A 47,045-nucleotide genomic window follows, 5' to 3' on the forward strand; every position below is an offset into this window, starting at 1 on the left:
AGTGATTTTTTATTTTTATAAAAGTTTCTATTGACAAACAGACTAATAAAATAATAAAATATCATTAAATAATGATAATCAATATCAATTAGGAGGTAAGTATGAAATTAAATATAATTTATTGGTCAGGAACAGGTAATACAGAGGAAATGGCAAAGCTTATTGCAGAAGGAGCAAGAGAGTCAGGTGCAACTGTTGAGATTAAAACAGTTGATAAGGCAAAAATAGAGGATGTTAAAGATTGTGATTTACTTGTTTTAGGATCACCTTCAATGGGAGCAGAAGTTATAGAAGAATGCGAAATGGAACCATTTGTACAGTCAATAGAAGGAGAAGTATCAGGTAAGAAAATGATTTTATTTGGATCTTATGGATGGGGAAATGGAGAATTTATGACAGATTGGGAAGAAAGAATGGAAAATTTAGGAGCTGAGCTTTTAGATAGAGAAGTTATAGTTAGAGAGTTTCCAGAAGGTAATGATAGAGATAAATTAATAGAAATTGGAAGAAAAGTAGTTAAAATGTAAGTAAAGGGAGAGTTGAAGATGGGAAGTAAAGTTAAACTGTTTATGGATAAGTTAAATAATGTTAGTGATATAGAATATTTCGATAAATATATGTTATTTTTATTAGCACCAGTAGTAAGTGGCTTTAAGCCATCTTCAACTGTAACTTTAAAAAAGAAAAGTAAAGAATATTTAGTTTGGATAAATTATAAAAAAGCTTTTATGAAAAAGATAGATTTAGATTATATTGTATTAAGAGAAGATGAAAATGCAATTATATTACTTGTATATTCAAAACAAAGTTTAGAAAAAGTAATAAACTCAAAAAAAGTAAAAAAGTTTTTAGTTAAATTAGGATACACAATTAATTTGAATTTTAATATTTCTGATATATTAGATGTTTTAGTTTATAGGTATGAAAAGATTCATTGTCCTCATGAATTAGGAATCTTTTTAGGAATACCGTTAGATGATGTCATTGATTTTATGGAATGTAAGGAGAAGAAATGTTTAATATGTGGGTATTGGAAAGTTTTTAATGATTTTGATAATGCAATAGAAATATTCAATAATTATAATAAATCGAAAGAAGTTGTTTTAGATTGTGGAATATTAGAGATACAATCAAATAAAATAATAGATATGCTTAAAAATAAGATTGAAATAGCAATATAAATTAAAGAGAGATTTATTTAAATCTCTCTTTATATTTTAATTTACAAAAAGTTTAATTATAAAAATAGAAATCGAAAGTATTTTAAAGATATTTAAAGAAAGAGATATAAAGTTTAGTTTAATTAAATTAAATAGGATAAAATGATTGTAAGTATTAATTTAAAAGGTTAATGTAATTTTCTATTATTCAAAATAAAATATATAATTAAAAGTAGACTGCATTTAAGGGGGAATTATTAATGAAAAAGAACAAAGATGGAGTAGAAGAAATTTTTCCCCATAGAAATAATTTGAAAATTAGATTAATATGGGAAGCGGCACTTATTGGATTAATTACAGGATTAGTAATTGTTGCAAATAGAGTGTTAGTTGAAAAATTATCTCCATTACTAATTAAATTTTATGTTTATGCAAAGGGAAATCCGCTAGATATACTTTTAGTTTTTGTAATATTAGGAGCTATGGGATTTATTGTTGGATGTTTAGTAAAGAAAGATCCAATGATATCAGGTAGTGGTATACCCCAAGTTGAAGGCATACTTATGAAAAGGCTTGAAGCTAATTGGCTAAGAGTTTTAGTTTTTAAATTTATTGGTGGAACAATGGCTTTAGTTGCTGGGTTATCAGTAGGACGTGAAGGTCCATCAGTTCAAATGGGGGCATCAATAGGGCAAGGTTTCTCAAAGGTATGTAAAAGAATAAATATAGAAGATAAATTTCTAATAACAAGTGGTGCAAGTGCTGGTCTTGCAGGTGCATTTAATGCACCTTTATCAGGAGTTGTATTTGCATTAGAAGAAGTACATAAAAACTTTTCTCCATTAGTTTTACTTTCTGCAATGTCAGCATCTATTGCAGCAGATTTTATGTGTAAAAATTTTCTAGGTCTTGAACCAGCCTTAGGATTCTCAAATGTACAAGTATTCCCATTAAAATATTATTGGGCATTAATATTATTAGGTATTATATTAGGGGGTACTGGTGTAATTTTTAGTAAAGGAATACTTAAAACACAAGATATATATGGAAAGTTTAAAAATGTTCCAGTTCAAGTAAAAGTAATGGTACCATTTATTTGTGCAGGAATAGTTGGTCTTACAGCACCACTTCTTTTAGGTGGTGGACATATACTTATAATGAGCCTTGTAAATGGAGGTTTTACTATTTGGGTATTACTTGTATTTTTAATAGTTAAATACCTATTTACATTTGTAAGCTTTGGATCAAACTCACCTGGTGGTATCTTTTTCCCACTATTAGTATTAGGAGCTATCGTTGGTAATATATTTGGAATACTTGTTTGTAAAGCAACAAATATACCAACAGTATATATAATTAATTTTATAATACTTGCTATGGCTGGACATTTTGCATCAATTGTTAAAGCTCCAATAACAGGAATTGTTTTAATAACAGAAATGTCAGGTTCATTTGAACATTTATTGGCACTTACTGTAGTTGTAATTGCTGCATATGTTACATCAGATGTATTAAAATCAGAGCCAATATATGAAAGTCTTTTAGAAAGAAGACTTAAAAAGTGTGGTAATTTAGATTGTGATAGTGAAGAATGTAAGCCATATGTTAAGAAAACTTTATTAGAAGTCTCTGTATTTATGGGAAGTAAGGTTGAGGGAAAACTAATAAAAGATATAGAATGGCCAAAGAAATGTTTACTAGTTGCTATAAAAAGAGGAGGAAAGGAAATTATACCAAAAGGTAATACAAAGATTCTTTCAGGAGACTTTTTAGTTGTTTTAGTAGATGATGATGAGAGAGCGGCATTGTCATTAGAAAAACTTCAAGATTTAGCATCTCATGTTCAATAAATAAAAATATATATGATTTATATAAAAATATTAACTTTAGTATATACTAATAAGAGCTAGAAATATTTCTAGCTCTTAATTTATATAATGAGGTGAAATTGATGGCTATATTAGTAGATATGAATAATCTTAAAGAAGAAAATAAAAAGCTAAATTTTAATAAATTTTCAATAGTAATTATATTTATAATAGGTATATTTATAGTTAAGTTGTTATTTGAAGTAATAAGTAGTTTTTTTGATATGTATAAAGTTTTAGGTTCATATTATGATCTTATAGTAATTTTAATAGCATTAGTTTTAACATATGTATATTCAAAGAGAAAATATTTAAAAAAGGAATATATGACAAAAGGATTTATTGATTTAAGTAAAAAGAAAAATGAAAGTATTAAAGTAGAGCCTTCTGTACTAAAGAGACTTGGAAGTAAAAGTTACATAGTAAATAATGCTAAAGTATCCTTAAGAGGCGGAATAAATTATATAGATACTATATGTATAAATGAGAATGGAGTTTTTATTATATATGATAGAAAAGATAAAGGAGTTATAACAGGAGATTATTCTAGTAGTAAGTGGGAAGTTGAAAATAATTTTGAAGTTAAAAAAATAAATAATCCTAAAGATATTATAGAAAATCAAATTAAAAAATTAGATAAATATATAAAAGATTTAGGTTATAAGATTGAAGTTAAGGGGATAGTTTATTATTCAGAGTATACAGAATTAAATATAAAAGGTTTTAGTGATAATATAAAATTTTTTAATACAAATAAAGATGAGGAATTAATAAATTTTGTAGAAAAAAATAGAGGAAAATATAAAATAAGTTTTCAAGAGATTTTGGATATAATATCAAAAATAAAATAGGTTTGAAATATAAATTTAAAAATTACAAGTAGAGTTGATGTTTATTAACTTTATTTGTAATTTTTTTATTTAATATAAATTAAATGAAAAATGATAATATAAAACTCTTAAATATGACATTATATAAAAATTAAAACGATAAAAATGTTAATAGATGATTAAAAATGACATAATATTTAACAAAAAGTATAAAAAGTTTAAAAAAAATTAACTAAATTAAGTGCTTTTATGATATACTAAACTCGAATTTAAAATTAAATCAAACACAAGAATATTTTGGGGAGGATATACATTTTATGAAGATGAAAAAGATAGTGTCGTTAATGGGAGCTTTAGTCCTTGGAGCATCTATGCTTGCAGGTTGTGGAAGTTCAAGTGATACTTCAAAATTACCAGAGGAGCTAGTTGTACAATTTGTTCCATCAAGAGAACCAGGAGAAATATTAGAAGCAACAAAGCCACTTTCAGGAATGCTTAAAGAAAAATTAAGTGAAAAAGGATATGACTTTAATAATGTAAAAATAGAGGTTGGTACAAGCTTTGAAGTAGTTGGAGAAGGATTAACTTCAGGAACTGCTCATGTTGGATTTATACCAGGAAGTACATATGTATTATATGATGATGGGGCTGAAGCAATACTTACAGCAACAAGAGATGGATTAAATCATGATTCAGATAATGCTAAAGATTGGAATAAGGAACCAACAAAAGCTTCAGATAAGCAAGCAGTAAGTTATAGAGCATTAATAATAGCTGGTCCATCAGAAAAGGGACAAGAGTTAGCTAAAAAGATAAATAATGGTGAAAAGTTAACAACTGAAGATTTAAAAACAGCTAAATGGGGAGTGCCAGCAAGTACGACTTCACCAGCTGGATATGTATATCCATCATTATGGTTAAAAGATAATTATGGAATGAATGGATTAGGAGAATTACCAAATGTAGTTCCAACAGATTCATATACAAGTGCTATGGCAAGGCTTGCTTCAGGACAGTTAGATATAATAACTACTTATGCAGATGCAAGAAGAGACAATGAAGATAGATGGAAATCTGAAATGGGTGGAAAAGATATATGGAAAGATACAGCTGTAATTGGTGTAACTCCGGCTATATATAACGATACAATATCAGTATCAAAAAATGCAGATTTTATAGATGATAACTTTAAGAAAGCTCTTCAAGAATCATTTATTGAAATTGCAGGAACTAAAGAAGGTAAAGAAATAATTTCAGTATATAGCCACAATGGTTATGAAATAGCAGAAGATAAAAATTATGACAAAGAGCGTGAAGCACAAGAATTAATAAAGTCAATGAATAAGTAATACAAAAGTAAAATTATAAAAAGCTCATGTCAAAATGGCATGAGCTTTTATTTAAAATTAATTGGAGGAATTAAGATTGATTAAATTTACAAATGTTAATAAAGTGTACCCAAATGGATATAAAGCATTAAAAAATATTAATCTTGAAATTAAACAAGGTGAGTTTGTTGCAATAATAGGTTTATCAGGAGCTGGTAAGTCAACTTTACTTAGAACTATAAATAAAATGCATGATATAACAGATGGTGAACTTATAGTTGATAATCAAAATGTAAAAAGTCTTAGAGGAAAAGATTTACGTTCTTTTAGAAGAAAAATAGGAATGGTGTTTCAATCATTTAATTTAATAACTAGAACTACTGTAATTAGAAATGTATTAACATCAAGAGTTCCTGATATGCCTCTTTGGAAAGCTTTTTTAGGAATATTTTCAAAGAAAGATAAAGTTATAGCTTTAGAAGCATTGGATAAGGTTGGGATATTGGATAAAGCTTATGTTAGGGCAGATCAATTATCTGGTGGACAGCAGCAGAGAGTTGCTCTTGCAAGAACTTTAGCACAAAAGCCAGAAATTATATTGGCAGATGAGCCTGTTGCAGCTTTAGATCCAGTAACGGCAAAGGAAGTTATGGATGATTTTAAAAGAATAAATAAAGATATGAGTATATCAATATTAATAAATATACATCATGTAGATTTAGCACTTAAATACGCAGATAGAGTAGTTGGGATTAAAGCTGGAGAAATAATATATGATTGTCCTTCAACTGATGTAACACCAGATGTTTTAAAAGAAATATATGGTCGTGATGTAACAAAAGATGAAATGATGGGTGAGTAATATGGCAGGTGTTAAAAATATATTAAAAGGAAAGAGTATTACATTATCAAATGGTAAAGAAGTAAAAGAGCCAAGATCAATGATGCCTTTTATTATAATTGCTATAGTAATAGCTGTTTTGATATCGGCTAAGGTTACTGATTTTTCATTTGAAACTATTATAAAAAGAGGAGATCAATTTTTTGCAATATTAAAAGATATGATACCTCCAGACTTTAGTTATGCAAGTACTATATGGAAACCACTTTTAGATACAATAAAGATGTCTATATTAGGATCAATTTTAGGATGTATAGTAGCAGTCCCTTTTGCTATTCTTTCATCTACTAATATAAATCATAATAAATTAATACTTTGGGTTGTAAGATTTTTTTCAAGTATAATAAGAACTTTACCTACACTTATTATAGCTTTAATTGCAACATACATATTTGATTTAGGTACATTTGCAGGAACTATAGCTATAGCTGTATTTACATTTGGAATAGTTGCAAAAATGTTATATGAAAAAATAGAAACTGTTGATATGGGACCTTTTGAGGCTATGGAAGCTGTTGGTGCTACAAAGCTTAAAGCATTTTTAGGATCTGTTCTTCCACAAATATTGCCAAGTTATTTTTCAATTTGTTTGTATAGTTTTGAAATAAATGTACGTTATGCTGCAATATTAGGTTATGTTGGAGCTGGGGGTATAGGCTTAATACTTAATGAGAAAATTGGTTGGAGAGAATATAATAGGGTAGGTATGATTTTACTTATGTTATTTATAACTGTAATATCAATAGAATACTTAAGTAAATACATAAGGAGGAAATTAGGTTAGTATGAAAGAAAAAATAGCAAAACAATTATCAAAAGAGCCAAGACTTTGGATTGTAAAAACTTTATCTGTAGCAATAGTACTAGCTTTAATTCTTTGGTCAACAGGATCTATTGAATTTACAGGGGTTCAAAAAGGTGGACTAGATGTAGCTAAAAATATATTTACTGGTATATTAACACCTAATACAAAATTGTTATTTAATTTTACAGAAACTGGGGTTTTATATCTTATATTTGAAACTGCATGTATAGCATTACTTGGTACTTTAATTGGTGCTGTAATATCTGTACCATTTGCATTTCTTTGCGCAAGTAATATTGTACCAAAATGGGTTAGCGCTATAGGAACATTTATAGTTGCTGGCATTAGAACATTCCCAGCATTTGTTTATGGACTTATGTTTATTAAAGTTGCTGGACCTGGACCATTTACTGGAGTTTTAACACTATCAGTTGCATCAATTGGAATGGTTACAAAACTTTATATAGAAGCCATTGAAGATTTAGATAAAAGTATATTAGAATCGTTAGATGCTGCTGGATGTTCAACATTACAAAAAATTAGATATGGTATATTACCACAACTTTCTACTAACTTTATTTCAACTGCTATATATAGATATGAAATAAATGTAAAAGATGCAACTATATTAGGAATAGTTGGGGCTGGTGGAATAGGTGCTCCTCTTGTATTTGCAATGAATTCATATAAGTGGGGTGAAGTTGGTGCTATACTTCTTGGATTAATAATATTTGTATTAATAGTTGAATATTATTCAGGAAAAATAAGAACTAAATTAGCTAGAGGTTAATGAAAAAAAGGACTGGAAATCAGTCCTTTATTTTTTTTATATTTATATATTTAGTTTTATCTACAACAACATTTTTGTGTTTTGTAAAATAATCTATAATTATTTCAGTCATTTCAGTTTGGATGTCTTTTTCAATAGGGCAATCTTTAAAAAATTCATACCCACCTGTACCACTAGCTCTGTAGTTATTCATAACAAGTTTAAATGTATCAGTATCCTTAATATCTTTTCCTTTAAACTTAATATTAGATACTCTATCTAAACCTTCTTTAGATAAATCAAATTCATATTCTATGTTACTAAAATAATCATAATTATAATGTTCAACTTTTGGTTCTAAAAATAAATTGGATACTTTGATTTTATTATTTTCAATAGCAAAATATTGAGAACATCTAAATAATGCTTTTTTTAGTATTTCAGAAGTAATATTTAAAACTACAAGAGTATTAGGGTACACATAAGTTGATACAATATCTCTAACAGTTACTGATTTATTAAAGCCTTTTATTACATTAGCAAAAGATGTACAGGAAATATCAGCATTACTTTTTTCTAATTGTACTTGATTTATAAAATTAGCTAAATTAGATCCTTCTAGAGCCATTTTTATATGACTTTCTGGATTTAATGGACAATCTAAAAAGCCAACAGGAGTATCTAGCCATTTTTGCACATCATTTTCAATATTTAAAAGTTCATTATACATTTTTTTGTTAGGATTTATCTTAGGGATTATTAAATTTGAATTGATAGATTTTATAACATTATCTTCAATTTCAGCATTTAACTCAATATACTTACTTCCATTTTGAGGAGTTTGAACTATATAAGTATTAAAAAGGTTAAAGCCTTCTATTTCCATATGTTGATGACCGGTAAGTAGTATATCAAAATTCAAATATTTTGCTATTTTATAAGCAATATTTTCAGATGTACTACTAAGTGATCTTCCGGATTTTATATCATTTTCAAAACCACCATGATAAACGCCTATTAAAATATCCACTTTATTTTTTAATTCATCATGATATTTTTTTACATTTTCAAAAGTATCATTAATTTCAAAATTAGTTAAGTTTTCTTTTTGCTCCCAAACATTAATATAATCAGTTGTAAAGCCTATTAATCCAATTTTAAGACCATTTCCTAATGTTTTAATACTATAAGGTTTTATGTTTATTTGATTTGTTTTATCTACTACATTTGCACAAATACAGGTTGCATCTAGATTATTAATATAACTTTTTAAATAATTATATCCATAGTTAAAATCATGATTACCTAAAGTTACAAAATCATATTTACCTTCATTCATTATTTTGGCTATAGGATGAAAGGAAAAGTTTGTTTTTGATAAATATGTAGTAAAAGGAGAGCCTTGAATTGTGTCTCCAGAATCTATTATTAGAGTGTTTTCATCTTTATCATAAGAATTTATAATATTTAATAAACCAATATTTTTTAAATCCTTATTAGTATAGTCTGTTGGATAAATATATCCATGTAAATCAGACGTAAAATAAATTTTTAAGTTTTTCATAATATCAACACCTCAAGAAAATTATAGCAGAAAATAAACATAGTGTTAACAAAATATTAATAAAAAAAGAACAAGAATAATAAAAATGAATTTTACTATATAAAAACTTGCAAGTGTATTACTCAAAAAATCAAATGTACTGTATGGGAATACAATAAAAAAATTAAAGGTTTAATAAAGAAAATTTAAAAAAATGGGATTTTATTATTAAATTAATAAAAAAATACTTGATTAAATGAATGGTTTTTTATAAAAAGTTAATTAGATTAAATAGAATGGCGAAAATGACTTGAATTCATTTGTTATAAATGTTATAATTTTATCATAAATTAAAGAAAGTTTTAAAAAACAAGTTGCAAAATTTGAAGTAAAAATTAAAGCAGAAGATAAATGAAAAGGGGAATTTTTATGACAACATTAGATGTACCTGCTACAAAAAGTAGATTAAAACATCCAGCAGGTCTTTACTTATTATTCCTAACTGAAATGTGGGAAAGATTTAGTTATTATGGATTAAGAGCTTTATTAATGCTGTACTTAACAGTAAGTTTAGTTCAAGGTGGTTTAGGTTTTACTGTATCACAAGGAGCGTTAATATATGCAGTTTATACAGGATTTACATATTTTACACCAATACTTGGTGGATGGATTGCAGATGAGTTTTTAGGACAAAAGAAAGCTGTAGTTATTGGGGCAACAATACTAGCTTTAGGAAATTTAGCCTTATTTGCAAATAATACTAGAATAGGACTTTATGTTGGTTTAGCATTATTAATTATAGGTAATGGATTTTTTAAACCAAATATATCAACAATAGTTGGACAATTATATGATCAAGATGATAAACGTAAAGATTCAGCATTTACAATATTTTATATGGGTATAAATGTTGGATCATTAATAGCACCATTAATATGTGGATTTTTAGCAGAAGACATGTTTGCAGTAACAGGTGCAAATGGGCAAATAATGTCATATGGATTTAAATATGGTTTCTTAGCAGCAGCAATAGGTATGGTAATTGGTGAAATTATATTTATAGCATTTTCACCTAAGTATTTAGCAAAAGTTGGAGGAAAGCCAGAAAGAAAAGAAAAAGTTAAAGATGTTAAAGTAAATAATGAACCTTTAACAAAACAAGAAAAAAGAAGAATAGCAGCAATATTAATACTTGCTACTTTTGTTATATTCTTTTGGACTGGATTTGAACAAGCTGGAAGTTCTTTAACAATGTTTGCTCAAAAGTTAACTAATAGAGAAATTTTTGGTATGACAGTACCAGTTGCATGGTTCCAATCAATAAACCCTGTATTTGTACTTATACTTTCACCTATACTTGCAAAATTATGGTTTAAGTTAGCAAGTAGACCAAAAGGTGATTTACCAGTACCAGTAAAAATGGCAGCAGGTTTATTAATATTAGCAGTAGGATTTTTATTAATGGTATTAGCAGTTATATCAATAGGTGGAGCAGAAAATCCAGTTGCTAAAGCTAGTATGTTCTGGCTTGTAGGAACATATTTCTGTAATACAGTTGGAGAGTTATGTTTATCACCAATTGGATTATCAATGGTATCAAAACTTGCACCAATTAAATATGCTTCATTATTAATGGGAATATGGCTTGCAGCTTCAGGTGTTGCTAATCTTTTAGCAGGAGTTGTAGCATCAAGAATAGAATCTTTAGGACCTCTTGAAATATTCGCAGGAATATCTGGAGTATGTGCAATACTAGGCTTAGTATTATTAATATTTAGTAAGAAAATTGAAAAATTAATGGAATAAATTTAAAATTATAAGGGCTGTTTTTACAGCCCTATTTTTATTTTCTTCTATTTAACATGAATATTTTATTATAATGTATCGATACATTTGACAGTGTATGCAATTAAAGAATAATATAGGATAAGATTAAAAAATAAATAGGGGGAAAATAAAAATGAAAAAAATGAACACTAGAAAACTTGTTATGTTATCAATGTTTTCAGCTTTAGTATTTTTAGGAACTTATATTCATATTGAAATTCCAATAGGAGCTGGGATGTCAATGATACATTTAGGAACAACAGTTATATTTATAGTTTCAGTTTTAATTGGAGAAAAAGCCTTTATTCCAGCAGCTATTGGGAGTGCACTTATGGATGCATTAAATCCAGCCTTTGTGCTTTGGACAATCCCAACTTTTATAATTAAAGGATTAACAGGATATGTTGCTGGTAAGATTTGTTTTATGAATGGAAAAGAAGGAAGAAGCGTAGGACAAAATATAGTTGGATTTTTACTTGGAGGAATTGTATCTTTAGTTGGATATTTTATTTTTAATTGGGTAATATTTAAAGGATGGCAAGGTGCTGTAACATCACTTTTAACATCAATAACAACAACTGCTATAGGAATTGTTATTGCTATACCATTATCAATGGCAGTAAAATCAGCTAGTAAAGTATTTATAAAGCAAATGAATTAATTGAAATGGAGAGATACAATTTGAAAAAGCCTATAGATAGAGCTTTAGTTATACACAGTTTATGTTCTGTTGGTAAAGCGTCTATTACAAATATATTACCTATAATGAGTATAAGAGGTATAGAAGTTTGTCCAGTACCAACTGTAGTATTATCAAGTCATACAGGTGGTTTTAAAAATATAGGAAAAATTAGTAGTGAAAATTTTATTACTGAATCATTGCATAGTATGGAGAAAAACAAAATAAATTTTGATTTAACTTTAATAGGATATTTAGGTAATAAAGAAAATATAGAACAAACAGAAATATATTTAAGAGAAAATAAAAAAGGATTAGTTATATTAGATACTATATTTGGAGATAATAATAATCTTTATAGTGGATTTACTAATGAATATATAGATAAACTAAAGTCAATTTTAAAATATAGCAATGTAATTACACCAAATTTTACAGAAGCATTATATTTAACAGGAAGAAATAAAGATAACCTTTTAAATTTTAAAGAAGAAGATATAAAAGATATTTTAGAAGATTTAAGAAGAATTGGAGCTAAAAATATTGTTATAACATCAGTTCCGTGTGGAGAAAAAATAGGAATAGCTATTTTAGAAGATGATGAAATAACTATTTTAAAACATGAAAAGTTAGAAAAATCTTATCCAGGAACAGGGGATATATTTACAGCTGTTTTATGTACAGAATTATTAAAGAAAAATAGTTTAAAAGATTCTGTTTATAATTCATCTAACTTTGTAAAAGGGTGCATAGAGTATAGTATGAAATATGATTATAAAGTTAAAGAAGGAATTTTATTAGAAAAGCAACTTTATAAGTTATTATAATTTAAAAAAGATATACAAGTTTTTTGTATATCTTTTTTTATGTATTTATTAAAAGATTGCAATATAGATAAGAAAATTGGTATGATAATTATAATGGGAAATATTAAGGTAATAGGAGAGTTTATTATGAAGGAATTAAATAAATGGATTGTAGGATATATGTTACCTATTATAGGTATTGTTATGCTATTTATGTATATAGTTACTTTTAAAAATAAATTAAGTGTTATATTTTGGAGTATATTTATTATTGATAGAGTAATTGCATTTCTTTTTGATGGTAAATTTGAAAGTTGTATAGATAGTATAGATAGCTTATCAAATGAAACAAATGCTAATAGTACGATGTCATTAAGTAAAGGGACAATTTCTTTAATTGGATATGGAGGAATAGGGGTAATTGTTTTAGCATATATTTTATTTATATATACAAGATTATTTGTAATTTTGATGTTAGGCGAAATAATGGATATTACTATTAAAAAAATATTAGTTTCAATTAATTAAATTTGGAGGTGCTATTATAAAGAGAATAGCTATATTATTTTTATCTATTATTGTAATCGTTATGATAATCACTGGATGTAATTTTAAATTTAATAACTTAGGTAAAAAAGAATTTGACGTAGGAATATATAATGAAGAACTTACGGAACGTGAAAAATTATTTTTATCAATTGGAAATGATAAAAGTATAGTATTTAAGTATAATTTAAAAGATCAATTTAATAAAATAATAATATGGAGTGAAAAATATAAAAAAGGTAATTTAATTTTAAATGATATAGGAAGAACAGAAGTTTTAATAAATGATAGTGGATTAGTTGTAATAACACTTTCAGATCCAATTACAAGTGATACTGATAAATGTATAGCTAATATATTTATCGGAAATGAAATTGAATATTCTAAAACTAAGTTTCCATATAGGATAGAAGAAAATAGTTTAAGTGATATTATGAAAGTTTTTTCAGTAAATAGCTTTAAGGATAATAGCATAAAAGATGAAAATATTTTAGGTTATATTGGCTATTCTAAAGGAGACGTTATTGAAACTATTTCAGAAGAATTTTATAAAAATAATGATATAAGTTTGTTAAAAGATTATGATTCAGCTTATATCATTAAATGTAAATTTGTTAAAGAATAATATAAGCACTATTACTTTAAGTAATAGTGCTTTACTTTTATTTATTATGAAATTTTGAAATATAAAATGTTATTATTAATGTTAAAGCATAATCAAATATAATAAATGCAATTTGAGCTAATATTATAAGTAACCATATAGGAAAATCTATATTTATAGGTGATACAAATTTTGTGAATAAAATATAACCTATAAAAAGCATTATATTTGAAAATACTAATTTTAATACTATTTCTAATGGCATATTTCTCAATTTTTCAATAAAGAATTTAACTAAACCATAAATTCCAAAATAAAGAATAAATGGTATCATTATATCTAAAGGAACTAAAAAGAATCCTATGATAGATGAAGCTAAATAAACTAATATGCCAATTTTCACATTACTTCTCATAATTGCTATAGGTACAAAACAAGATGAAATTGTAAGAATAGCAAAAGTATTTATTGGAATAAGTATACTTATAAATAATGTAACTATAGTTAAAGCAGTTAATATGCCACCTAATGCTAAATCTTTAGCTTTTAAATCTTTCATAATAATAAGCCTCCAAAATTTATTAACAGCAGCCTATAAGGTCACCACCAAAACATTCACAAAGACTATCTAAACACCAAAGGTTTAAACAACAGTTGCAAGCGTCTGCATTACCTGCGCCAGATGTTCTGTATGGATTTCCATAATTATTAGCTCTCATATTAATTTGGTTTAATGCCTGTCTATACTCAAAGTTGTTAGGATCCATATTTACTGCTGTTTGAAGATAATTAACAGCTGAGTCATACCAACCTTTTTGAAGGTGGCATACTCCCATTAAGAAGTTCCATTCTGCATTTCTATTAGAAATTGAATTTAACTTATTTTCAGCTAACGCTATATTTCTACCTTGTATAAGTCTTCTAATTTCTTGAAAAGCATTCATATCGCTACTATTTTGATTATTAGAAGATGAATTATTATAAGAATTATTTGTATTATAGTTTGATTTATTATTACCTTTAGTTAATATATCATAAGCTGCATTTATTTCTGTAAGCTTTTCTTGTGCCAAATCTTTAAGTGGATTATCACCATATTGATCAGGATGATATTGTTTTACAAGCTTTCTATATGCACTTTTTATTTCCTCTTGAGATGCCCCTTCTTTTAAGCCAAGTACTTCATAAGGATTCATTTAAATTTCACTACCTTTCTTTTTACACTTACATTTATTTATTGTATTTATGTATTTGTCCATCATACCTAAGTCGATTATATTTTCTAAAATTTCTCGGTTTTTATTAAGAGGAAGTTTAGATAAAATTTCTCTACAAGTATATGCTGTATTAAAAATACTAAATTCAATTCTTTGTTTAATTTCTTTAAAAAATTCATCATAAGTTAAGTCATCTTTATTATATAAAAAATCTATTGGATTAAATTTTTTATCCTTCATATCTTTTTCTAAATCATCTAAAGCATCCATTAAATAAATCCATTTACCTAAAGAATAACCAAATGTATAAAGTTTTTCTCTTAAGTTTAAAGAATCTCCTTTGAACTTATAAGGAAATTCTTTAAGAATGATTCCTACAATTTTACTAAAAGGATCACATATTTCATCTATTGAAGTAAAACTTTTATCATTTTCAAGTTTTGTAAGATGTTTTAAATTTTCTTCAATAGATAAGTTTATTTTTTTTATAGAAGATGGAAATTTTTTATGATAGGGTTTCATAAGAGTAAGAGATATTTTACTCTTTAATGAATTATCATCATAAACATCATCTAAAAATTTATAATAAACTAGAGCTACATTCATAGTAGCTGCATAATTTAATGCAGTATTATTTAATAAAATTGGCTTTTTCTTTGTAGGATGAGCCATGCATCTTTTAAGTTTTAAGTCTAATTTTTCATCCATTAATCCATCTAAAAGCAATGCTAAAAAAGTCATATCATAATTTAGTGAGATTCTAGGAATATTACCATAAAGATTTTTAATACCAAAGCAAACTCCACAATAATAACTTTTAAATTGATTATATTCTCTAATTTTTAATTCTGGTTTTAGAGGAGTTACATAACCGAACAATAAAAACTCTCCTTTAAAAAAATTTATATTAAATTTAATATTTCTATTGTTACAAATTAAATAAATAAATGCAACTTATTATAGAAAATTAAGTTTAATATTAAACGTTAAATTTTAAATTTATATGAAAATTTATATTATAAAGTTATTATACAATAAGTTTATTATTTAAAACAGTATTTATATAGGATAAAGAAAATAATAGAAAAATTAAAGGAGTTTTGAAATATTTGTAAATTTTTTAACAAAATATTTGATATTAATACATATAATGGTATAATGAAAGCAGAAATGACTAATGGTCATATAAGGGGGGAGAATATTGAATAAGTTTGGTAAGTGGATTTCTAATCACACAAAAACAGTACTAATAATAACAGCAGTATTAATAATTCCAGCTATTTTTGGTTTTATAAATACAAAAATTAATTATGATATTTTAAGTTACTTACCACAGAATCTAGATTCTACTAAAGGACAAAAAATACTTGATGATGTTTATTCAGATGCTGCAACTTCAATGCTTATAATTGATGGAATGCCAGATAAAGATGTAGTAAGTCTAAAAGAAAAAATTAAAGATATTAAAGGTGTAGAAAATGCTATTTGGATAGACGATGCACTTGATATATCAGTGCCTAAGGATATGTTGCCAAATGGGGTTAAAAAACAATTGTTTAATGGTGATTCAACTATGGTCGTTATAAAATATAATAATTCAGTTGCATCAGAAAGTACATTAAATGCAATTGAAAAGATAAAATCAATTACTAATAAACAGTGTTTTTTAAGTGGAATGTCAGCAATTCTTAAAGATACAAAAGATTTAGCAGATAAAGAGACACCATTTTATGTAATTTTAGCTGTAATTATTTCTTTGGTAGTATTATTAATTTCTATGGAGTCTACATTTGTACCTATAATATTTTTAGTATCAATAGGAATTGGAATATTATTTAATCTTGGTACAAATATAATATTTGGAGAAATTTCTTATATAACTAAAGCATTGGCTGCTGTACTTCAACTTGGAGTTACTATGGATTACTCAATATTTTTAATGCATAGGTATGAAGAAGAACTTACAAAATTTGAAGATAGGAAGCAGGCAATGGCTGAAGCAATTCAAACAACTATGCTTTCAATATCAGGATCATCATTAACAACAATTGCAGGATTTTTGGCATTATGTGCAATGGATTTAACTCTTGGAAGAGATATAGGACTTGTTATGGCTAAAGGAGTTGTAATTGGGGTTATTTGTTCAGTAACAGTATTACCAGCATTAATCCTTACTTTTGATAAAATAATTCATAAATATAAACATAGAACTATAATTCCTAATTTTGATAAGCTATCAAAAGTTGTTACAACTCATTATAAAGTCTTTATAGCAATATTTTTTGTATTATTAATTCCGGCTATATATGGTTCTGATCATGCTAAAGTTTACTATAATTTAGATGAAACTTTACCAAAAGATATGCCGTCTATAGTAGCAACAAATAAATTAAAAGATAAATTTAATATGATGACAACTCATTTTATTTTAATTAATGAAAACGTAAAACCTTATAAAGTAAAAGAAATAACACAGAAAATAGAAAATGTTAAAGGAATAACATCTGTAATATCTTATGATAAATTAATAGGTCCAGCAGTACCAGATGATTTTATTCCAAAGAATATAAGAGAAATATTTAAAAAAGGGGGTTATAACCTTATACTTGCAAATTCTGAATATAAGGCAGCGAAAGATGAGGAAAATAAGCAAATTGATGAAATTATAGGAATAGTTAAAAGTTATGATAGTGGAGCTTTAGTTGCAGGAGAAGGACCACTTACAAAAGATTTAATAACAACTTCTGATAGAGATTTTAAAATGGTATCTGTATATTCAATAATAGCCATATTTTTAATAATCTTAGTAGTATTTAAATCAATATCAATACCAATACTTTTAGTTTCAACTATAGAATTTGCAATTTTTATAAATATGGGAATTCCTTATTATACAGGAAATGAAATTCCTTTTGTAGCAAGTATAGTAATAGGAACAATACAACTTGGAGCTACAGTGGATTATGCTATTTTAATGACATCTAGGTTTAGGGAAGAACTTCGAAAAGGATATGAAAAACATGAGGCTATACTTATAGCTGTAAAAGGTTCTGCAAAATCAATTGTTACATCTGGACTTACTTTCTTTGGGGCAACAGGAGCAGTGGCAATGGTTTCAGATATGTCATTAATTAGAAGTCTTTGTTTTTTAATTTCTAGAGGAGCTTTAATTAGTATGGCGGTAATTCTTTTAATATTACCTTCATTGTTATTAGTTTCAGAAGGAATAATAAATAAAACATCATTAAAATGGCGTGGTTAAAAATTTATAAGTTAGGGGGAGAGATTTATGTATAAATCAATGTCTAAAAAGGTAATAGCATTAGCAATAATAGGTTCTATGGCAACAAGTACAATTGCAGGAGCAAGTGAAATAAATAAAGATGAGAGTGTATATGTAAATTTAGGTGCTGATGGAAAGGTAGAGAAAACAACAGTAACTAATTGGATACACACTGATGAGGGGAATTTAGATATAGAAGATAAAACAGAACTTAATAATATAGAAAATATAAAAGGTGATGATAAACCAGTTAAAGATGGAAATAAACTTAAGTGGAAAGTAGACAGCAGTGATCTTTATTATAGTGGAAATACAAATAAAGAAATTCCTCTTGATGTAAAAATAAATTATTTTATTAATGATGAAAAGGTTAAGGAAAGTGATATTGCAGGTAAATCAGGAAAAGTAAAGATAGAATTAGAACTTAAAAATAAATTATCAAAGAATGTAAATATTAATGGGAAAAGTAGAAAGATATATACACCATTAACAACTGCAACAGTAATAAAATTACCTGTAGATAAATTTAAAGATATAAAAGTAAATTCAGGAACAATTATATCCGAAGGAAATAATAATATTGTAACTTTTGCAGCATTTCCAGGCTTAAAGGAGAGTTTAAATTCAGATAATAAAGATTTAAATTTGAATCTTGAAGATAAATTAGTAATAGAAGGATATGTAGAAAATTTTGAATTAGATCCTATAATGATAACAATGACAACAAAGTTACCAGATTTAAATGAATTAAAAGAAGCTGATTCATTAGATGAAATAAAAGATTCCTTAAATAAATTAAATGATGCCTCAGATGAATTACTTAAAGGAACTGGTGCACTAAGTGAAGGGTTATTAACAGCTAAAAGAGAACTTGATAAAGGAAAGGAGCAATTAAATAATAATAATTTAAAAGAAGCACTTGGAATAATAAATTCAGACAAGCAAGTTTCAAAAGCTAATAAGTTAATTGATGATGCATATTTTGCTAAAAATATAAATACAGGAAAAACAAAGGAAGTATTATCTTTGGTTACAGATGAAAATGTAAATAAAATTAATACTTTAATTAAAGATGGACAAGGTGTGTTACAAAATCAAGAACTTTTAGAGTCTTCAATTAATACATTTAAAGGACTTTCAAAAGATGATAATTTTAATAAGCTTTTAAAAGATGTTATAAAGTTAAAAGATGGGTATGGAAATATAAATCCAGAAACTTTAAAGAAATTAAACAATATGACTAAACTTGTAAGTGGAGAAAATTTAAATAGAGGACAAAACTTAATAAATTCAGCAAGAAATGCTAAATCTTCAATTCAACCAATAGAAAAAGTAATTGATGGAGCAATAAATTCAACACCAGGAGCAAATTTAGATAAAAAGACAAATAATTTTCTAAGCTATATAAATTCAAAAATTAAAAACACTCAAAAAATATTAAGTAATGAAAATATGAGTAATATGAATAAAATGGCAACTGATATGAAAGCTTATGGTTCTAGTTACTTAATAATGAAATCTATGATTATTGGAGAGATGAATCAAAATAAATTATCATTAGATGATGCAAAAGCGAAAGTAAATAAATATATTGATGGTGTTTATGGAAGTCAAGGCGCACAATTAAAAGACTTAATAAATAGTTTAACAGAAAATGATTTAAGTAAGAATCAAATACAAATAGATGCTCAAAAAATAAATGGATATGGCGAAAGTATGAAAGGAATTATGGGCAGTATAAAAGAGTTAAAGGAATTAGAGCCTATATTAAATTCAATTAGTAATGTTTTATCAAATGAAAATTCAAGAGCAAACATATCTAACCTTTATGTAAATTATAAAGATAGTAATAATCAAAAAATAATAAAAGGAATTGGGGATAGTATTTTAAGTTTAAATTCAAATGATATAAAAGCTATAGAAGGATTAAAAACAAACTTAAATGAATTATCAGAAGATATAAAATTAAATAAAAATAATATAGAATCAATAAATAAAATGATAAATGGTATAAAAGAAGATAAAAATTTAATGGGAAGTATAAATAAGTTTTATAGTGATTTAGAATCTTCACAAAAAACAATAGAAAATATTAATTCAGTATTAAGTAATGGAATTGGTAATTTAAATATTAAGGAAGTTAAATATCTAGGTGAACAATTACTTAATATGCAACAAGATTTAAAAGATAGTGAAGATATTCTTAGAATAACTAGAACAGCTTTAGAGAAAGAAAATATACAAAGGGCAAGAGAGTTAATTAAAACTTTACCAGAGCTAGAGGATGGAGTAAACAAACTTTCTGATGGAAGTCAAAAATTAAATGATGGTATGAAAGAATTTAATGAAAAAGGAATAAAAACTTTAAGCAATAAAGGAGAAGAAGTTACAGAAAAGGTTGATGAAGTAATTAATGTTAAAGATGAGCTTGTAAAATTATCTAATGAATCTGATACTTTTTCAGGAAAAAATAATGAAATGAGTGGTAGTGTTAAATTTATTATGAAAACAAATGAAATAAAGGTTCCTGAAACAAAAGAAGTAAAAGAAGAGGTACAAGAAGAGGAAACAGGATTTATTGCTTGGATAAAGAAAATAATTAGAGATATTTTTTAGATACTGACATAATTAAAAGTAGATTTGTTAATAATAAAAATAGCCTTCTAAATATTGAGGGTTACGTAGGTTTAAACTTGCTGGTGATATCACCAGCTTTTTTTTATTTCAAATAAAAAATAATAAAAATACGAAATATATTCTTTATAAATAAAAATATTATTCGTTATATAATACGAATAATAAAATAAAAAAATAGATTAATGTTGACTTTTTAAAAAGTCAGTGATATTCTGAATTTACAAAAAGCGGTATTTTAAAAAGTAAATTAATAAAGTATGGTGGAGGGGAAAAAATGGGTAATAATAAAATTATATTTGTTGAGAAAAAAGATGGATTTGATGTAGAGGCAAAGATACTTTTAAAAGATTTTAAAGAAAATTTAGGAATAGACAATTTAATTAAAGTAAGAGTGTTAAATAAATATGTAATAGGAAATTTAGAAGAAACTTATTATAATGAGGCACTAAATACTATCTTTAGAGAGCCACCGGTTGATAACTTGTATGAAGGTACTTTTGATTTAAGAGAAGATGAGATTGCATTTTGTGTAGAATATTTACCAGGGCAATATGACCAACGTGCAGACTCTGCAAAAGAATGTATAATGCTATTAACAGCAAATAATAATTCAGAAGTAAAATCTTCAAAAGTTATTGTTTTAAAAGGAAATATTTTAAAAAATGAAATTGATAAAATAAAAAAATATTATATAAACCCAGTAGATTCAAGAGAAGTTTCCATATATTCAAATGAATTGATAAATAAAGTAAACATACCTAATGATATTGAAATATTGAATAATTTTATAAATAAAGAAAATGATGAATTAAAAATCTTTCATAAAGATCAAGGACTTGCAATGAGCCTTGAAGATTTAATTATGATTAGAGATTATTTTAAGAAAGAAAATAGAAATCCTAGTATTACTGAAATCAAAGTAATAGACACCTATTGGTCTGATCATTGCAGACATACTACCTTTGAGACATCTATCAAAAAAATCCAAATAGAAGAAAGTAAATATACAAATCCAATAAAAACATCATATGAAGATTACATAAAATCAAGAGAATTTGTGTATGGAAAAGATACAAATAGAAAAATAAGCCTTATGGATATAGCAACATTATCAATGAAGGAACTTAAGCTTAAAGGATTACTTGATGATTTAGACTTATCAGATGAAATAAATGCTTGTTCAATAAAAGTAAATGTTGAAACAGATGAAGGAATAGAAGAGTATCTTTTAATGTTTAAAAATGAAACACATAATCATCCAACAGAAATAGAACCTTTTGGAGGAGCAGCTACTTGTCTTGGAGGAGCTATAAGAGATCCTCTTTCAGGAAGAACATATGTATATCAGGCAATGAGAGTTACAGGATCTGCAGATCCAACTGTAAGTATAGAAAAAACTTTAAAGGGTAAACTTCCACAACGAACTATAACTATTGGAGCTGCAAGTGGATATAGTTCTTATGGAAATCAAATAGGACTTGCAACGGGACAAGTTGATGAGGTATATCATCCAAATTATGTTGCAAAGAGAATGGAAATTGGAGCAGTAATTGCAGCAGCACCTAAAGAAAATGTTGTTAGAGAAGAACCAGGTATTGGTGATGTAATAATACTTCTTGGAGGAAAAACTGGAAGAGATGGAATAGGCGGAGCAACAGGATCATCAAAAGAGCATACTGAAAATTCAATAGAAAAATCAGGTGCTGAAGTTCAAAAAGGAAATCCGGTAATAGAAAGAAAAATACAAAGATTATTTAGGCATAAAGAAGTTTCTAAAATAATTAAAAGATGTAATGATTTTGGAGCTGGTGGAGTTTCAGTAGCAATTGGTGAACTTTGTAGAGGAATTAATATAGATTTAGATAAAATAACAAAAAAATATGAAGGATTAGATGGAACTGAAATTGCTATATCGGAGTCACAAGAAAGAATGGCTGTTGTAGTAAAGAGAGAAAATGCTAAAAAGTTTATAGAACTTTCAGAAAAAGAAAATTTAGAAGCAAAGGTTGTTGCAGAAGTTACAGATGATGAAAGACTTAAAATGACTTGGAATGGAAAAGTAATAGTTGATATAAAAAGAAGTTTTTTAGATACAAATGGTAAAACTCAAGAAGCTAATATAAAGATTAAAGAGATAAATGAATATCCATATTGTGTAGGTAATGTAGATGTAAAAGAAAAGTGGATTGAGGTATTAAAAAACTTAAATGTATGTAGTAAGAAGGGACTTATAGAAAGGTTTGATTCTACAATTGGGGGAAATACAGTACTTATGCCTCTTGGAGGTAAATATCAAATTACTCCAGCAGAAGGAATGGTAGCGAAAATTCCTGTGTTAAATAGAGACAGTAAAGATGCATCAATCATGACTTATGGATTTAATCCTTATCTTGGAATTTGGAGTCCATTTCATATGGCATATTATTCTGTAATAGAGTCAGTTACAAAAATTGCAGCAATAGGTGGAGATTACAAAAAGATAAGATTAACACTACAAGAGTATTTTGAAAAATTAGGAAGAGATGAAGAGCGATGGGGTAAGCCATTTAGTGCATTACTTGGAGCATTTAGAGTACAAAAGGATTTGGAAATTCCAGCAATAGGTGGAAAGGATTCTATGTCAGGAAGTTTTAATGAAATAGATGTTCCACCAAGTCTTGTTTCATTTGCAGTAACAGTTGAAAAAGCAGAAAATGTTATATCACCAGAATTTAAAGAGAAAAATTCAACAATTATATTGTTAAAATCTAAAAAGTTAGAAGATGGAACATTGAATATAAATATATTTAAAAATAATTTAAATAAGTTACATGAGTTAATATGTGACAAAAAAGTAATTTCAGCATATTCACTTAAATTTGGTGGTATTGCTGAAGGAATTACAAAGATGGTTTTAGGAAATAGAATTGGAGCAGAGTTTAATAATATTTCCAAGGATGAATTATTTGGATTTAATTATGGAAGTTTAATTTTAGAAGTTAAAAAAGATGTAAATATAGAAAAAGATTTTGAAGGAACAAATTACAAGGTAATAGGTAAAACATTAGATAGTAATTATGTTAGATGTAATGAGTATGACGTAGAGTTTAAATTAGATTATTTAGAAGAAGTATATGAAGAAAAATTAGAAAATGTATTTAAATCAAAAATAGATAGTAAAAATATGAGTACAAAAATAGAAGAAAAGAATAATTTCAAACAAAAATCATCAAAATTTAAAGTGGAAAATCCTAAAGTTGTAATACCAGTGTTCCCAGGAACAAACTGTGAGTATGATTGTAGAAAAGCCTTCGAAAAGGAAGGAGCAATAGTTACTGAAGTACTTATAAGAAATTTAAATAGAGATACATTATTAGAATCTATTGATAAATTAAAAGAAGAAATTGATAAATCTCAAATAATAATGATACCAGGGGGATTCTCTGCAGGAGATGAACCAGATGGTTCTGCTAAGTTTATAGCAACGATATTTAGAAATAAAAAAATAAAAGATAGTGTTATGAACTTTTTAAATAATAGAGATGGATTAATTCTAGGGATTTGTAATGGCTTCCAAGCACTTATAAAATTAGGATTACTTCCTTATGGAGAGATAAGAGATACAGATGAAGATTCAGCAACATTAACTTATAACGATATAAATAGACATATGTCAACTATGGTAAATACAAAAATAATTTCAAATAAATCACCTTGGCTTAGTGAAGTAGAAGTTTTAGATATTCATAAAATTCCAATATCACATGGTGAAGGAAAATTTGTAGCAAGTGAAAGTATTATAAAAGAACTTATAGAAAATGGGCAAATTGCAACTCAATATGTTGATTTAAATGGAGAAGCTACAATGGACATGCCATATAATCCAAATGGGTCATCTTTTGCAATTGAAGGAATAACAAGCAAAGATGGAAGAATATTTGGAAAGATGGGGCATTCAGAAAGAATTGGAGAAAATCTTTATAAAAATATATTAGGAAACTTTGATCAAAAAATATTTAAGGCAGGAGTAAATTATTTTAAATAAAAGAGGTGTTTTGTAAATGAAAGTAGCTATATTTTTTGGAAGTAAATCTGATACAGAGGTTATGAGAGGAGCAGCCAATGCTTTAAAAGAATTTAATGTTGAGTATGAAGCATTTATTTTATCAGCTCATAGAGTACCAGAAAAGTTAGTGGAAACATTAAAGGAGATAGAAGATAAAGGATGCGAAATAATTATTGCAGGAGCAGGTCTTGCAGCTCACCTTCCAGGTGTTATTGCAAGCCATACAACAATTCCTGTAATAGGAGTTCCGGTTAAAGCAGCACTTGATGGAATGGATGCATTGCTATCAATAGTTCAAATGCCAAAAGGAATACCAGTTGCAACTGTTGGTATAAATAACAGTTATAATGCAGGGATGCTTGCAGTGCAAATGCTTTCACTTAAATATCCTAATATAAAAGAGGATTTAATTGATTTTAGAAAGAGAATGAAAAAAAGATTTATAGAAGAAAATTCAAAGGGAGTGGATTTATAATGAAAAAATTAGAAATGATGTACGAAGGAAAGGCAAAACAAATATTTAAAAGCAATAATGAAAATGAAGTTATAGTTCATTACAAAGATGATGCAACAGCTTTCAATGGAGAGAAAAAAGCTCAAATAGATAACAAGGGTATTTTAAATAATTCAATAACATCAACAATTTTTCAAATGTTAAATGAAGCTGGAATAAAGACTCATTTTATAAAAAAGTTAAATGATAGAGATCAGCTTTGTAAAAAAGTTTCAATAGTTCCACTTGAAGTAATAGTTAGAAATGTAGCAGCTGGAAGTATGGCAAAGAGATTAGGATTAGAGGAAGGATTTAAGCTTAAAACTACAGTTTTTGAATTATCATATAAAGATGATTCATTAGGAGATCCACTTATAAATGATTATCATGCTGTAGCAATTGGAGCAACAACTTTTGAAGAACTTAATAAAATCTATGATATGACAGATAAGATAAATAATTTATTAAAAGAATTTTTTGAGAAACAAAATATAAATTTAATAGATTTTAAAATAGAATTTGGAAGAGATGAAAACGGAGAAATATTGCTTGCTGATGAGATTTCTCCAGATACATGTAGATTTTGGGATGCAACAACAGGAGAAAAATTAGATAAAGACAGATTTAGAAGAGATTTAGGCAATGTAGAGGAAGCTTACAAAGAAATATTAAATAGAATTAAAGGGTAATTTTTAAAAAAGAGAGGTAGTATTTTTTATGATTAATTCTAGAGAAGAATATATTATAGATCCTCAAAATGATAAATTTAAAGATGAGTGTGGTGTTTTTGGGGTTTATTCAAAAGAGGGAATAGATGTTTCAGAATTAACTTATTATGGACTGTATGCACTTCAGCATAGAGGGCAAGAAAGTACGGGAATTGCAGTAGCCAATGGAGAAGAGATAGTAGCTCATAAAGGTCTTGGAATAATAACAGATGCTTTTAAAAATGAAGATATAGAATATTTAAGAAAGAAAAAAGGGAATATAGCAATAGGTCATGTTAGATATTCAACTGCAGGAGCTAAAACAATTGAAAATTCACAACCACTTTTAAGTAGTACAAAGTTAGGTCAAATAGCAACAGCTCATAATGGAAATATAGTTAATGCTGATGTTATAAGAGAACTTTTAGAAGATGGTGGACATGTATTTCATACTTCTGTAGATTCTGAAGTTATTAAAAGTCTTATAGCAAGAGGAGCAAAAAGAGGTATAGAAAAGGCAGTAATAAATGCTATATCTGCAGTTAGAGGTTCTTTTGCCATGGTTATTATGACGAAAGATAAGCTTATAGGAGTTAGAGATCCAAATGGAATTAGACCTTTATGCCTTGGCAAATATGAAGGAAACTATATATTATCTTCAGAAAGTTGTGCATTAGATTCAGTTGGAGCAGAGTTTATAAGAGATATAAAGCCTGGTGAAATAATAATAATAGATGATAGTGGAATTAAAAGTTATAGATATTCAGAAAATACTGTATGTCAAACTTGTTCATTTGAGTATATATATTTTGCAAGACCAGATTCTATAATGGATGGACTTGATGTTCATAGTTGCAGAGTTAAACAAGGAGAAGCACTTTATAAGGAACATCCATTAGAGGCTGATATTGTTATTGCAGTACCTGATTCTGGAATACCAGCAGCTATGGGATATGCAAAAGCTTCTAATATACCTTATGATATTGGATTTGTTAAAAATAGATATATAGGAAGAACCTTTATAACTCCTTCACAAGAAATGAGAGAAAGAGCTGTAGCCGTAAAGCTTAATCCTTTAAAAGTAAATGTTAATGAAAAAAAAGTTGTTCTTATAGATGATTCTATAGTTAGAGGAACAACATCAAAACATTTAATTGAATCATTAAGAAGGGCTGGGGCTAAAGAGGTATACTTTTTAGTTGCTTCGCCAGTAGTTAAATATCCTTGTTATTTTGGGATAGATACTCCATATAGAAGTGAACTTATAGGAGCAAATAAATCTTTAGAAGAAATAAAAGATGATATTGGTTCAGATTATTTAGGATATTTAAGCTTAGATGGAATGTATGATAGTTTTGATGGAAGAAAAAACTTTTGTGTTGGATGTTTTAATGGAATTTATCCAGTATCAGCACCGATGGAATCTGTAGATGATAATCTTGAAAGGTAGGGTTTAAATTATGATAACTTACAAAGAAAGTGGAGTAAATATTGAAGAAGGATACAAATCAGTTAAGCTTATAAAAGAATATGCAAATAAAACTAAGGGAAATTTAGTTTTAAATGGATTAGGATCATTTGCTGGTATGATTGAACTTCCGGAAGGATATAAAAATCCTGTTTTAGTATCAGGAACAGATGGAGTTGGAACTAAACTAGATATAGCATTTAAAACTAAAAAGTATGACACTGTTGGAATTGATTGTGTAGCTATGTGTGTAAATGATATTTTATGTCATGGAGCAAAACCATTATTTTTCTTAGATTATATTGCGTGTGGAAAATTGGATTCTAAAATTTCAGCTGATTTAGTAAAGGGGGTTGCAGATGGGTGTATTTTATCTGATGCTTCTTTAATTGGTGGAGAAACTGCTGAGATGCCAGGATTTTATAGAGAAGGGGAATATGATATAGCAGGATTTACTGTTGGCATTGTAGATAAAGATAAAATAATAAATGGTAAAAATATAAAGCCTGGAGATAAGCTTATTGGAATTACATCATCAGGAATACACTCTAATGGATATTCATTAGTTAGAAGATTATTTGATGATTTAGATGAAAATTTTGATGGACAACCTGTGTGGAAAACATTACTTAGTCCAACAAAAATATATGTAAAACCAATACTTTCTCTTCTTGAAAGATATGAAATAAAAGGTATGTCACATATAACAGGTGGTGGATTTATTGAAAATATTCCTAGAATGTTTAACGGAAGAGAATTAACTGCTGTTATAAAAACTAATAGTTATCCATTACCTAAAATATTTGAAGAAATAATTATTCGTGGAGTAGAAAAGGAACATATGTATAATACATTTAATATGGGTATAGGTTTTGTACTTTGTGTTGATAAAGATGATACAGAAGATATTTTAAGAGATTTATTGGAAATGGGTGAAGTCGCTTATGAAATAGGAAGTATAACTTCTGGAGGTGAAGGGATTTGTTTAAAATAGCAATACTTGCATCAGGAAGTGGAAGTAATCTTCAATCCATAATAGATAATGTAGAAAATGGATTTTTAAATTGTAAGATAGAAATGGTAATAGGAAGTCGTGAAGGTATATATGCAATAGAAAGAGCAAAAAGACATAATATAGATACATTTATTGTATCTAAAAAAGATTATGGAGATGCAATTTCTTATAAAATATTAGAATTAGTTAAAAAAAGAGAAATAGATTTAATAGTTCTTGCAGGATATATTTCTATTTTAGAAGGAAGTTTATTAGAAGAATACAAAGATAAAATAATAAACATACATCCATCATTAATTCCTTCATTTTGTGGTGAAGGAATGTATGGATTAAATGTTCATAAAGCTGTTATAGAAAGTGGAGTTAAAGTATCAGGCTGTACAATTCATTTTGTAAATAATGAAGTAGATGGGGGATCAATAATTCTTCAAGAAGCAGTTAAAGTTTATTTTAGTGACACTCCAGAAAATCTTCAAAAGAGAGTTTTGAAAAAGGAACATAAATTACTTCCTTTGGCAATTAAATATATAAGCGAAGGTAAAGTAAAAATTAAAGATGGAAGAGTAAATATTTTAAAGTAGGAGGTATCATTTAATGAAAAAGAGAGCTTTAATTAGTGTATTTGATAAAGATGGAATATTAGAATTTGCAAATTTTTTAAGCAATAGAAATATTGAAATAATATCAACCGGTGGAACATATAGGCATTTAAAGGATAATGGAATTCCGGTAATAGAAGTTAATGAAGTTACTGATTTTCCAGAAATGCTAGATGGAAGAGTTAAAACTCTTCATCCTCTTATACATGCAGGCATATTAGCAGTTAGAGAAAATAAAGAACATATGAATATATTAAATAAAAGAGAAATAAACACAATAGATTATGTTGTTGTAAATTTGTATCCATTTTTTGAAAAAGTTCGTGAAAACTTAGAATTTGATGAAAAAATAGAATTTATTGATATTGGTGGACCTACAATGCTTAGAGCTGCTGCTAAAAATTTTAAAGATGTAGTAGTTATATCAGATAAAAAAGATTATAAAAATGTAATGGATGAAATAGAAAAAAATAATGATGTTTCATATAGTCTTAGAAAAAATTTAGCAGGTAAAGTTTTTAATTTAATGAGTGCTTATGATGCGGCAATTTCAAATTTTTTATTGGATGATATAGAATATCCTGACTATCTTTCAGTTTCATTTAGAAAAAAACAAGAGTTAAGATATGGAGAAAATTCTCATCAAAGTGCAGCTTTTTATGAATCAACAATGATAGATGGTGCGATGAATACATTTGATGTTTTAAATGGAAAAGAACTTTCATATAACAATTTTAAAGACGTAGATATAGCTTGGAAATGTGCTAATGAATTTGAAGAACCATCATGTTGTGCATTAAAGCATAACACACCATGTGGAGTTGCAATTGGAAATGATAGTTATGAAGCTTATATGAAAGCTTATGAAGTTGATCCTACATCAATATTTGGTGGAGTAGTTGCTTTTAATAAAAAAGTTGATAAAAGAACAGCAAAAGAGATGTTTAAAATTTTCTTAGAAGTTATTGCTGCGCCAGAATATGATGAAGATGCTTTGGAAGTATTAAAACAAAAGAAAAATTTAAGAGTTCTTAAATTTAAAAATCTTCCAAAAGATGATAAGTATATGGTTACAGTTGATGGTGGAATATTAGTTCAAGAAGAAGATAGAAAACTTTTTGATGAACTTAAAGTTGTAACAAATGTTAAGCCAACTTCAGAAGAAATTAAAGATTTAATTTTTGGAATGAAAGTTGTAAAATATGTTAAATCAAATGCTATTGTAGTAGCACATGATGGAGTAGCGTTAGGAATTGGTGGTGGACAAGTTAATAGAATTTGGCCAACAGAGGATGCGTTAAAAAGAGGAAAAGGGGCTACAATTTTAGCATCAGATGCATTTTTCCCATTTAGAGATGTTGTAGATAATGCAGCAAAGAATGGGATAAAGGCAATAATACAACCAGGAGGTTCTTTAAGAGATCAAGAATCTATAGATGCTTGTAATGAGCATGGTATATCAATGGTGTTTACAGGCTTTAGACATTTTAAACATTAATTAAAACTTTTTTAGAATATGAAGTAAAAGGGGTTTTTAAAGATATGAATATACTTTTAATAGGTTCAGGTGGAAGAGAACATGCAATAGCATGGAAAATAGCTAAAAATAAAAGAGTTGAGAAAATATATGTAGCACCAGGTAATGGAGGAACTGCAGTTGAATCTAAGTGTGAAAATATAAATATAACAGATATAGAAGAATTAATAAAATTTTCAAAAGAAAATAATATAGATTTAACGATAGTTGGTCCTGAAGAGCCACTTATAAATGGAATAGTAGATAGGTTTAAAGAGGAAGGTCTTAAAATTTTTGGTCCTGACAGAGCAGGTTCAATGCTTGAAGGAAGCAAGGCTTATTCAAAAGATTTTATGAAAAAATATGGTGTAAAAACAGCAGAATATAATGTGTTTTATAAAGTAGATGAAGCAAAAGAATATTTAAATAATTGCAAATATCCAGTAGTAATTAAAGCAGATGGAATTGCTGCAGGAAAAGGTGTTGTTATATGTGAAAATAGAGAAAATGCAATAAAATCTATTGAAGATTTTATGATATTAGATGTTTTTAATGGTGCTGGTAAAAAGGTAGTAATAGAAGAATTTTTAGAAGGAGTTGAAGCATCAATTCTTTCAATAACTGATGGTAAAATTATAGTTCCATTTATATCAGCAAAAGATCATAAACAAATATACGAGGAAGATAGAGGTCCAAATACTGGTGGAATGGGAGTAGTTTGTCCGAATCCATACGTTACAGATAAGGTATTAAAAGATTTTAAAGAAAATATTATGGATAAAACATTAGATGGAATAAGAGAAGAAGGTTTTAATTTTAAGGGAATAATATTTTTTGGAATAATGATAACTAATGATGGTGTAAAACTTTTAGAATATAACGTAAGAATGGGAGATCCAGAAACACAATCAATTTTAGCGCTTATGAAAAGTGATTTTTTAGATATAATTGAGTTAGCTATGGATGAAAAATTAGAAAATTTAAATATAGAATTTTCAGATGAAACCTGTATAAATGTAGTTATGGCATCAGAAGGATATCCTTTAGAATATGAAGTTGGATATAATATAAATATCGGAAATATTAATGATAAAGTATTTATTGCAGGTGCAAAGTTTGAAGATAATAAGTTAGTTACAAGCGGAGGGAGAGTATTGTCAGTTTTAGGGAGAGGCAATAATATTGAAGAAGCAAGATACAAAGCTTATAAAAATGTAGAAAATGTACTTTTTGAAGGAGCTTATTTTAGAACTGATATTGGAATAATAAAATAAAATTTTATAAGATATGTAAATTAATAAAATAAGCGGTTGAAAAAATTTCAAAAATATAGTATTATTTAAGTATAAAATTAAATAGGCAAACTTAAGGAAACTTAAGGACGCAAAGCTATAGGGACTAAGGTTTTAACTATGTCAGCCAGTTGCCAAAGAGTAAGCATACTTTTTGTTTGAAGTTAAAAAATATATGTAAATACACAGTATATTTATATTAATTTGATTTTTAGCTACTCTTTTTTGAGTAGCTTTTTTTTATAATTTTTTAAACATGCCCAACAATTTAAATATTTATATATAACTAATAAAAGCGATGGATATTATTAAGTTAAGTCTATCGCTTTTATTAATATATTCTTTAATAAATTAATAATAAAAAAATATATACTTGATAAATATACTCTTTAGTATGAAAATAGATTATATTAGGTTTTTTTACATATTTTATTATAAAATCAAAATAATTATATTAATTAATTGCTAAGAGGGAGATGTAAGTTGAGTATATGAATGAAAGTAGTCTAAAGGATATTATTAATTCCAAAGAAGCTAGAAGGTATTTAAATAAAATTGGCAATGTTGAAATATTAGAAGAATTAGATGAAGCAAAAAGAAATAAAAATAATTTAGACATTGTAATACAAAACATACCATTTGCTATTTCCTTAAAAGATATAAATGGATCAATTATTGAAGTAAATGATAATTTCTTAAAATATTATAATGCTAAAAAAGAAGATATTATTGGACAAAATTGGAGAAAAATATTAAAAAAAGATTACGTTGATAAAATAATTCAAGAGGATAAAAAAGTTATTAGTAGACTTTCTAATATTACATTTAGAAGAAGAAGAATTATAAATGGGGAGTTAAGACTAATAGAAGTTTATAAAATGCCAGTTTTAGATAATAAAAATAATCCAATTGGAATAGTTGGAATATATTCAGATATAACTAATTTCAAAAGATATAGTGATAAAATAAAACAATTAGTATTTACAGATTCATTAACAGGGCTTGATAATAGAAGAAGTTTATATAAATATCTGGAAAGAATAAAGAAAGAACAGAGAAAAGTTTCATTAATTGCCATAGATGTAGATGATTTTAAAAAGGTAAATGATATGTTTGGACATTATTGGGGAGATAAAGTATTAGCATTAATGGCAAATATCTTTAAAGAAGTTTGTAACGATGCTTTTATATCAAGAATTAGTGGAGATGAATTTATAATTATATATAAAGACATAACTGATGAAAGATTATTAATAGAGAAGGTTACAAAAATAATAAATACGTTAAGGTTAAAGTTTAAAGATAAAGAAAAAATTAGTATAATATCAGCAAGCTTTGGAATCCTTATAGATGATACTAAAAATAAGAAAATTGAGGACTTGTTAGTAAAGGCGGATTTAGCATTATATAAAGCTAAAATAAGAGGAAAAAATCAATATGCTTTTTATACAGATGAAATAGAAAAAGAAAGATTATTTAAACTAAAAATAGAAAGAGGACTTAGAAAAGCTATTGAAAATAATGAGGTGGAATTATACTATCAACCTCAATATACATGTGATAAAGAACTAATTGGATTTGAAGCATTATTTAGATGGAATAATGAGAAATTTAAAGATGTTCCTGTTTCAAAAATAATAGATTACATAGAAGAAAGTAATATGGTTCATATATTTGGAGAATGTATATTAAGAAAAGCATTATTATTTTCAAAAAAAATAAATGCTAATAGGAAAAAAAGAATAGTTGTATCTGTTAATATTTCAGCAATTCAAATAATGTATGAAAAATTTACAGATACAATTAAAAATCTATTAAAAGAAATAGATATAGAACCTACATTGATAGGTTTAGAACTTACTGAAACAACATTACTTGAAAATGTAAATTCCAATATAAAGAAAATAAAAGAATTAAAAGAATTTGGAGTTAAAATATATTTAGATGATTTTGGAAAAGGATATTCATCACTAAATTATTTAGTTAAACTTCCAATATCTACTGTAAAGATAGATAGAGAATTTATAAAAAAAATGAACGATGGTAAAGAATATGAAAAATTAGTAAAGTTGATGATAGATATATGTCATTCATTAGATCTTCCAGTTGTTGCGGAAGGTGTTGAAACAGAGAAGGAACTTGATATATTAAGAAATATGAATGTTGAGTTTATACAAGGTTATTTATTTTCAAAACCATTATGTGAAGAAGAGGCTAGAAAGTTAATTAATTTATAAAATTTAAATAAGGCAACTATATTTTTATAAAAAAGAACTAAAAAATAAACTATAATTTATATAAATATAGTTTATTTTAAAAAAAGTTAAACAAAATTTAAAAAGAAAATAATATATAATACTTAAAAATCTAAAAATTATTTTTAAGTAACAAAAAATTAATATTAAAGATATTTCATTAATATACGTGGAGTATCTTTTTTCATTTATTATAAATAATAAAATTTACTATATTTTAACAAAACAAAACATAAAAGTTAACAAATAAAATAAATTATACATTGAATCATATAAATTTTTCTGTAAACTTTAACTGAAAACACGATTAATAGGCAAATAGTTATTATATATATATTAAAAATATATTTTTACTTATTGATAAAAAATGGTATTATTGATGTGAAAAGAATGTTAAAAAATAAACAAATAACTTTACAGCAGAGACAACCTTTATCAATAAATTAATATGGAGGTATTAAAATGGGATATAAGATTAAACTTAATGAAATTGACAATTTACTTAATGAGTTAAAAAAAGAGTACAAAATTTATGCACCAAAAAGATTTTCAAAGCAAGGTAGATATTCAGATACTGATGTGATTAAGTATGATGAAATTAAATCTTTTGATGAAATTGTTTATAAAGAAAAGTCTACGTATCCAGCAAAGGAAGTAGTTACACCAATCAATCAAACACTTTATTATTTTACTGAAGATGAATTCCGTGAAAGTAGCATGCCACATAATAAAAAGATTTTAATATTTGCGAGACCTTGTGATATAAATGCTCAAGAAAGACAAGATAAAATATATTTAGAAAATGGTGGCTTCGAAGATGTGTTTTATAAAAGAATGAGAGATAAAGTTAAATTTGTTTGTATGGAATGTGTTGAAGGATGGGATACATGTTTTTGTACAACAATGAATACAAATAAAACTGATAATTACAGTTTAGGTGTAAGATTTTTAGATGATGCTGTTTTATTTGAGTTAAAAGACGAAGACTTAAAAGATTATTTTAAAGGAAAGCAAGAAGAAGATTTTCATATAGATTTTATAAAAGAAAATAAAGCAAAAGTTAATTTACCTGAAATAAAAGATAAAGAAGTATTAGAAAAACTTAAAAAGCATCCAATGTGGGAAGAATATAATAAAAGATGTATAGGATGTGGAAGCTGTACTATAGCTTGTAGTACATGTACATGCTTTACAACAAAAGATATTATATATAGCGATAATGGTAAAGTTGGAGAAAGAAGAAGAGTACAAGCTTCATGTCAAGTAGATGGATTTGATGAAATGGCTGGTGGACATTCATTTAGACATACAATGGGAGATAGAATGAGATACAAAGTACTTCATAAAATTCATGATTATAAAGAAAAGTTCGGTGAAAATATGTGTGTTGGATGTGGTAGATGTACTGATAGATGTCCAGAAAATATATCTATTACAGCAACTATAAATAAAGTTTCAAAAGCAATAGATGAAATTTGTGGAGGGGAAAAGTAATGAGTGAAAATGTTTTAACACCTATACCATGTGAAATCATTAGTGTAACTAAAGAAAGTAATTCAGAATATACTTTTAGAGTTTCAACAGATATAGTTCCAGAGCATGGACAATTTTTACAATTATCAATACCTAAAATAGGAGAAGCACCAATATCAGTTAGTGGATTTGGTGATGGATATTTAGATTTCACAATTCGTGCTGTTGGAAAAGTTACTGATGAAATATTTAGCTTAGAAGCTGGAGATAAGATTTTTTTAAGAGGACCATATGGAAAAGGATGGCCAGTTGAAAAATTTAAAGATAAAAACTTAATAATAGTAGCAGGTGGTACAGGAGTTGCACCTGTAAGAAGTATGATTGATAAGTTTTATAAAGAAGATGGATATGTAAAAAGTTTAAATTTAATATTTGGTTTTAAAGATGAAAATGGAATATTATTTAAACCTGAATTAGATAAATGGAGAGAAAGATTTAACACTATTTATACATTAGATAAAGGTGAAAAAGAAGGTTGGGAAACTGGACTAGTTACAACTCATTTAGATAAACTTCCATTAAAAGAGTTTGGAGATAATTATGAAGTTGTTATAGTAGGACCTCCAATAATGATGCATTTTACTGCTTTAGATTTCTTAAAGCTTGGAGTTCCAGAAGAAAAAATATGGGTTTCATTTGAAAGAAAGATGTCATGTGCAGTAGGTAAATGTGGACATTGTAGAATAGATGAAACTTATGTATGTCTTGAAGGACCTGTATTTAACTATACTAAGGCAAAAACTTTATTAGACTAGGAGGCTATTATTATGAATCATGATATAGATATAAAAAAAGTAAGAATTAACTGTTTTCGTCAATCTAAAGTTCCAGGAGAGTTTATGCTTCAAATGCGTGTTCCTGGAGGAATAACAGAAGCAAAATATCTTAAAAATATTCAAGAAATAGCAGAAAATTTTGGAAATGGAACTTTCCATTTTGGTATGAGACAAACATTTAACATACCGGGAATTAAATATGAAAATATTGAAGCTGTAAATAAATATATTAAAGAATATATTAAAGAAGTTGAAGTTGATAGATGTAACTGTGATATGGATGTTGATGATAATGGATATCCAACTATAGGAGCTAGAAATATTATGGCTTGTATAGGTAACTCACATTGTATAAAAGCAAATGTTGATACTAAAAAAATGGCAAATGAAATTGAAAAATTAGTTTTCCCATCACATTATCATATAAAAGTTTCAGTTGCAGGTTGCCCAAATGATTGTGCTAAAGGACATTTCCAAGATTTTGGAGTTATAGGACAGGCTGTAATGGAATATCATCCAGAAAGATGTATAGGCTGTGGAGCTTGCGTTAAAGCATGTGAACATCATTCAACAAGAGTTTTGAGCTTAAACGAAAGAGGAACAATAGATAAAGATGATTGTTGCTGTGTTGGATGTGGAGAATGTGTGCTTGCTTGTCCAGCTAGCGCATGGACAAGAAAACCAGAAAAGTTTTATAGAGTAGTTATTGGTGGAAGAACAGGAAAACAAACTCCAAGAATGGGTAAAACTTTCTTAAACTTTGCAACAGAAGAAGTTGTTCTTGGAATGTTTGCTAATTGGCAAAAATTCTCTGCTTGGGCATTAGATTATAAACCAGAATATTTACATGGTGGACATTTAATAGATAGAGCAGGATACCATAAATTTAAAGAAATAATATTAGATGGTGTAGAATTAAATCCAGAATGCTTAGTAGCAGATAATATATTCTGGGCAGAAACAGAATATAGATCAAACTTTAATGTTAAACCAATGTCAATGCATAAAAGCATAGAATCAACAAGACCAATAAGAGAAGAGTAATTTTTAAAAATTAAAATAAAAAATAACTCAATTAACCAATTAAAGACAAGTAAAAAAGGATTGATTTGTAATTTATTACAAACAATCCTTTTTTACTTTTATGTAACATTTTATTGTATATAAATATTTATTTTTAACCAATATAGTAATAAATATAATAGCATAACATACTTTCTTTAAGATAAACTATATAATGAAAAGATTAGTAATCTTTTTAATTACTATATTCATTATTTTGATTAAAGGAGGCTATATAATATGAAGCATAATCCAGATAATAGAAAAGATAATGTAGAAAAAATTCAATGTAATATTAGTAACACAATAAAAAATATTCATTTAGCTAATGAAATGATAGAAGTTACAGATGATGATAATATGAAGCAAACTTTAAAAGAGAAGAACTGTAGAAGAGAAGAAGCTTTAAAGGGTATGAGAGAAGAAATAAAAGAAGAATCTATAGCTAGAGAAAATAATTATAAATAAATAAAAAAAGAGGGTGAAAAGTTTCACTCTCTTTTTTATAATTATAATTGATTTAAATGAAAGTAGAATATTTTAAACTTCTTTTATATACTATATATTTTTCTTTTATAGTATTGTATTATTTTAATAGAATACTATAAAGAAAAATATATATAAATTATTTTAAATATATAAAATAAAAAGTAAGGTGTGAACGTAATGGAAGAATTAAAGAAAGCTATAGAAGAAATTACAAATGAAAAAGCTTTTAAAATAGTTATAAGTAATAAAATGAATAAAGATATAGAATATAAAAAAGTAAATATTGAATTAAAAGAAAAAAATAAAAAAGAATATTATCAAATAGAAAAATATACTGATAAACAAGTTTTTCATGAAAATATTGAAATAGATAGTCTTAAAAGTAAACTTTTAGAAATTATAGAAGGAAATTATAAGCAAGTAGATGCTTTTAGTAAAGAAGTTAATATAAATATTAAAATTTCTAAAAAGGGAAAAGTATTTGTAGGAAAGAAAAAGGTTGATAATAAGAAGTTATGTGAATCATGTAATAAGTCACATAATAAAGAAAAGAATTATATTCTTAAAGAGGGAATGATAATAGAGCCTTTAATTGATTTAGGTATATTTACTAAAGAAGGAAAAGTAGTTAAGTCAAAGTATGATAAATACAAACAAATAAATAGATTTATAGAAATAATTGATGATGAAATAAAGAAAAATGAATATAAAGATCTTACAATATTAGATTTTGGATGTGGTAAATCATATTTAACATTTGTGCTTTATTATTATTTTGTAGAAATTAAAAATATAAATGTAAAAATGATAGGTTTAGATCTTAAAAAAGATGTTATTAAAAAATGTAATGAAATAGCTAAAAAATATAATTATAATAATTTGCATTTTCAGCTTGGTGATATAAACGGATTTAAATATAACAATAAAGTTGATATGGTAATTACTTTACATGCTTGTGATACGGCAACAGATTATGCTCTTTATAATGCTATAAAGTGGAATACTAAGATGATATTTTCAGTTCCTTGTTGTCAACATGAATTTAATAGTCAAATGGAAACTGATAATCTTAAAATTTTAACAAAGTATGGAATAATTAAAGAGAGAGTTGCTGCACTTATTACAGATGCTGTAAGAGGAAACCTTCTAGAAACTTTAGGATATAAAACTCAACTTTTAGAATTTATTGATATTGCACATTCTCCTAAAAATATATTAATTAGAGCATCAAAGGCTAATATATCAAAAGATAAAAAGGATAAATCATTAAATGAAGTTGAAAGGTTAATGAAAGAGTTTAATTTAGAACCAACTTTATATAATTTATTAAAAGATGATAAGTTAATATAGTTAAATTTATTTAAAATAAAAAATAAATAGTAGACTAAGTGAGGTTAATATTATATAATAATTATTATTAATTAATAAAGAAATGAGGTCAATCTATGGATAATAAAATAAGTTTAGTATATGAGAATGGACAGTACACATTATATATAGATGAAAAAGTAATTAGCGTAAATAAATATATAGACAATGCAATAGATAATTTTACACAAACAATAAATAATAATGCAATATTAAAATCAATTCCTTGGGAAACTATAGAAAAAGATTTAGAAGGAATAAAAGATGATAGATTAGAAATAAACAAAGAATTTAAAACACTTACATTTGAAGATATGAAATATTTTTATAGTACTGATAAAGTTTTCAATATGCATAAAGGTGCAATGAAACAATTAGTTGGAGGGTATAATTTATTTTCATTTGTTGTTAAGATGGTAGATGCAGGATACATAAAAAATTATTTAGAAATACTTAATTTCTGCGAAGAAGTATTAAGTTATAAAGTTACTTATAGAACAACAGAATCAAGTATTTCTGTTTTAAGTCCTGCCTTTAACTATGGTTCTGCAGAATATAACTTTGTAAGTGGAAAAGTTAATAAAGGTGCAACAATAGAAAATATGACATTTAATGAATATAAGAAATATGTAATTGATAAAATTAAATAATATTTAAAGGCTTTACTAATAAAAGTAGAGCCTTTTTTATTTATGAAACTGTAAGTAAAAAGATTATATATGAAAAATGTAAATAATATCTTAAAACATACTATTTAAGAAAAATAACCAATAGTGAAGTAGTATTATTAAAATGAAAGGCAGGTTTTTTATATGAAAAAATGTTTATATTGTAAAAAAGAAATTAAAGGAAATGAATATGAAAATAAAATAGGAAGTTTTTGCTCTGAAGATCATTATGACAAATATTATAAATCATTATCTAAAGAAGAAATAATTAAAATTATGAATTCTATGTGTGTATGTAGTGATGATTAAAAATATTTTATTAGAAAGTTCTATTTTAAGGAGAGAACTTTCTAATAAAATATTCATGTAATTGATTACAAAATTAAGTTTATTAATGATATAATAAAAATGGAAAAAGTTAATTTCTAATTTAAACTGGAGGGTATTATTATGAGAGACATATATATAAAAACACTAAAAAGAGAAGTTATACCATCAGAAGGTTGTACAGAACCAATAGCTATAGCTTATGCAACTTCTATAGCAGCTGAAAATTTAGATGAAGAAATAAAACAAATAAATATAAAATTAAGTGCTAATGTAATAAAAAATGCATTGGGAGTTGGTATACCTGGAACTGGACAAGTTGGTATTGAAATAGCAGCAGCACTTGGTGCAGTAATAAAAAAATCATATAAGAAGTTAACTATTTTATCAAATTTTAAAAAGGAAGAACTTGAAGAAGCAAATAAAATAGTAAAAGAAAATATTATAAATATAACACAAAAAGATACTGACAAAAGTCTTTATATAGAAGTAGAAGTTATAGGGGCAAAGTCAAAATGTACAGTAATTATTGAAGATTTGCATACAAATGTAACATTAATAAAAAAAGATGAAGAAGTGTTATTAGATAACAAAGTAAATAATTTAAGTAATGAAGAAGATGATGATTATAATTTATTTAAAATACAATCAATTTATAACTTTGCAAAAAACTGTGAATTTGAAGATATAAAATTCATTTTAGAAAGTGCTAAAATGAATGGAAAAGTTTCAGAAGAAGGTTTAAAAGGTGGTTATGGATTAGAAGTTGGAAATAAAATTATTGCAAAAGGAAATTTTAATTTATTTTCAAATGATGCATCAAATAAAATAATTGCAGCATCAGCTGCGGCATCAGATGCGAGGATGGATGGTTGTACAATGCCAATAATGACAACAGCAGGTAGTGGAAATCAAGGTATAGCCTGTTCTATGCCAGTTGCAGAAACTGCATATATGTTAGAAAAATCAGATGAAGATTTAGCAAGAGCTTTAGTTTTAAGTAATTTAGTAACTATACGTATTAAGAAACATATGGGAAGATTGTCTCCACTTTGTGGAGCTGGAATTGCAGGTGCAACAGGAGCATCATGTGGAATAACATATTTACTTGGTGGAGATTTGAAAAATATAGAGTATTGTATAAATAATATGTTATCAGATGTTTCAGGAATGATATGTGATGGAGCAAAACAAACATGTGCCCTTAAAATAGCTACTGGTACAAATGCAGCTATTCAATGTGCAAATCTTGCTATGAATGGAATTACAGCAACATCAAATGATGGAATTGTATCACAAGATGTAGAAAAAACTATTGAAAGTATAGAAAAATTAATAAAAAATGGGCTTAAAAATGTTGATAACACAATATTAGATATAATGCTTAATAAAAAGAATAGTTAATAAATAAAAGCTTTAATAATATTTTATAATACAAATATTAAATTTTACACTATATAAATTATTATGGTATAAGAGGGGAGAATGTATATGAAAAAGTTAATAAACAACCCAAACAATGTTTTAGAGGATATGTTACAGGGAATTGTTTTTGCACATGAAGATTATTTAAAAAAATTAGATGGATTTGATGTATTAGTTAGAAAAAATTCTAAAGATAAAGGGAAAGTGGCTTTAGTAAGTGGTGGAGGAAGTGGTCATGAACCAGCTCATGGCGGATATGTAGGATATGGAATGCTTGACGCTGCAGTTTGTGGATCTGTATTTACATCACCAACTCCAGATCAAGTATATGAGGCTATAAAAACTGTAGATAATGGATCTGGAACATTACTTATAATTAAAAACTATACTGGTGATGTTATGAATTTTGATATGGCAAAAGAAATGGCCGAAATGGATGGAATAAAGGTTGATTATGTTATTGTAAATGATGATGTTGCTGTTGAAGATAGTCTTTACACAGCAGGAAGAAGAGGAATTGCAGGAACAATTTTTGTTCATAAAATTGCTGGTGCAAAAGCAGAAAATGGTGGAACTCTTGAAGAAGTTAAAAATATTGCAGATAAAGTAATAAAAAATGTAAGAAGTATGGGGATGGCATTAACATCTTGTATAGTTCCAGCAGCTGGAAAAGCAAATTTTAGTTTAGAAGAAGATGAAATTGAAATAGGAATGGGGATTCATGGTGAACCAGGAACACATAGGGAAAAAATTTCATCAGCAGATAATATAGCTGAGCAATTAGTTAATAAAATATTAGGAGATATGCCAATAGAAAATGGTTCTGAAGTTGCAGTTATGGTAAATGGACTTTCAGGAACACCACTTATGGAATTATATATAATTAATAAAAAAGTTAGAGAAATGCTTAATGAAAAAGGTATAAAGGTTTATAAAACATTTGTAGGAGAATATATGACTTCTTTAGAAATGGCTGGATGTTCAGTATCAATATTGAAACTTGATGATGAATTAAAAGGACTTTTAGATTCAAAAGCAGATACACCAGCGTTTAAAGTGTTTTAATAAAATACTTTAAAGAGACTTAAGATAAATTTATAATTAGAAGATTTTATGGAGGAATAAAAATGAATGGAAAAAGGGTTATAGAAGTAATTGGAAAAATAAATGAAAAAATAGATTCAAAAAAAGAATATCTTACAGAACTTGATGCAGCTATAGGAGATGGAGATCACGGATTAAACATGAGTAAAGGTTTTAATGCCGTTTTAGATAAATTAAAAGATGATGATGGAAGTAATATAGGTAATATATTTAAAAAGACTGGTATGGCACTGGTATCTAGTGTAGGAGGAGCATCAGGACCACTATATGGAACTGCATTTATGAAAGGTTCTATGATGGTTAATAATAAAGATAATATTGATATATATGATTTTATTAATGTACTTAAGGTTGCTCTTGATGGAATTAAGCAAAGAGGTAAGTCAACAGAAGGTGAAAAAACAATGATAGATGCACTACAACCTGCAATAAATGCCATGGAAGAAGAATTAAAAAATTCTAATAATCCAAAAATAATTTTAGAAAAAGGAAAAGATGCAGCAAAAAAAGGTGTTGATTTTACAAAAGAAATAAAAGCTACAAAAGGAAGAGCAAGCTATTTAGGAAATAGAAGTATTGGGCATCAAGATGCAGGTGCAACATCAATGTATTATATTTTAGAAACTATATATGAAGAAATATAATATTATTTTTTGAGAGGAAGATATATAAATGGTAGGATTAGTTATAATATCACATAGTGAAAAAATTGCAAAAGGAGTAGTTGAAATGGCTGCTCAAATGGCACCTAATATTCCTATTATAGATGCAGGTGGTACTTCTGATGGAAGAATAGGAACTGACATGGAAAAAATATCAGAGGGTATTAAAAAAGTATATTCAGATGATGGAGTTTTAATTCTTTTTGATTTAGGAAGTGCTTATATGAATACAGAAATGGCAATAGATTTTTTAGATGATAATTTAGATAAAGATAAAATTCAAATTGTAGATTGTGCTCTTGTTGAAGGTGCTATAACAGCAGCTGTACAAAGTAGCTTAGGAGAAAATATTGAAAAAGTAAAAGAAGCTTTAAAAGATTTAAGTCTTAATAAGGTTTTATAATTAAAAGACAAGGAGTGATTTACTCCTTGTCTTTTAATTTTGTGGTAAATGAAGATCACAAACAGTAAGCATATTTAAAGTATTTTCAACAGCATCTTTAATTCCAGCTATTATAATAATGTCATCTTTTTTTAGAATAGTATTTGCAGTTGGCATAATTTCTTCATTGTTTCTAACTATAGAAAATATTCTACAACCTATAGGTAATTTACATTCTTTTAATGATTTACCTATAAAATACTCACTACTTAAAACAAGTTCACGTATTATTATTTTATCTGATTTTTCAGAAGACTTAGATGTATTATCATCTAAAACTAAAAGTTTTTCAAATAATATAGGGAATATAATACATGAAATAACAGTAGTAACTATAAATGCAGAATAATCTGCTTCATTAATATAACCTAGTTGCATAGCCATTTGAGATCCTACAATAGTTAAACTAAGTTGTGCTGTAAGTATCATTGATGATGCTAAAGCATTTCTTAACCCGTATTTTTTCTTAAGTAATAAAGATGGTATTAGTTTTACTAAAAATAATATAACTAAAAATACAGGTATTTTAGCTATAGAACTTGGATTTTCAACTATTGAACGTAAATCTATATTTACTCCAACCATTATAAAAAAGATTGGAATTAAAAATCCGTAACCAATAACATCTAATTGGTGAGAAATTTCTTCTTTAGCTTTTCCAGCTAATAGGGAAAATATTATTCCAGCCAAAAATGACCCAAGAATTATTTCACTACCAGCTTTTTGAGATATTGCAACGAGCACTAAAACAAGAACGAATGCACCTCTGACACTTAAGTGTAAGTTTTTAAATGCTACTAAAGAAATATCTCTTTTTTTAAACATAAATTTAGTTAATAAATATATAAGTATAGCAGCTAAAAATATTATTAAAAATGCAAAGCTTTTTAAAGATAATCCATACATAGATACAGATGAAATAAATGAAATTCCAATTAAACATACGAATTCAGCTATTATACCAAATATTAATAATGATTGACCAAAATCACTACTTATAATTTGCTTGCCTTTTAAAATAGGTACTAAAAGGCCAGGAGCTGCTGCTGTAAATAAGAATGTAAAAAACAATCCTCCATTATCTATTCCAACAAATCTTAATGTAAAGCATAAAATAAATGATATAACAATTGAAATTAAAAACATTTTTATACTTACAAATATTTTTGAATCTTTTAAAGACTCACCTTCAATTAATTTCAAATCATCAAAATTTATTTCAAGTCCACTTAAAAACATTAAATAAGCAAGACCTAAATCAGATAAAAATATAATCCAGACATCAGAATGTATTATATTTAAAAAACTTTTACCAAGTATTATACCTATAAATATTTCCCCAACTTGATAAGGAACTTTTAATTTCTTTAATTTAGCTACTAAAAATGGCGTGAAGAATGCTACGATAGCTAGAATCATTAAAGAATCATAATTAATTAAATGTTCTTCCATTTTCATGTCCTCTTTTCTTTAGTTTTATAATATTACTTTGTTTAATTTTAATAATAAAAATAGAAATTATCAAGAATAAGTAATTTAATAATAACTTATATAAATATTATCTGTAAAATTTTAAAAGGTAACCTAGAAGAATATTCTAGATTACCTCAAAACTAAAACAAAAATAAAAGAATGTAAAAATGAAAACAACTCTCAAACAATGAGAATTTAAACAACAGGTTTATTTTACCACTAATAGAATTAAAAGTGAATATAAAATGGAAAATATTTAATAGAATATATTTCTATTAAATGATAGAATTATGTTAAGGGTTTTTTATAGGAGGGGTTAAAATGAAGTATATAAATATTGGAAAGAGTAATATAAAAGGATCAGAAATAGCTTTAGGATGCATGAGAATATCAGAGTTATCAAAAGATGATGCTGAAATTTTAATTAAGACTTCATTAGATGAAGGGATTAATTTTTTTGATCATGCAGATATATATTCTAAAGGTGAATCAGAGAAAATTTTTGCAGATGCAATAAATATGAATGATGATTTAAGAGAAAAAATTATATTACAAACTAAATGTGGAATAATACCAGGAGAAATGTATGATTTTTCAAAAGAACATATATTAAAATCTGTTGATGGTAGCTTAAAAAGGTTAAAAACTGATTATATAGATACATTTTTATTACATCGTCCTGATATTTTAGTTGATCCAGAAGAAGTATGTGAAGCTTTCAATATACTATATGAAAGTGGAAAGGTGAAAAAATTTGGAGTAAGTAATCATACTCCATTTCAAATAGAACTTCTAAATAAATATTTAGATAATAAAATAATAATAAACCAATTACAATTTGGAATAATGCATACTGGAATGTTAGATTCAGGTATTAATATGAATATGAAAAATGATGCATCAATAAATAGAGATGGTGGAGTTTTAGATTATTGTAGACTTAATGAAATAACTATACAAGCGTGGTCTCCATATCAGTATGGTTTTTTCGAAGGAGTATTTTTAAATAATGATAAATTTCTAGATCTTAACGAAAAAATAAATGAAATTGCAAAAAAATATAATGTAACTAATACTGCTATAGCAACAGCATGGATATTAAGGCATCCAGCAAAAATACAAACTATAGTTGGGACAACAAATAAAAATAGATTAAAGAATATATGTAAAGCATCTAGTATAAAACTTACAAGAAAAGAATGGTATGAGATTTATTTAGCAGCAGGAAATAAATTACCATAGTTTAAAATTTATCAAAATGATAAAAAAGTATATTTTTTTATAAAAGTGGCTTATAAAATGAATTTTTGAAGATTATCAAATTGAGAAAGGGATTATCAATTTGATAATCTTTCTTTTTTTTATAAGTAAATCATAATAATTTTATAAAAAATAAGTAAAATTTTAAATGAAAATGTATACAATAACCTTTTTTACAATAAAAAAGTTGGCACGAATATTGCTGATATAAATAAGTGAGAAAAAAAGATAAAGATTTTTACGAAATAAGGGGGAGAAATTAT

General features: G+C 26.4%; 41 protein-coding genes and 1 riboswitch. Of the genes, 36 read left to right on the forward strand and 5 right to left on the reverse strand.

What is annotated here, in order from left to right:
* The first annotated feature begins 101 nt into the window (after window positions 1–101).
* The 8 genes from O212_RS0103610 to phnE (O212_RS0103645) all read left to right on the forward strand — a co-directional run bounded on the left by O212_RS0103610 (window position 102) and on the right by phnE (O212_RS0103645) (window position 7,682).
* Window positions 102–527 (forward strand): flavodoxin, encoded by a 426-nt coding sequence (locus tag O212_RS0103610; protein ID WP_024613794.1) that lies wholly within the window; start codon window positions 102–104, stop codon window positions 525–527.
* A gap of 18 nt (window positions 528–545) precedes the next feature.
* Window positions 546–1,181 (forward strand): DUF3793 family protein, encoded by a 636-nt coding sequence (locus O212_RS0103615; RefSeq protein ID WP_024613795.1) that lies wholly within the window; start codon window positions 546–548, stop codon window positions 1,179–1,181.
* Between the two features lie 239 nt (window positions 1,182–1,420).
* The gene (locus O212_RS0103620; protein ID WP_024613796.1) at window positions 1,421–3,010 is read left to right on the forward strand and encodes a ClC family H(+)/Cl(-) exchange transporter; all 1,590 of its coding nucleotides are present in this window, start codon (window positions 1,421–1,423) and stop codon (window positions 3,008–3,010) included.
* A gap of 101 nt (window positions 3,011–3,111) precedes the next feature.
* Complete coding sequence (locus tag O212_RS0103625; protein ID WP_024613797.1) at window positions 3,112–3,879, forward strand: nuclease-related domain-containing protein; 768 nt, start codon at window positions 3,112–3,114, stop codon at window positions 3,877–3,879.
* Between the two features lie 296 nt (window positions 3,880–4,175).
* Entirely contained in the window at window positions 4,176–5,207 is a 1,032-nt protein-coding gene (locus tag O212_RS0103630) for a PhnD/SsuA/transferrin family substrate-binding protein (RefSeq protein ID WP_347452291.1), read from the forward strand.
* 76 nt (window positions 5,208–5,283) lie between these two features.
* Window positions 5,284–6,048 carry a phosphonate ABC transporter ATP-binding protein gene (gene phnC / locus O212_RS0103635; protein WP_024613799.1) on the forward strand — a complete coding sequence of 255 codons (765 nt, stop codon included), beginning with the start codon at window positions 5,284–5,286 and terminating at the stop codon, window positions 6,046–6,048.
* Window position 6,049: 1 nt separating this feature from the next.
* Entirely contained in the window at window positions 6,050–6,871 is an 822-nt protein-coding gene (phnE, locus tag O212_RS0103640) for a phosphonate ABC transporter, permease protein PhnE (protein WP_024613800.1), read from the forward strand.
* 1 nt (window position 6,872) lies between these two features.
* Window positions 6,873–7,682, forward strand: coding sequence for a phosphonate ABC transporter, permease protein PhnE (phnE, locus tag O212_RS0103645; protein ID WP_024613801.1), 810 nt, complete (start codon window positions 6,873–6,875; stop codon window positions 7,680–7,682).
* 19 nt (window positions 7,683–7,701) lie between these two features.
* On the opposite strand, the gene O212_RS0103650 is transcribed toward phnE (O212_RS0103645), so the two are convergent.
* Complete coding sequence (locus tag O212_RS0103650) at window positions 7,702–9,225, reverse strand: bifunctional UDP-sugar hydrolase/5'-nucleotidase (RefSeq protein ID WP_035279073.1); 1,524 nt, start codon at window positions 9,223–9,225, stop codon at window positions 7,702–7,704.
* Window positions 9,226–9,633: 408 nt separating this feature from the next.
* Here O212_RS0103650 and O212_RS0103655 point away from each other — a divergent pair, with 408 nt between their 5' ends.
* From O212_RS0103655 to O212_RS0103675, 5 genes are all read left to right on the forward strand, one after another.
* Entirely contained in the window at window positions 9,634–11,010 is a 1,377-nt protein-coding gene (locus O212_RS0103655; protein ID WP_024613803.1) for a peptide MFS transporter, read from the forward strand.
* Window positions 11,011–11,164: 154 nt separating this feature from the next.
* Complete coding sequence (locus tag O212_RS0103660) at window positions 11,165–11,692, forward strand: ECF transporter S component (RefSeq protein WP_024613804.1); 528 nt, start codon at window positions 11,165–11,167, stop codon at window positions 11,690–11,692.
* A 20-nt stretch (window positions 11,693–11,712) separates the two neighbouring features.
* Entirely contained in the window at window positions 11,713–12,537 is an 825-nt protein-coding gene (locus tag O212_RS0103665) for a pyridoxamine kinase (RefSeq protein ID WP_024613805.1), read from the forward strand.
* A 126-nt stretch (window positions 12,538–12,663) separates the two neighbouring features.
* Window positions 12,664–13,044 (forward strand): hypothetical protein, encoded by a 381-nt coding sequence (locus O212_RS0103670; protein ID WP_024613806.1) that lies wholly within the window; start codon window positions 12,664–12,666, stop codon window positions 13,042–13,044.
* Between the two features lie 61 nt (window positions 13,045–13,105).
* Window positions 13,106–13,687 (forward strand): hypothetical protein, encoded by a 582-nt coding sequence (locus O212_RS0103675; protein ID WP_024613807.1) that lies wholly within the window; start codon window positions 13,106–13,108, stop codon window positions 13,685–13,687.
* Between the two features lie 37 nt (window positions 13,688–13,724).
* Here the strand turns inward: O212_RS0103675 and O212_RS0103680 are convergent, their stop codons facing one another.
* From O212_RS0103680 to O212_RS0103690, 3 genes are read right to left on the reverse strand one after another with little or no spacing between them, the layout of a single operon-like run.
* Window positions 13,725–14,225 carry a membrane protein gene (locus O212_RS0103680; RefSeq protein WP_024613808.1) on the reverse strand — a complete coding sequence of 167 codons (501 nt, stop codon included), beginning with the start codon at window positions 14,223–14,225 and terminating at the stop codon, window positions 13,725–13,727.
* A 22-nt stretch (window positions 14,226–14,247) separates the two neighbouring features.
* Window positions 14,248–14,862 (reverse strand): J domain-containing protein, encoded by a 615-nt coding sequence (locus O212_RS0103685; RefSeq protein WP_024613809.1) that lies wholly within the window; start codon window positions 14,860–14,862, stop codon window positions 14,248–14,250.
* Entirely contained in the window at window positions 14,863–15,762 is a 900-nt protein-coding gene (locus tag O212_RS0103690) for a DUF5685 family protein (protein WP_024613810.1), read from the reverse strand. It abuts the gene before it with no gap.
* A gap of 322 nt (window positions 15,763–16,084) precedes the next feature.
* On the opposite strand from O212_RS0103690, the gene O212_RS0103695 reads away from it, so the two are divergent.
* The 22 genes from O212_RS0103695 to dhaM all read left to right on the forward strand — a co-directional run bounded on the left by O212_RS0103695 (window position 16,085) and on the right by dhaM (window position 44,010).
* The gene (locus tag O212_RS0103695; RefSeq protein ID WP_024613811.1) at window positions 16,085–18,145 is read left to right on the forward strand and encodes an MMPL family transporter; all 2,061 of its coding nucleotides are present in this window, start codon (window positions 16,085–16,087) and stop codon (window positions 18,143–18,145) included.
* Window positions 18,146–18,172: 27 nt separating this feature from the next.
* A complete protein-coding gene (locus O212_RS0103700; RefSeq protein WP_024613812.1) occupies window positions 18,173–20,782 on the forward strand; it encodes a hypothetical protein in 2,610 nt (869 codons plus the stop codon).
* Window positions 20,783–21,077: 295 nt separating this feature from the next.
* Complete coding sequence (locus O212_RS0103705; protein WP_024613813.1) at window positions 21,078–24,827, forward strand: phosphoribosylformylglycinamidine synthase; 3,750 nt, start codon at window positions 21,078–21,080, stop codon at window positions 24,825–24,827.
* 16 nt (window positions 24,828–24,843) lie between these two features.
* The gene (purE, locus tag O212_RS0103710) at window positions 24,844–25,323 is read left to right on the forward strand and encodes a 5-(carboxyamino)imidazole ribonucleotide mutase (protein ID WP_024613814.1); all 480 of its coding nucleotides are present in this window, start codon (window positions 24,844–24,846) and stop codon (window positions 25,321–25,323) included.
* Window positions 25,323–26,030: a phosphoribosylaminoimidazolesuccinocarboxamide synthase gene (gene purC / locus O212_RS0103715; RefSeq protein ID WP_024613815.1), complete on the forward strand. Its 708-nt coding sequence runs from the start codon at window positions 25,323–25,325 to the stop codon at window positions 26,028–26,030. Before purE ends, purC begins: the two co-directional genes overlap by 1 nt.
* Window positions 26,031–26,058: 28 nt before the next feature.
* Entirely contained in the window at window positions 26,059–27,498 is a 1,440-nt protein-coding gene (gene purF / locus O212_RS0103720) for an amidophosphoribosyltransferase (protein WP_024613816.1), read from the forward strand.
* A gap of 10 nt (window positions 27,499–27,508) precedes the next feature.
* Window positions 27,509–28,510 carry a phosphoribosylformylglycinamidine cyclo-ligase gene (purM, locus tag O212_RS0103725; protein ID WP_024613817.1) on the forward strand — a complete coding sequence of 334 codons (1,002 nt, stop codon included), beginning with the start codon at window positions 27,509–27,511 and terminating at the stop codon, window positions 28,508–28,510.
* Window positions 28,498–29,112 (forward strand): phosphoribosylglycinamide formyltransferase, encoded by a 615-nt coding sequence (purN, locus tag O212_RS0103730; protein ID WP_024613818.1) that lies wholly within the window; start codon window positions 28,498–28,500, stop codon window positions 29,110–29,112. Before purM ends, purN begins: the two co-directional genes overlap by 13 nt.
* A 13-nt stretch (window positions 29,113–29,125) precedes the next feature.
* Window positions 29,126–30,628: a bifunctional phosphoribosylaminoimidazolecarboxamide formyltransferase/IMP cyclohydrolase gene (gene purH, locus O212_RS0103735; protein WP_024613819.1), complete on the forward strand. Its 1,503-nt coding sequence runs from the start codon at window positions 29,126–29,128 to the stop codon at window positions 30,626–30,628.
* Window positions 30,629–30,672: 44 nt separating this feature from the next.
* On the forward strand, window positions 30,673–31,920 hold the full coding sequence (gene purD / locus O212_RS0103740) for a phosphoribosylamine--glycine ligase (protein WP_024613820.1): 1,248 nt from the start codon (window positions 30,673–30,675) through the stop codon (window positions 31,918–31,920).
* A 74-nt stretch (window positions 31,921–31,994) separates the two neighbouring features.
* Window positions 31,995–32,077, forward strand: a riboswitch (cyclic di-GMP riboswitch).
* Window positions 32,078–32,429: 352 nt separating this feature from the next.
* A complete protein-coding gene (locus O212_RS0103745) occupies window positions 32,430–34,175 on the forward strand; it encodes an EAL domain-containing protein (protein ID WP_051372988.1) in 1,746 nt (581 codons plus the stop codon).
* 480 nt (window positions 34,176–34,655) lie between these two features.
* Complete coding sequence (gene asrA / locus O212_RS0103750) at window positions 34,656–35,687, forward strand: anaerobic sulfite reductase subunit AsrA (RefSeq protein ID WP_024613821.1); 1,032 nt, start codon at window positions 34,656–34,658, stop codon at window positions 35,685–35,687.
* Window positions 35,687–36,481: an anaerobic sulfite reductase subunit AsrB gene (gene asrB, locus O212_RS0103755; RefSeq protein ID WP_024613822.1), complete on the forward strand. Its 795-nt coding sequence runs from the start codon at window positions 35,687–35,689 to the stop codon at window positions 36,479–36,481. The genes asrA and asrB overlap by 1 nt, the downstream gene beginning before the upstream one ends.
* A gap of 12 nt (window positions 36,482–36,493) precedes the next feature.
* Entirely contained in the window at window positions 36,494–37,546 is a 1,053-nt protein-coding gene (gene asrC / locus O212_RS0103760) for a sulfite reductase subunit C (protein ID WP_024613823.1), read from the forward strand.
* 258 nt (window positions 37,547–37,804) lie between these two features.
* The gene (tlp, locus tag O212_RS0103765; protein WP_024613824.1) at window positions 37,805–38,032 is read left to right on the forward strand and encodes a small acid-soluble spore protein Tlp; all 228 of its coding nucleotides are present in this window, start codon (window positions 37,805–37,807) and stop codon (window positions 38,030–38,032) included.
* A gap of 198 nt (window positions 38,033–38,230) precedes the next feature.
* The gene (locus O212_RS0103770; protein ID WP_024613825.1) at window positions 38,231–39,403 is read left to right on the forward strand and encodes an SAM-dependent methyltransferase; all 1,173 of its coding nucleotides are present in this window, start codon (window positions 38,231–38,233) and stop codon (window positions 39,401–39,403) included.
* A gap of 95 nt (window positions 39,404–39,498) precedes the next feature.
* Complete coding sequence (locus O212_RS0103775; RefSeq protein ID WP_024613826.1) at window positions 39,499–40,071, forward strand: hypothetical protein; 573 nt, start codon at window positions 39,499–39,501, stop codon at window positions 40,069–40,071.
* 162 nt (window positions 40,072–40,233) lie between these two features.
* A complete protein-coding gene (locus tag O212_RS16645) occupies window positions 40,234–40,398 on the forward strand; it encodes a hypothetical protein (protein WP_160166402.1) in 165 nt (54 codons plus the stop codon).
* A 141-nt stretch (window positions 40,399–40,539) separates the two neighbouring features.
* Window positions 40,540–41,820 carry an L-serine ammonia-lyase, iron-sulfur-dependent, subunit alpha gene (locus O212_RS0103785; protein WP_024613827.1) on the forward strand — a complete coding sequence of 427 codons (1,281 nt, stop codon included), beginning with the start codon at window positions 40,540–40,542 and terminating at the stop codon, window positions 41,818–41,820.
* Window positions 41,821–41,907: 87 nt separating this feature from the next.
* Window positions 41,908–42,906: a dihydroxyacetone kinase subunit DhaK gene (dhaK, locus tag O212_RS0103790; protein ID WP_024613828.1), complete on the forward strand. Its 999-nt coding sequence runs from the start codon at window positions 41,908–41,910 to the stop codon at window positions 42,904–42,906.
* A gap of 56 nt (window positions 42,907–42,962) precedes the next feature.
* Window positions 42,963–43,589 (forward strand): dihydroxyacetone kinase subunit DhaL, encoded by a 627-nt coding sequence (gene dhaL, locus O212_RS0103795; protein WP_024613829.1) that lies wholly within the window; start codon window positions 42,963–42,965, stop codon window positions 43,587–43,589.
* A gap of 28 nt (window positions 43,590–43,617) precedes the next feature.
* Window positions 43,618–44,010 (forward strand): dihydroxyacetone kinase phosphoryl donor subunit DhaM, encoded by a 393-nt coding sequence (dhaM, locus tag O212_RS0103800; RefSeq protein ID WP_024613830.1) that lies wholly within the window; start codon window positions 43,618–43,620, stop codon window positions 44,008–44,010.
* Between the two features lie 33 nt (window positions 44,011–44,043).
* Here dhaM and O212_RS0103805 read toward each other — a convergent pair whose 3' ends face one another.
* Window positions 44,044–45,501 carry a cation:proton antiporter gene (locus O212_RS0103805; protein ID WP_024613831.1) on the reverse strand — a complete coding sequence of 486 codons (1,458 nt, stop codon included), beginning with the start codon at window positions 45,499–45,501 and terminating at the stop codon, window positions 44,044–44,046.
* 342 nt (window positions 45,502–45,843) lie between these two features.
* On the opposite strand from O212_RS0103805, the gene O212_RS0103810 reads away from it, so the two are divergent.
* Window positions 45,844–46,764, forward strand: a complete 921-nt coding sequence (locus O212_RS0103810) for an aldo/keto reductase (protein WP_024613832.1) — start codon at window positions 45,844–45,846, stop codon at window positions 46,762–46,764.
* Window positions 46,765–47,045 lie beyond the last annotated feature (281 nt).

Source organism: Clostridium sp. Ade.TY (genome assembly GCF_000498355.1).
Lineage (GTDB): Bacteria > Bacillota > Clostridia > Clostridiales > Clostridiaceae > Clostridium.

Excerpts from the sequence above, each read along its gene's own strand:
- O212_RS16645 (WP_160166402.1), top strand. The coding sequence starts at position 40,234 with ATGAAAAAATGTTTATATTGTAAAAAAGAAATTAAAGGAAATGAATAT.
- purC (WP_024613815.1), top strand. The coding sequence starts at position 25,323 with ATGAAAAAATTAGAAATGATGTACGAAGGAAAGGCAAAACAAATATTT.
- O212_RS0103660 (WP_024613804.1), top strand. The coding sequence starts at position 11,165 with ATGAAAAAAATGAACACTAGAAAACTTGTTATGTTATCAATGTTTTCA.
- O212_RS0103630 (WP_347452291.1), top strand. The coding sequence starts at position 4,176 with ATGAAGATGAAAAAGATAGTGTCGTTAATGGGAGCTTTAGTCCTTGGA.
- O212_RS0103680 (WP_024613808.1), bottom strand. The coding sequence starts at position 14,225 with ATGAAAGATTTAAAAGCTAAAGATTTAGCATTAGGTGGCATATTAACT.
- O212_RS0103650 (WP_035279073.1), bottom strand. The coding sequence starts at position 9,225 with ATGAAAAACTTAAAAATTTATTTTACGTCTGATTTACATGGATATATT.
- purF (WP_024613816.1), top strand. The coding sequence starts at position 26,059 with ATGATTAATTCTAGAGAAGAATATATTATAGATCCTCAAAATGATAAA.
- tlp (WP_024613824.1), top strand. The coding sequence starts at position 37,805 with ATGAAGCATAATCCAGATAATAGAAAAGATAATGTAGAAAAAATTCAA.
- O212_RS0103655 (WP_024613803.1), top strand. The coding sequence starts at position 9,634 with ATGACAACATTAGATGTACCTGCTACAAAAAGTAGATTAAAACATCCA.
- O212_RS0103685 (WP_024613809.1), bottom strand. The coding sequence starts at position 14,862 with ATGAATCCTTATGAAGTACTTGGCTTAAAAGAAGGGGCATCTCAAGAG.
- purE (WP_024613814.1), top strand. The coding sequence starts at position 24,844 with ATGAAAGTAGCTATATTTTTTGGAAGTAAATCTGATACAGAGGTTATG.
- O212_RS0103785 (WP_024613827.1), top strand. The coding sequence starts at position 40,540 with ATGAGAGACATATATATAAAAACACTAAAAAGAGAAGTTATACCATCA.
- purH (WP_024613819.1), top strand. The coding sequence starts at position 29,126 with ATGAAAAAGAGAGCTTTAATTAGTGTATTTGATAAAGATGGAATATTA.
- asrA (WP_024613821.1), top strand. The coding sequence starts at position 34,656 with ATGGGATATAAGATTAAACTTAATGAAATTGACAATTTACTTAATGAG.
- O212_RS0103745 (WP_051372988.1), top strand. The coding sequence starts at position 32,430 with ATGAATGAAAGTAGTCTAAAGGATATTATTAATTCCAAAGAAGCTAGA.
- phnE (WP_024613801.1), top strand. The coding sequence starts at position 6,873 with ATGAAAGAAAAAATAGCAAAACAATTATCAAAAGAGCCAAGACTTTGG.
- O212_RS0103810 (WP_024613832.1), top strand. The coding sequence starts at position 45,844 with ATGAAGTATATAAATATTGGAAAGAGTAATATAAAAGGATCAGAAATA.
- dhaM (WP_024613830.1), top strand. The coding sequence starts at position 43,618 with ATGGTAGGATTAGTTATAATATCACATAGTGAAAAAATTGCAAAAGGA.
- purD (WP_024613820.1), top strand. The coding sequence starts at position 30,673 with ATGAATATACTTTTAATAGGTTCAGGTGGAAGAGAACATGCAATAGCA.
- asrC (WP_024613823.1), top strand. The coding sequence starts at position 36,494 with ATGAATCATGATATAGATATAAAAAAAGTAAGAATTAACTGTTTTCGT.
- phnE (WP_024613800.1), top strand. The coding sequence starts at position 6,050 with ATGGCAGGTGTTAAAAATATATTAAAAGGAAAGAGTATTACATTATCA.
- O212_RS0103675 (WP_024613807.1), top strand. The coding sequence starts at position 13,106 with ATGATAATCACTGGATGTAATTTTAAATTTAATAACTTAGGTAAAAAA.
- O212_RS0103670 (WP_024613806.1), top strand. The coding sequence starts at position 12,664 with ATGAAGGAATTAAATAAATGGATTGTAGGATATATGTTACCTATTATA.
- purM (WP_024613817.1), top strand. The coding sequence starts at position 27,509 with ATGATAACTTACAAAGAAAGTGGAGTAAATATTGAAGAAGGATACAAA.
- O212_RS0103705 (WP_024613813.1), top strand. The coding sequence starts at position 21,078 with ATGGGTAATAATAAAATTATATTTGTTGAGAAAAAAGATGGATTTGAT.
- dhaK (WP_024613828.1), top strand. The coding sequence starts at position 41,908 with ATGAAAAAGTTAATAAACAACCCAAACAATGTTTTAGAGGATATGTTA.
- asrB (WP_024613822.1), top strand. The coding sequence starts at position 35,687 with ATGAGTGAAAATGTTTTAACACCTATACCATGTGAAATCATTAGTGTA.
- O212_RS0103615 (WP_024613795.1), top strand. The coding sequence starts at position 546 with ATGGGAAGTAAAGTTAAACTGTTTATGGATAAGTTAAATAATGTTAGT.
- O212_RS0103770 (WP_024613825.1), top strand. The coding sequence starts at position 38,231 with ATGGAAGAATTAAAGAAAGCTATAGAAGAAATTACAAATGAAAAAGCT.
- O212_RS0103775 (WP_024613826.1), top strand. The coding sequence starts at position 39,499 with ATGGATAATAAAATAAGTTTAGTATATGAGAATGGACAGTACACATTA.
- O212_RS0103805 (WP_024613831.1), bottom strand. The coding sequence starts at position 45,501 with ATGGAAGAACATTTAATTAATTATGATTCTTTAATGATTCTAGCTATC.
- O212_RS0103700 (WP_024613812.1), top strand. The coding sequence starts at position 18,173 with ATGTATAAATCAATGTCTAAAAAGGTAATAGCATTAGCAATAATAGGT.
- O212_RS0103620 (WP_024613796.1), top strand. The coding sequence starts at position 1,421 with ATGAAAAAGAACAAAGATGGAGTAGAAGAAATTTTTCCCCATAGAAAT.
- O212_RS0103610 (WP_024613794.1), top strand. The coding sequence starts at position 102 with ATGAAATTAAATATAATTTATTGGTCAGGAACAGGTAATACAGAGGAA.
- O212_RS0103625 (WP_024613797.1), top strand. The coding sequence starts at position 3,112 with ATGGCTATATTAGTAGATATGAATAATCTTAAAGAAGAAAATAAAAAG.